This window comes from Micromonospora sp. NPDC051006 (assembly GCF_044456245.1).
Classification (GTDB): Bacteria; Actinomycetota; Actinomycetes; order Mycobacteriales; family Micromonosporaceae; genus Micromonospora.
In genome coordinates this window covers 57672-115342 of record NZ_JBITFP010000020.1, presented here as the reverse complement: position 1 = coordinate 115342, position 57671 = coordinate 57672, and the positions used below count along the sequence as shown (strand labels likewise).

The following is a 57671-nucleotide window of genomic DNA, read 5'->3' as shown; positions in this document are numbered from 1 at the left end:
CGGGCAGGCGGCGCGCGCCGCGCCGTCGGGCGCCGGTGGTGTCCGTGCCTGGCTGCTGGCCGGCCCGGCGCTGCTGCTCGCCGGCATGGTGGCGCTCTCTCCGGCGCTGGCCCGCACCGGGAACTCCTACCTGCAGGGCGAGGCGGGGATAGCCCGTTCCCCGTTGCTGGGCCTCGCGCCGCTGCCGCTGGCCGTCGCCGCTTTCCTGCTGGCCGCGCTGGCGGGAGCGCCCCGACCAGCCGGGCGGCTGCCCCGACCGGTGGCCGTGCTGATCGGCCCGGTGGCTCTGCTGGCCGGCGGGGTGCTCTTCGCCCTGCACCGGGGCGACCTGCTGCTACCGGCGATGCTGCTCGCCGCCGTCGGCCTCGGCGCCTGCCTGGCCCAAGCCGCCGTCGCGAACGCCCCCGCCGCCGGGAACGCCCCCGCCGCCGGGAACGCCGCCGCCACCGGGAACACCGCCGCCCCGGGCGGCACCGACCGGGATCCGGGCGACGCGACCGCCGACGGCGTCGAACCGGCCGCCCGCTCGACGGTGGACCCGGCGGAGGCCCGAGCCGCCACCGGCCGGGGCTACGCGGCCGTCGGCGGCATGCTCGTCTTCGCCCTCGCCGCCGTCGCGTACTACTCGGCCTACGACCTCGGCTATCCCAACGGCTGGGTGCCGATACTGGTCGCCGTGCTGGTCGCCGCGGTCGCGCTGGCCGCCCGGCCGGCCGTTGAGCCGGTGCACACACCGCTGCCGGCGGCCCGGACCACCGCGGCGGTCACCGCGTTGGCGCTGCTGGCCCCGGTGGTGGCCGACGAGGTGCCGCTCTCCGGCAACCGGGACGGGCCGCCGACGCAGCTGACGGTGGTGGCCTACAACATCCGGATGGGCTTCGGGCTGGACGGTCGGCTCGACCTGCCCGGCCTGACCGCCGTGGTACGCCCGCAGCAGCCCGACGTGGTGATGCTCAGCGAGGTGGACCGGGGCTGGCTGCTCAACGGCGGGCACGACACCCTCGACCTGCTCGCCGACCGGCTCGGCATGCCGTACGTCTTCGCGCCCGCCGCCGATCCGCTGTGGGGCGACGCCGTGCTCAGCCGATGGCCGCTCACCGAGCCGCGAACCCTGCCCCTGCCCGCCGTCGGCGCCCCCACCGGCGCGCAGGCCCTCGCGGTCACCCTCGACCTCGGCGACGGGGTACGACCCGCGGTGGTGAGCACCCACCTGCAGCCTCCACCGGGGCAGGGGCCGGTGGTCCAGGCACGCGCGGTCGCCGAGTTCGCCACCGGGTACGCGGCCGGCCGGACGCTAGTGGTGGCGGGCGACCTGAACACCGAGCCCGGCGATCCGGCGTTCGCCGAGTTCACCCGGGCCGGGCTGGTCGACGCGCTGGCCGCGGCCCGACCGTTGCCGACCAGCCCCGCCGACCGTCCACGGCAGCAGATCGACCATGTCTTCGTCACCCCCGACCTCACCGCCACGAGGGCCCTCGCGCCGCGCGGTACGGCCAGCGACCACCTCCCGGTCGCGGTCACCCTCACCCTGCCGGCGGCCTGACCGCAGGGTCGGCCACACCGGTGCCAACACGAGCCGCCCACCATCGGACGGGTCGGTCAGAGGCGCTCGGCGGCGAGCAGCCCGTCAGTGGCGAAGGCGAGCAGCCAGCCGCCGCCCTTCGGGGTGGTGAAGTCCTCGCCGATCCGGCCGGTGAGCTGTTCGAGCGCACCGGGGATCACCTTTCCCTGGCTGCACACCGCCACCCGGTCGCCGGTGCCGGCCAGCTCCAGCAACCGGGCGGCGAGGACGAGCGCCCGCTCGTCACGTTGCTGGCCCGGCTGCGGTTCGTCCAGGTCGCCGCAGACCTCGACCGGCAGGTCGAGGCGGGCGGCGGCCGGGCCGAGCGTCTGCACGCACCGGCGCGGCGACGCGGACACCAGCCGGGCCGGCCGTAGCAGCGACACCAGTTCGGCCAGCGCCTGCGCCTGCGCCCAGCCCTCGGCGTCGAGCGGCCGCGCCGGGTCCGGCCCGGACCAGGTCGCGCGCATGCCGGCGTGGGCGTGCCGGACCAGCGCCACCGTCCCGATCACCGGCGGCAGCGCGGCGAACCCGGCGAGCACCTCGGCGTCGTGCGGGTAGCTGACCAGCCGGATCGCGTCGTCCACGGCGAGCCAGCGCACCTCGTCCACCTCGGTGCCGGGCTGGAAGCCGCCGGTCGCCACCGCGCGCATCGACCAGTAGTCGACCACCTTGGGCCGTCCCTCGCTGCGGTAGCGGGCGCCGGGGAGCCGGACCTGCGGCACCGCCCGCACGTCGGTCTCCTCGGCCACCTCGCGGACCGCGGCCACCAACGGGTGCTCGGCCGGCTCCAGCTTTCCCTTGGGCAGCGACCAGTCGCCGTAGCGGGGCCGGTGCACCAGGCAGACCTCGACCCCACCGGCTGTCGGCCGCCAGGCGACCCCGCCGGCCGCGCGGATCTCGGTCACCGCAGCCATCTGGTCCGCTTTCGCCGGCTGGCCCGATGCCAGGCGGCCGGGAAATCGGCCCGCACCCGGCGCACGGTGGCGCGTTCCCGTTCGGCGAGCCGCCCCGCGGTGACCGCCAGCTCGTGGTCGGCCGGCTGCGCGGCGGCCAAGGCCAGCCAGGTCTCCGCCGCGACCGCGGCGTCCTGGTGCTCGCCGAGCACGTCCTGCACCCGCTTCAGCTTGCGGGCCAGCCTGCCGGCGTCCGCGCCGAGCACCGGCGCGACGGCGGCGACCGCGTAGCGGGCCTGCTTGCCCCGCTTGCGCACCTCGTGCCACCGCTCGTCCGGCCCGGCCGGGTCGAGCGCCGCCACCGCGCCCGGCCGGCGCTTCCCGCCCGCGAGCCGGTGCCACGGGCGGGCCACCAGCCGGGGCAGCACCCGGGCGGCCGGGCGCTTCGCCTTCGGGGTGAGCCGGGGCGCCCGGGCGGCCAGCACCAGGGCGTCCACCAGGGCCAGGTAGCGGGGGGAGTCCAGCGCCTCGGCCACCTCCGCCAACGCCCGGTCCTGTCGCTCGGCGAGCGCGGCGTCCAGCCGGTCCACGGCGGCCGGGTCGAGCGGGCTGGTCGGGTCGGCCGCGGCGGTGCGCCGCAGCCGGTCCCGCAGCACCTCGGCGTCGCGTGCCGCGCCGAGCACCCCCGCGAGCCAGGCCAGCTCGTCGCGGAGCGGGCGGGCCCAGGCGGGCCGCAGCAGCGGGGCGAAGGTGCGCAGGTCGCTGCGGAGCCGTCGGCAGCCCACCCGCATCTGGTGTACGGCGGTGTCGCCGTCGAGCGGAACTCCCAGCCGGACCAGCGGGTCGTGCTCCACCACCCGCCGTACGCCGCGCCGGACCGCCTCGGTGACCACGTCACCGGCGGTCGGCCTGCTCGGCAGGCCGGTGGGCGCAACCAGGTCCGGCTCGCGCTCGGCCGCCGGGCCGAGCGCCCGCACGTGCTTCGGGACGAAGGACCCGCCGCGTGCCCCGGCCTCGCGCAGCACCGACCCGATCCGGTCGAGCAGGGCGCGGTCGCCGGTCTTGCGCTCCACCTCGAGCTCCCGGAAGGCGCCGGTGGTGGATCCGTCGCCGGCGAGCGTGGTCACCCGGTCGTCGACCACCTCGGCGAGCACCTCGCCGGCCGGCCCGAGCACGTCGTACGCGTGCCGCTCGGTGCGGACCAGCGCGGCCGGGGCCAGTGGCGCGCCCCGGGCCTGCACGGTGACCAGCGCCGCCAGTTCCGCCGGCGGGTCGCCGAGCGGCCCGGCCCGGGAGATCTCCTGCCGGATGCCGGGGGTGTCGGTGGGCAGTTTCACCGTCCAGGGCAGCTCGTCGCCCTCCCGGTGGCGCAGTGAGACCCCGGCCCGGGCCAGCCGCAGATCGGCCGTGTCGACGTAGGTGGCGAGCAGGGTCACCGGCGGCCGGGCGCGCACCTCACCACCCGGCGGGGCGGCCGACGAGAGGTCGGGCAGCACGAAGGCGTCGTCCACCTCGTACTTCCGTTCCTCCTCGACCACTTCGTCAGCCTATGCCCCGCACGGTCAGCCGGCAGTGCCACCGACCCGGCGCAGCAGCAACTCCTGCAGGTGGGCCAGCGGCTCCTCGGGGGTGCCGGCCCGCCGGGTCCAGGCGCCGTCCCCGGCCAGCTCGAACCCCTCCACCTCGGGGCTCATCGCGGCCGTCAGCACCTGGTCCAGCTCGGCCCGGGCGACCGGATCGGTGACCTGCACCAGCGCCTCCACCCGCCGGTCCAGGTTGCGGTGCATCAGGTCCGCCGACCCGATCCAGAACTCGGCGTCTCCGTTGTTGCCGAACCGGAAGACCCGGGAGTGCTCCAGGAACCGGCCGAGGATCGAGCGGACCCGGATGTTCTCCGACAGCCCCGGCACCCCCGGGCGCAGCGTGCACATGCCCCGGATCAGCAGGTCGACGTGCACGCCGGCGCGGGAGGCGCGGTAGAGCGCGTCGGTGATCGCCTCGTCGACCAGCGCGTTCACCTTGAACTGCACCAGACCGGGCATGCCGAGCCGGACGTGGGAGATCTCCCGTTCGATCCGTTCGATCAGGCCGCTGCGGATGCCCTGCGGGGCCACCAGCAACCGGCGGTACGCGGTCTGCCGGCTGTAGCCGGTGAGCACGTTGAACAGGTCGGTCAGGTCGGCGCCGATCTCCGGGTCGGCGGTGAGCATGCCGAAGTCCTCGTAGAGCCGGGCGGTCTTCGGGTGGTAGTTGCCGGTGCCGATGTGGCAGTAGCGACGGATCTGGTTGCCCTCCTGCCGTACCACCAGCGCGGTCTTGCAGTGCGTCTTCAGTCCGACCAGGCCGTACACCACGTGGCAGCCGGCGCGTTCCAGCGTCCGGGCCCAGCCGATGTTGGCCACCTCGTCGAAGCGCGCCTTCACCTCCACGAGCACCACCACCTGCTTGCCGGCGGCCGCGGCGTCGACCAGGGCGTCCACGATCGGGGAGTCGCCGCTGGTGCGGTAGAGGGTCTGCTTGATGGCCAGCACGTTCGGGTCGGCGGCGGCCTGCTCGATGAAGCGCTGCACGCTGGTGGCGAAGGAGTGGTACGGGTGGTGCACCAGGATGTCCCCGTCGCGCAGGGTGGCGAAGACGCTGCGCGGGACCTCGCCCTCGGTGAGCCGCGGGTGGGTGGACGGCACGAACGGCCTGTCCTTCAGGTCCGGCCGGTCCGCCTCGCCGTAGAGCTGCCAGAGCGCCGAGAGGTCGAGCAGGCCGGGCACCCGCAGCACGTCCTGGTCGTCCATGTCCAGCTCACGGACGAGCAGCTCCAGCATGTGATCGGTGATCGAGGCGGCCACCTCCAACCGGACCGGCGGACCGAACCGGCGCCGGGCCAACTCCCGTTCCAGCGCCTGGAGCAGGTCCTCGTCCCGGTCCTCGTCGACCTCCACCTCGGCGTTGCGGGTGACCCGGAACAGGTGGCACTCGACGACCTGCATGCCGGAGAAGAGCTGCCCGAGGTGCACCGAGATCAGGTCCTCGACCGGCAGCATTCGCAGCCCGGGCTGGTCCCGGTGCACCCGGACGAACCGGGGGACGTTGTTCGGCACCTTCACCCGGGCGAACAGCTCCGACCCGCCGTCCGGGTCGCGGACGGCCACGGCCAGGTTGAGCGACCGTCCGGAGATGTACGGGAACGGGTGCGCCGGGTCGACCGCGAGCGGCGTCAGCACCGGGAAGATCTGCTCCCGGAAGTAGGCGCGCAGCCGCTCCCGTTCGGCGTCGTCCAGCTCGCTCCAGCGCAGGATGCGGATCTCCTCGTCGGCGAGCTTCGGCAGCACGTCGTCGACGAAGCAGGCGGCGTGCCGGGCGACCAGCGCGGCGGCCTTCTCGGAAATCAGTTCCAGTTGGGTGCGCAGCGGCATCCGGTCACCGCCGCGGACCGGCAGCCCGGCCTGCAGCCGGCGCTTCAACCCGGCCACCCGCACCATGTAGAACTCGTCCAGGTTGCTGGCGAAGATGGCCAGGAACTTCGCCCGCTCCAGCAGTGGGGTGCGGGGGTCCTCGGCGAGCGCCAGCACCCGGGCGTTGAAGTCGAGCCAGGAGAGTTCCCGGTTGAGGAACCGGTCCTCGGGCAGCGGTTCGGCGGCCGGCGGTTCGTCGTCGCCGCGGTCGGCAGCCAGGTCGGGGGCGGGCGCGGGTCGGGGGGCGAGGGCCGAGCCGGGGGTGGCGACCGGGTCGAGCACCTCCTCCAGCCCGTCCGACGCGGCCGCCGCGTCGGCGGCGGGGACGTCGGTGCGGGCGGCCCGGGGGTGCTCGACACCGTCGGGCGGGTCACCGGGGCGGAAACGGCCGTCGTCGCCACGCAGCCGGGTGCCGTTGCGGGCCCCGGTGCGCTCGGGGGTGGGCTTGGCGGGTTGCTCGCGAGGGGTGCTCACCTGCTCATAATCACCCGAATCCGGTGAACGCAAAATGAACTTGGCGGCGACGCGTCAGCTCATCGTCGGCAACGTCACGCGTACCACCTCACCCGCGGCGTCGGTCTCCACCCGCAGCCGCTGCCCGAGGCGGAGCAGACGCAGGCCGGAGGCGTCGAAGGCGCGGGCCGGAAAGGGCAGCTCGGTGCCGTCGTCGAGGAGCAGCAGACCGCTGCGGGTCGCCGCGTCGTAGGTGGCCACCGTGCCCTGCATGCGAGCACCGTACACCGGCGGGCCCCTCAGCCCGGTGCGCCGGCCGGGCAGTGGGCGCCGACGAGTGCGGCGCTGCGTGGCCCGAGCCCGATCCCGGCGGCGACGGTGAGGTCGGTCGCGGTGTCGACGTCCCGGCGCAGGCTCGGCCACTCGCCGGTGAGCGGCAGCGCCCCGCTCGCCGCGTGCGCGGCGGCCGAGTCGATCCCGAACCGGGGGTCCAGCGGCGTCCCCGGCGGCGCGGTGAGCAGCACGGTGCCGCCGCCCGGTGCGTCGGCCACGAACCGGCGTACGGCCGGGGCGGCCTGCGCCGCCGCCAGCGCCGCGGCCAGTTCGGCCGGGCGCAGCGCGGGCAGGTCGGCGGTGAGGCCGGCCACCCAGCCGCCGGGCGCGGCGGAGGCGCCGTGTCGGAAGGCGGCGTTCAGGCCCGCGTCCGGCTGGTCCGGCAGCGCCCGCGCGCCCGCCTGGCGGGCCGCCTCGCCCACCCGGGGGTCGTCGGTGACCACCAGGATCTCGGCGACCGCCGGGCAGGCCCGCACCGCGCGGACCGTGTCGGCCGCCAGCGCGAGCGCCAGATCCTCGTGGAGTACGCCCGGCAAGGCCCCGCGCAGCCGGCTCTTCGCCGCCGCCAGGCGCTTCACCGGGACCACCACGGTCCACCTCGGCTGACTCACACCGGCAATCCTGCCAGCCGGGCGGCGGTACCCCTCACTGGCCGTACCCCGAGGCAGCAGGCATGATTTCCGCTGCGGGTGTCACCGGCGGGGCCGGTGGGCGGGGCCCGGGCGGCACGAGGAGGCGCAGTGGCACGGCGAAGGCTGGGGTTCTGGCGACGGTTCGCCGTGTTGCTGGTCAAGCCGGTGATGACCGTCTGGACCCGGCGGACCTGGCGGGGGATGGAACACCTCGGCCGGGACGGCGGCATGATCATCGTGGCGAACCACCTGTCGCACGCGGACCCGCTGGTCTCCGCGCACTTCATCTTCGACTCCGGGCGCTGGCCGCAGTACCTGGGCAAGGCGAGCGTGTTCCGGGTGCCGGTGGTCGGCTGGATCCTGCACCGCTGCCGGCAGATCCCGGTGGAACGGGGCACGGTGGACGCGGCCCGGTCGCTGGACGCGCTGATCAACGCGGTCAAGGAGGGTGGCGCCGTGGTGATCTACCCGGAGGGCACCACCACCCGGGAGCCGGAGCTGTGGCCGATGAAGGGCAAGACCGGCGCCGCGCGGCTCGCGCTGGCCACCGGCGCCCCGGTCGTCCCGGTGGCGATGTGGGGCCCGGAGCGGATCTTCGACCCGCGGACCACCCGTCTGAGCCTGCGCCCCCGGATCCCGGTCACCGTGGTGGCCGGTCCGCCGGTCGACCTGAGCCGGTGGGCCGGCGCGTCGCCGAACCGGGTCACCCTGGAGGAGATGACGGACGCGATCATGCTGCAGCTGCGCGACATGCTCGCCGAGATCCGCGGCGGCACCCCGCCACCGCTCTGGGAACGCCCCGCCCGCGCCCAGCGCCAGCAGCAGGGAGATGCGGCATGAGCGAGCGACAGCGAGCGAATCATCGACTCAGTGCGGCTGAGCCTCATGACAGCACGGAGCGCAGCGGAGTGCTGGCATGAGCGAGTGGAGCGGGCACGTCGCGGTGCTGGGCGCCGGCTCCTGGGGCACCGCGTTCGCCAAGATCCTGGCCGACGCCGGTCGGGATGTGACCATCTGGGCCCGACGGCAGCGGGTCGCGGACACCCTGCGGGACGAACGGCGCAATCCGGAGTACCTGCCGGGGCTCGCGCTGCCGGATCGGGTCACGGCGACCGGGGACGCCGCCGAGGCGATCACCGGCGCCGAGCTGGTGGTGCTGGCGGTCCCGTCGCAGACCCTGCGCGGCAACCTGGCCGAGTGGTCCGCTCACCTGCACCCGGACGCCACGCTGGTCTCCCTGATGAAGGGCATCGAGCTCGGTACCACCCGGCGGATGAGCGAGGTGATCGTGGAGACCGCCGGGGTCGCGGCGGATCGGGTGGTCGTGGTCTCCGGCCCGAACCTCGCCCCGGAGATCGCCGCCGAACAGCCGGCCGCGACCGTGGTCGCCGGAACGGACAGCCGGCGGACCACCCTCGTGCAGTCGTCGATCCGCACGCCGTACCTGCGCCCGTACACCAACGACGACGTGATCGGCTGCGAGCTGGGCGGGGCGGTCAAGAACGTGATCGCGCTGGCGTACGGCATCGCCACCGCGATGGGCTTCGGCGACAACACCCGGGCGATGCTGATGACCCGGGGGCTGGCCGAGACCGCCCGGCTGGGCGTGGCGCTCGGCGCGGACCCGATCACCTTCGCCGGTCTGGCCGGCATGGGCGACCTGGTCGCCTCCTGCTCGTCCCCGCTGGCCCGCAACCGGACCTTCGGCGAGCACCTGGGCCGCGGCGAGACGCTGGAGCAGGCGCAGACCGCCACCCGGCAGACCGCCGAGGGCGTGAAGAGCTGCCTGGCGATCCGCGACCTGGCGCGGGCGCACGGCGTTGAAATGCCGATCACCGAGCAGGTCGAGCGGATCTGCCACGAGGGGATGGACCCGCGCCTCGCCGTGGACACCCTGATGAGCCGGACCGCCAAGCCCGAGTCGTACGAGTGAGGATCCGATGACTGATCTGGGGGACGGCACCCGCTGCGTGCGCGCCGGGCTGCCCGAGCCGGCGCCCGGGCAGCCGTTCCTGCCCGGTCCGGTCTTCGCCGCGCCGTACCACGTCGACCCGTGGCAGGGGCCGGCGGCGAGCCCGAACGGCTACGGCCGCCCGGACAATCCGACCCGCAGGCTGCTGGAGGCGGCCATCGGCGAACTGGAGGGCGCCGACTGCCGGGTCTTCGCCAGCGGGCAGGCCGCGATCACCGCGCTGCTGCTGACGGTGCTCCGGCCGGGCGACACCGTGGTGCTCCCCACCGACGGATACTTCCCGGTCCGGGCGTTCGCCACGGACGTGCTGGCGGAACTGGGCGTCCGGGTGCTCTTCGCGCCGACGGTCGGCCCGTACCCCGACCTGGCAGGGGTGCGGCTGGTGCTGGTGGAGACCCCGGCCAATCCGGGTCTCGACGTGGTCGACGTGGCCGCGCTGGCCGACCGGGCGCACGCCGCCGGCGCGCTGCTCGCGGTGGACAACACCACCGCCACTCCGCTGGGCCAACGTCCACTGGACCTCGGCGCGGACCTGGTGGTCGCCTCCGGCACCAAGGCGCTCACCGGGCACTCCGACCTGTTGCTCGGCTACCTGGCCACCCGGTCCACGGTGCTGCTCGATGCGGTGACCGGCTGGCGTACCACCACCGGCGCGGTCCCCGGCGCGTTCGACGCCTGGCTGGCCCACCGGTCGCTGGCCACCCTGGACCTGCGACTGGCCCGGCAGAGCGCCAACGCGGCGGCGGTCGCGGCCCTGCTGGCCGACCGCACGGACGTGACCGGCCTGCGCTGGCCCGGCCTGCCGGAGGACCCGGCCCACCCGGTGGCGTCGGCCCAGATGCGGCGGATGCCGGGGGTGCTCTGCTTCGACCTCGGCACGGCGGACCGGGTCGGCCGGTTCGTCGAGGCCGCCCGCCTGGTCGCCGCGGCCACCTCGTTCGGCGGTCTGCACACCACGGCCGACCGCCGGGCCCAGTGGGGCGACGACACCGGCCCCGGCTTCGTCCGGCTCTCCTGCGGGGTGGAGGACACCGCGGATCTGGTGGCCGACATCGCCGCCGCGCTCGCCGCCGCCGGCCCGGCTACCTGATCCCCCGCCGCCGGGTTATCGTTCCGGATGGCCCGCGACGGGCCCCCGAATCCGAGGAGGTGAGTCCGATCCGCCCGACAACAGGACCGGCGCTCCCTCCCGCGTCCAGGCCGCCACGGTAGCGGCCACGGGAGCGCCGTCGAGCGCCCCCGGAGGCTTCCCATGACCGTGCCCTTCCCCACCGACCGTCCCGCCCTGGCGCACCGGCTGCGCGCCGCCGGCTGCGTCTACGCCGAGGACGAGGCCGAGCTGCTCCTCGACGCCGCCGAATCCCCGGCCGCGCTGGCCGACCTCGTCGACCGCCGGATCGCCGGCACACCGCTGGAACACCTGCTCGGCTGGGCCGAGTTCTGCGGGCTGCGGGTCGCCGTCGACCCCGGCGTCTTCGTGCCGCGCGGACGGACCGGCCTGCTGGTCGCGGCCGCCGCGGCGGTCACCGGGCCGGCGCCGGCCGTGGTGGACCTCTGCTGTGGCTCCGGGGCGACCACGCTCGCGCTGGCGCAGCGGCTCGGCCCTCGCTGGCTGGCTGCCGCCGACATCGACCCGGCGGCGGTGGCCTGCGCCCGGCGCAACCTCGCCGATCTGGCCGTGCCGGTCTTCCAGGGCGACCTGTTCGCGCCACTGCCGGCGCGCTGGCGGGGCCGGCTGGACCTGGTCGTCGCCAACGCCCCGTACGTGCCGAGCGGGGCGGTGGCGCTGATGCCGGCCGAGGCGCGGCTGCACGAGGCGCCGGTGGCCCTGGACGGCGGCTCGGACGGCCTGGCGGTGCTGCGCCGGGTGGCCGAGGGGGCGGCCGACTGGCTGGCGCCCGGCGGGCACCTGGTGGTGGAGGTCGCCGCGGTGCAGGCCGACGCGCTCTGCACGGAGCTCACCGGTCTGGGGCTGACGCCGCAGGTGCGCCACGACGAGGACCTGGACGCGACGGCGGTCACCGCCCGCCGCCCGGCCTAGCCGCGGGGTACAGCCCGCCCGGCCTAGCCGCCGGGTCCAGCCCGCCCGGCCTAGCCGCCGGGTCCAGCCCGCCCGGCCTGGCCGCCGGCGCCGACCGGCCCATACCGCCGGTTGCTCGGTCGGGCGTGGCGGTGGCCGGGGGATCGCACTAGCCTCTGCTCACAGCTCGCCGGTCCGCGTCGACCTCGGCGTGGGCGGGCCGGGCGTCATCAGGGACGGGAGGCGGTTCGGTGGGCAGCGCAGGGGTTCCGGTGGTGGTCGGGCTGGACAACGGCGGCACCAGCAACAACGCCACGGTCCTCACCCTGGACGGCCGGTTCCTGGTCGACGGGCTGGTGGAGATACCGAGCGAGGTGCAGGACGGCCCGGACGCGGCGATCGAGGCGCTGGCCCGCGCGCTGGACGGCGTCCTGGCGCACGTGGGGGTGCCGCGCGAGCTGGTCCGGGCGGTCGGGCTGGACACGCCGGGCCCGGCGAGCGCCACCGGGGTGATCTCCTCGCGCGGGTCGACCAACTTCTCCCAGCCGGCCTGGCGGGGCTTCGACGTGCGCGGCGCGCTCGAGCGGCGGCTCGGCCTGCCGGTGATCTACCACAACGACGGCAACGCGGCCGCGCTCTACGCTCATCACGTCCACTTCGGAGCCGAGGCGATGGCCCGGTCGTCGGTTTCGGCGATCGTCGGCACCGGGCTCGGTGGCGGCGTGGTGGAGGGCGGCCGGGTGATCGACGGGGCCGCCGGGATGGCGGGCGAGCTGGGCCACGTGCACCTTCCGTTGCACGGACTGCTCGCCCCGGACCAGCCGGTGCCGGTCTGCGCCTGCGGCTTCGAAGGGGACGCGGAGAGCATCGCCTCGCTGACCGCCATCGAACACAACCTGCTTCCGTACTGGCTGACCCGGTACGTGGGGCACCCGTTGGCCGCGGAGCCGCCGGCCCGGGCCGCCAAGCTGGTCCGGGGTTTCGGCGAGCGGGGTGACGCGCTGGCCCGCGCGATCTTCACCCAGCAGGCCATGGCGCTCGGCCGGTTGTTCACCATCGCCGCCAACTTCACCGACCCGCACGCGTACTTCGTCGGCGGTGGGGTGGTGGAGGCGGCGCCGGAGTTCCGCGACTGGTTCCTCGCCGAGGTCCGGGAACACACCGTGCTCCGTGCGGAGCAGGCGGCCGTGGCCACCTTCGCCCTGGTTCCGGACCGGGACATGGCCGGTGCCCGCGGGGTGGCGATCGCGGCGCTGGAGGCGCTGCGGGCCGGCCCTGCGCCCCGGTCGGTGGTCGCCTGACCGGCAGCCACCTCGGGATCACCCCCGGGCCCGGCCGGCCACCGCCCACCGGCGGCCGGTCGGGCCTCGGCGGCCGGCCACCGCCCACCGGCGGCCGGACGCCGAGGGTTGGTCAGCGGCGCGGCGGCGCCTGGGCGAACGCTGCCCAGGCGGTCGGCGCGAAGAGCAGCGCCGGGCCGGTCGGGTTCTTGGAGTCGCGGACGGCGACCAGTTGAGGGATCACCGCCACCTCCACGCAGGCGCCCTCGTCGCCGCTGCGGCTGCTCTTGCGCCAGCCGGCTGCGGCCAGCGCCGCGCTGATCGTCGGTGTCATCGGTCCTACCGTCCCTTCAGGAGTTCGAGGAGCTGGTCGCGGCTGTCCGCCGGGCTCAGCGCGACCGTCCGCAGATGTTCCATGATCTTGGTGCAGGTACGCAGGTCGCCGGGGCGGTCGAGGATCATCTGACCGGCCACCGTCTCCACCGAGGCGATGATCGGGTCCTCCGGGTCGGCGAACTCCAGGATGTGCAGCGATCCCCGGGTGCCCCGGTGGTAGCCGGCGGCCAGCGGAATCACCTGGACGGTGATGTTCGGCAGCTCGGCCATCTTCACCAGGTGCCGGAGCTGCCCGTCCATCACCGACCGCTCGCCGACCGGCCGGAGCAGCGCGCCCTCGTCGATGATCGCGTCGAAGATCGGCGGCTCGTCGCCGGTCAGCCGCTGCTGGCGGTCCAGCCGGAGCTTGACCCGCTGCTCCACCTGCTCGTCGCTGAGCGTGTGCGGCCCGCCGCGCATCACCCCGCGGATGTAGTCGGCGGTCTGCAGCAGCCCCGGCACCACCGACGGCTCGAAGTTGGCGATCCCGGTGGCCTCGGACTCGAAGGCGATGAAGTCAATCGTCCGGCGGTCCAGCAGGTAGGAGTAGGAGACCCACCAGCCCGGCTTGCGTGCGTCCTTGGCCAGCTGGACCGCCGCGGCGACGTCGTCGGGGCCGACCCCGTAGAGGGTGAGCAACGCCCGCACGGTGGCCGGGTTGACCAGCGTCTGGGCGTTCTCGTACCGGGACAGGGTGCTGCGGGTGCTGTTGATCTCATCGGCCGCCGCCTCCAGGGTCAGGCCGGCGGCCTCCCGGTTGGTGCGCAGGGCGATGCCGAGGCGGCGGGCGCGGGCGGTCTTCGGGGCCATGCATCGATGGTCGCACACATTTCTGGGAACCGATACATGAGAGAACGCCGATGAGAGTTGCATTCATGGGTCTACAGCTGTCAATCTGTTATCGCGTCCTCACCGCCGGTTGTCGTGGCGACGGTGGTGGTGAGCGACCGGAGGGGATGGGGCGCGCGGCGATCGGGTTTCTCCCCCGTACCCGATCGCCGCGTGCCGCGCCGTCCCGGCCCGTCCGAAGGGAGTCAGCGTGCGTACCGGTCCGCAAGCCCGCGTCGGCCACCCCGGGGCCCGGCGATGACCCGCTTCCTGGTGGTTCTCACCGACGTACGCCCGATCGAAGGGCCCGTCCGCAACGAGCGGACCAGCCCGGAGCGGCGTCGTCAGGTGGTCGGCGCCAGCAGCCGGGAGGCGGCGGACCGGATCGCCGGCGCGTTCATGGCGCTCGGCATGGTGCGGGCCGGCCGCCAGCGGGTGAAGGTGATCGCCGTGGGCCGGCGGCACGCCCGCGACTGAGGCCGTCGGGGCGGGTGGCAGCGCCCGACCGGCCCGCCCCGACCCCTCAGAGCAGCTTGCGCTTCTTGAGGTAGGCGACGAGGTCGTCGTAGACGCCGCCCTCGTTGGCGAACATGGCGACGTTGCGGGCGGTGGCCATCCAGGGCCGGGTCGACGGCCGGACCTCCTTCAGCGCCCGGTCGAAGTCCCGCTGCTCGATCATCCGCACCTCGCCGCTGCGTACCGAGTCGGCCATCGCGAACTCGGCGGCCGTCTCGCAGAGGTGGGCCAGGTCGGCGCCGGAGTAGTCCTCGCTGGCCGCGACCACCTTGCGCAGGTCGATCTTGGCGATCGGCCGCTCCCGCAGGTGGTACTCGAGGATGGCTCGCCGGGCCTCCGGGTCCGGCGGCAGCACCAGCACCACCCGGTCGAGCCGGCCCGGACGGCGCAGCGCCGGGTCGACGTCCCACGGGGTGTTGGTGGCGGCCAGCACGAACACGCCCTCGTTGTTGCCCTCCATGCCGTCGAGCTCGGCGAGCAGCTGGTTGCCCAGCGTCCGCATCGAGCTGGAGCCGACCTGGGAGCGCTTGTGCCCGAGCGCGTCGACCTCGTCGAGGAAGAGCACGCACGGCGCGTTGCGGCGGGCCGCCTCGAACAGCTCGTGCAGGTTGCGCTCCGAGTTGCCCATCCACATGTCCAGCACGTCCACGATGGAGAGCGAGACGAACTTCGCGCCCATCTCCCCGGCGACCGCCCGGGCCAGGAAGGTCTTGCCACAGCCGGGCGGCCCGTAGAGCATCAGCCCGCCGCGCAGGCTCTTGCCGTACATCCTGCGCAGCTGCGGGTTGCGCAGCGGGCCGAGGAAGGCCAGCTCCAGCCGCTCCTTCACCGCCGACATGCCGCCCACGTCGGCCAGCCGGATCGTGGAGGTCTCCACGTCGTACACCCGGTCGTGGTCGCCGGTGACCGGGTCCGGCTCGTCGTCGGCGCGGGCGAAGCGCGGCGGGACGACGTCGGCGAGCTCCTGTTCGTAGGCCGCGAGCGGGTCGTCGCCCGCAGGCCCGGCCGCGCGCTGCGCGGGCGGCCGCGTCGCCGGGCCCGACCCGGGCGCCGGGGCCGCGCCGGGCGTGGGCGTCGGCGGCGGTACGGGGGCGCCGAGTGCCCGCTGCATCAACGCCTGCGCCTGGTCGCTGCCCGGATCCCGGGCGAGCGCCTGGCCGATCTGGGCGATCGCCTCGCCGCCGCGGCCGGCGTCCAGCAGCAGCGTGGCGAGGTGCAGGCGGAGCGGCAGGTCGTCCGGGCGCGCGTCGAGCGCGGCCGACAGGGAGTCGATGAGGGCGTCGGAGCTCACAGCCGAGCAGCGTAGTGCCGCTGCCGCCCGGCGCGCTCACCCGCTCCGCCGTGGTCGACGGCGGCGCACCCCCGGATACGGTGGGTGATTACGCGCTGTATATAGCTTGCTGACCGAATGCGGTGTGGTGCCGCGTCTCACCGGGTATGAGCCTCGGCCGGTCGCCACGCACAGTAAGGTCAACCGGGTGAGCGACGAGCCCGCATCCGCGACCGGAGAGGTGACCGGAGTGACCACCCCAGGCAAGACCCGCGTGGCGATCGTCTTCGGCGGCCGCAGCCCGGAGCACGGCATCTCCGCTGTCAGCGCCGGCAGCGTGATCGGCGCGCTCGACCCGGACGAGTACGAGGTGGTGCCGGTCGGTATCACCCGCGCCGGGCAGTGGGTGCTCACCAGCGGCGATCCGGAGCAGCTCGCCATCAGCGCCCGCCAGTTGCCGGAGATCACCGCCCAGTCCGGCGTCGACCTCGTGCTGCGCGCCGACCCCACCGGCAACGGGCTGATGGTGCTCGACCCGGCCGAGGGGCCCCGGGCACTGGCCGACGTGGACGTGGTCTTCCCGGTGCTGCACGGCGCGTACGGCGAGGACGGCACGATCCAGGGAATGCTGGAGATGGCCGGCATCCCGTACGTCGGGGCGAACGTCTTCGCCTCCGCCGCCGCGATGGACAAGGAATTCACCAAGAAGCTCTGCGCCGCGGAGGGCATCCCGGTCGGCCCGTACGCCGTGCTGCGCAACGGGATGACGCTGAGCGAGGCCGACAAGGAGCGGTTGGGCCTGCCGGTCTTCGTCAAGCCGTCCCGGGCCGGCTCGTCGTTCGGCATCACGAAGGTCACCGACTGGGCCCAGCTGGACGCGGCCGTGGCCACCGCCCGGCAGATCGACCCGAAGGTGCTGATCGAGGGCGCGGTGATCGGCCGCGAGATCGAGTGCGGCGTGCTGGAGGGCGAGGCCGGTGGCGCGCCCGAGGCGTCGGTGCTGGCCGAGGTGCGGCTCGTCGCCGGCTACGAGTTCTACAACTTCGAGGCGAAGTACATCGACTCGGAGCAGGCCTGCGAGTACGACATCCCGGCCGGCCTGCCCGAGCGGGTGACCCGCCAGGTCCAGGAGTACGCGGTACGCGCCTTCACGGCGCTGGACTGCGCCGGACTGGCCCGGGTCGACTTCTTCGTCACCCCGGAGCTGGACGTCTACCTCAACGAGATCAACACGATGCCGGGCTTCACCCCGTCGTCGATGTTCCCCCGGATGTGGGCGGCCGCCGGCCTGGAGTACCCGAAGCTGGTCGACCGGCTGATCCGCACCGCACTCAACCGCGGCGTCGGCCTGCACTGAGCGGCCGGGGCGTCAGCCCTGGCAGCCGGCCGGGGTGTCGCCGCCGGAGGGCACCGAGGCCACGATCGTGTCGGAGATGGGCGCCGCCCACTGCAACGGCTGCCCGTAGGCGCGGGGCACCCGGACCGTCACCGCGGTCTCCCGGTCCACCGTGGTGAGCACCGTCGCGTCGGTCTGCTCGGCCGCGTGCCAGCAGACCTTGTTGACCATCCAGACCTCGTCGGTCGCCGGAATGGTCGGCTCGGCGCCGCCGCAGGCCACGGTGAGCGCCGGATCGCCGTACGCGGCGTTCTGCTCGGGGCCGGCGGTGACCGGGCGCTGGTTCAGGTCGCGGAGGGTCGGCGGCAGCTGGGAGAGCAGGGCGCGACAGACTGTCGCCGGCCGGGCGGCCAGCGCCGGGGCGGCCATCTCGACCGGCGCGGTGGACTGGGCCCGGGCGGTCGTCGCCGACGCGCTCGGCGTGGGCGCCGGTGCGTCGGGGGAGAGCTGCGCGAAGACGAACCCGGCCACCAGCAGGGTGACCGGCAGAGCGATCAGCGCCGAGATCAGGGCGGCGCGGCGGTTGCCCCCGTCCCGCCCCGGCCCGGTGCCGGCGGTCGCCTCGGGGCGCTCGTCGGCCCGGTCCGGGGAGTCGGCCGGAGAAGTAGTGATCTTGTCCACTTACAGCCGCACCACCGAACACGTGAGCGTGCGGGTGATGCCGGGCACCATCTGCACGTTGCTGACAATGAGTTTGCCGAGCTCGTCGACGGTGTTCGCCTCGGTGAGGACGACCACGTCGTACGGCCCGGTGACGGCGTCGACGCGTACCACGCCGGCGAGATCCGCGATGAGACCGGCCACGTCACGTGCGCGGCCCACCTCGGTCTGGATGAGGATGTACGCCTGTACCACGACTGACCTCCCTCCGTCGCCGCCCTCGGGCGGCCCGAAGGGTGAAACTACCCTACGGAGCAGGTCCGATCCCTATCGGTGGTCGAGGAGCAGCGGTGAGCGAGCACGCCGGGGTTGGGCGGCAGGAGCGGAACGAGGTGGCGGGGGTGAGCGTCGCGGGGATCGGCGAGTTCGGATTGATCGAGCGGGTGACCGCCCGGCTGGCGTACGGGCCGGCGACCCTGCTCGGGCCCGGCGACGACGCGGCGGTGGTCGCGGCGCCGGACGGCCGGGTCGCGGCGTCGACCGACGTGCTGGTCGAGGGGCGGCACTTCCGGCGGGACTGGTCCAGCGCCCGGGACGTCGGGCACCGGGCGGCGGCGGCGAACCTGGCCGACATCGCGGCCATGGGAGCGACCCCGACGGCGCTGCTGGTCGCCCTCTGCATGCCGGCCGACCTGGAGTCGGGCTGGGCGGAGGAGCTGGCCGACGGGCTGGGCGCCGAGGCGGCGATCGTGGGCGCCAGCGTGGTCGGCGGTGACATGTCGGCCAGCCCGACGTTGACCATCGCGGTGACCGCCCTCGGCGACCTCGGCGGCCGGGAGCCGGTACGTCGCTCCGGGGCCCGCCCGGGGGACGTGGTCGCCCTCGCCGGCCGCTCCGGCTTCGCGGCGGCCGGGCTGACCGTGCTGTCCCGTGGTTTCCGCACGCCCCGGCTGCTGGTCGAGGCGTACCGGCGGCCCGAGGTGCCCTACCAGGCCGGCCCGCACGCCGCCCGACTCGGGGCCACCTCGATGATCGACGTGTCGGACGGGCTGCTGGCCGACCTGGGCCACGTGGCGAAGGCCAGCGGCGTCGGGATCGACGTACGCCGGGACGCTTTCGAGGTGCCCCGGCAGATGCGTGACGCGGCGCAGGCGCTCGGCGTCGACCCGTACTCCTGGATCCTCGGCGGAGGCGACGACCACGCGCTGGCCGCCACCTTCCCGTCGGCGGTGGCGCTGCCGGACCCGTGGCGGCCGGTCGGCCGGGTGGTGGCCGGGGCTGGCGTCACCGTCGACGGCGAGGCGTACGCCGGGCCGGCCGGCTGGGACCACTTCCGGTAGAGGTAACCGCAGGTCGTAACCTTTGCCGGTGAGCGAGATCGAGATCCACGCCATGCCCTTCGACGCACCGGTGGCGCAGCGACTGATCCGGGACGCGCTGGCCGACCTCGGCGAGCGCTACGGCGGCAGCGGCGACGACACCCCGGTCGACCCGGCCGAGTTCGTCCCGCCGGCCGGCGCCTTCCTCGTCGCTCACCTCGACGGTGCGCCGGTCGGCTGCGGTGGCTGGCGCAGTCACGGCGAGACGGGGGAGTTCGCCGAGCTGAAGCGGATGTACACCGCGCCGGCGGCCCGGGGCCGCGGGGTGGCCCGGGCCGTGCTGGCGGCGGTCGAGCGCTCCGCCCGCGAGCACGGGCGCAAGCAGATGATCCTGGAGTGCGGCGACCGGCAGCCCGAGGCGATCGCGATGTACACCTCTGCCGGGTACGAGCGGATCCCGAACTTCGGCTTCTACAAGGACGAGCCGGGCTGCCTCTCCTTCGGCCGCACGCTCTGACCGCGCCGGCCCGGGTGACCGTCCCTGGCCGGCCGCGCCGGCCGCGCCGGCCGCCAGCGGCCCGGCTCAGTCGGTGCTGATGTGGATCTGCTCGGCGGCCTTGCCGGCCGCGGCGGTCGCCGCGGCCAGGTCGGCGCCCCAGGCCAGCACGTGCCCGCTGCGGGCCAGGGAGCAGGTCACCTCGCCGACCGTGGCGCCGACCGCGACGTCGAGCTGCACGCCCAGCACCCCGGAGACCCGGCGGGCCGCCCGCAGACCGTCGACGGCGGTGACCGTGCCGGGCGGGGCCAGCAGGAACTCCACCGCCGCCCCGCCGGTCGGCCGGGCGGGCAGCACCGGGCGCTCGCCGCGCAGCGTCCGCAGGTAGGCCTCGATGAACCCGCACTCGTAGGCGATCGAGATCAACGCGGTGATCATGTCGCCGGGCAGCCGGGCGGCGCACTCGACCAGCGTCGGCACGCCGTCGGCGATGATCCACTCGCTGTGCAGCACCCCGGTGCGGAAGCCGGCCGCCCGGGCCAGCCGGGCGGCCGCGTCGAGCAGCTCCCGCCGGACGCCGTCGGGCAGCACGGACGGGACGGTGTGCCCGGTCTCCACCGGTCGCCGTCCGGGCAGCACCCGCTTGTCGGTCACGTTGCTGAAGATCACCTCGCCGTCGGCGACCAGCAGCTCGACGCTGTGCTCCCGGCCGTCGAGCACCTGCTCGACCAGGACGGCCGTGGGCACCCCGCGGTCGGTGGCCTCCGGCGGCGCCTCCGCGGCGGCGGTGTCCGCCCACGCGTCGGCGACCTGCTCCGGGTCGGTGAGGATCTGCACGCCGAGGCTGCCGGAGCGGCGGGTGGGCTTCAGCACGCACCGGCCGCCGTGCCGGCGGGCGAAGGCGGCCGCCTGGGCGGGGCCGTCGACCAGCTCGAACGCCGGGTTGGCCAGGCCGGCCTCGGCCGCCAGCAGACGCAGCTGGTGCTTGTCGCAGAAGACGTCGGCGGCCGTGCCTCCGGCGCCGGGCAGGCCGAGCGCGTCGGCCAGCCGGGCGGCGGCGCCCACCGCGTACTCCATGCCGGGCATCACCACTCGGGCGGCGGCGAGCCCCGGCTCGCGGGCGAGCAGCGCGGCGGCGTCGAAGCCGGTCTGGTATTCGGCGGGCACCACCCGGGAGACGAACGGCAGCTGCCCGGCCAGGCGCTCGACGTCGCGACGGCGGATCACGTCGGGTTCGTCGATGAGCACGACACTGTCGGCGGGCAGGTCCTCGGCGAAGGAGCGCAGCATGCCGTGCGAGGTCCCGATGATGATCATGTGGTCCCGGCCCAGGTCCAGCTGCACGGCTCGCCCCCCACGGTCGGCCCCCGACCGGGCTCTCCGGCGGTCGGCGCAGGGAGACCCTAACCGGGCGTACGACCGCAGTCGATGGGTCGTCGCGTTCCCGTCAGAGGGCCGTCCGGGCACACGAAACAGCCGGCGGACCCGATGGTCCGCCGGCTGTGCCGTCGATCAGGTGGTCTGCCGCGCGGTCAGGCGCGGGTGACCTTGCCGGCCTTGATGCACGAGGTGCAGACCTGCAACTTCTTGGTGTTGCCGCCACCGGCCGGGGTGCGCACCGACTGGATGTTCGGGTTCCAGCGGCGGTTGGTCCGCCGGTGCGAGTGGGACACGTTGTGGCCGAAGCCCGGCCCCTTGCCACAGACGTCGCACACGCTAGCCACGGGATACTCCTGGGATTGAAACGTTCATGGGGTCGCCGGCAGGTGCTGCCCGGGCAACCTGGCCAGGTTACCCGATGACCAGGCGTCCTGCCCAACCGGGCCGCGTGCCCGGGCCGGCTGGCCGGTTCGTGCCGCGCTTTCCTGCCGGGGCGGGGCCGCCCGGCGAGGGTAGCGCGGGCCCCGGGGCGGGCGGCCAAGGCCCCGGACACGCCGGGCGAGGCCGCCGGCTGTCGGCGCGCGCCAGTAGGCTTCTCGCCGTGCTGGACACCCTCGACGCCGCCGCGGTGCGCCGCTGGTGCACGGGCGGGCTGGCCGCCCTGAAGCGGCACCAGGCCGAGATCGACCAGCTCAACGTCTACCCGGTGCCCGACGGCGACACGGGCACCAATCTGGTGCTCACGCTGACCTCGGCGCAGCAGGCGCTCGCGATGGACCTGGACACCCTCCCCGACGGCGGCACCACCGCGCACGGGCACGCGCTGCGGCTGATGGCCCGGGGCGCGCTGCTCGGCGCCCGGGGCAACTCCGGCGTGATCCTCTCGCAGATCCTGCGCGGCTTCGCCGACGCGGCCGGCGCCGTGCCGGCGCTGCGCGGCCGGGAGTTGGCCGCCGCGCTGCGCGACGCCACCGTCGCCGCCTACACCGCGGTCGCTCAGCCGGTGGAGGGCACCCTGCTCACCGTGGTGGCCGCGGCGGCCACCGGCGCCGAGCGGACGGACAGCGACGACCTGTGCGCCGTGGCCGGGGCGGCGGCCGAGGAGGCGGCGGCAGCGCTGGCGCGTACCCCCGAGCAGTTGCCGGCGCTGGCCCGCGCCGGCGTGGTCGACGCCGGCGGCCGGGGCCTCTGCCTGCTGCTCGACGCCCTGGTCGAGGTGGTCACCGGCGAGCGGGTGGCGCGGGTCCCGCCCGCGCCCCCGCCCGCCGCCGGGCCGGCCGTCGCGCCGCGGGAGACCGGCTCCGACCGGTACGCCTACGAGGTGCAGTTCCTGCTCGACGCCGGGGCGGAGGCGGTCGACCGGATGCGCACCGTGCTCGCCGGCCTGGGCGACTCCCTGGTGATCGTCGGTGACGGCGTCGGACCCGAGCCCACCTGGAACGTGCACGTGCACGTCAACAACGTCGGCGCGGCCGTCGAGGCGGGCGTGGTCGCCGGCCGACCGCACCGGATCTCGGTGACCCGCTTCGCCGACCAGCCGCCGCCGGCGGCCCTGCCGGCGGACGCGCGGGCGGCCGTCGTGGTGGCCCCCGGCGCCGGCATCGCCGAACTCTTCGGCGGTGAGGGCGCCACGGTGGTGCCGGGCAACCCGTCCACCGGCGAACTGGTCGACGCGATCCGGGCCACCGGCGCGACCCGCGTGGTGGTGCTGCCCAACGACCCGAACACCCAGGCCGTCGCGAGCGCCGCGGCGAAGGAGGCACACCGGCTGGGGGTCAAGGTCAGTGTGGTGCCCACCCGGTCGCCGGTGCAGGCGCTGGCGGCCCTGGCTGTCCGCGACCCGGGGCGACGCTTCGAGGACGACGTCATCGCGATGGCCGAGGCGGCCGGGGCCTGCCGCTACGCCGAGGTCTGCCACGCCAGCCGGGAGGCGTTGACCGTCGCCGGGCCCTGCCGGCCGGGCGACGTGCTCGCCCTGGTCGAGGGGGAGGTGCACCTGATCGGCACCGACCTGGTCGACACCTGCGTCGCGATGGTCGACCGGATGCTGGGCGGCGGTGGCGAACTGGTCACCCTGATCTCGGGGGTGGACGCCCCGGGCGGCCTCGTCGACGCGGTCCGCGCCCACGTCGCGCAGCGTTGGCCGTTCGTCGAGGTGCAGGCATACCCGGGCGGGCAACCGCACTACCCGCTCCTGGTGGGGGTCGAATGAGCGAGCCGAGCGAGTCGGCCACGGTGGAGACGCCGCTGAAGAAGCTGGTCGGCGAGAAGACCGCCAAGGCCTTGGCGGCCCATCTCGACCTGCACACCGCCGGCGACCTGATCTACCACTTCCCGCGCCGCTACGACGAGCGCGGCGAGCACACCGACATCCGGTCGCTGGACGTCGGCGAGCAGGTCACGGTGCTGGCGCAGGTGCAGCGCACCGCGGTGCGGCCGATGCGCCAGCGTCGCGGCAACCTGCTCGAGGTGACCGTCGGCGACGGCTCCGGCGGCCTGCTCACCCTCACCTTCTTCGGCAACCAGGCCTGGCGCGAACGGGAGCTGCGCCCCGGCCGGTGGGGGCTCTTCGCCGGCAAGGTCACCGAGTTCCGGGGCAAGCGCCAGCTCAACGGGCCGGAATACGTGCTGCTCGGCGAGGGCGGCGACGGCGAGGCGGCGGCCAGCGAGGAGATCGAGGAGTTCGCCGGTGCACTGATCCCGGTCTACCCGGCCGCCGCGGCCATGCCCACCTGGGTGATCGCCAAGTGCGTCCGGGTGGTGCTGGACACGGTCACCCCGCCGGAGGATCCGGTGCCGGCGACCGTGCGGGCCAGCCGCAACCTGGTCGGGCTGGGCACCGCGCTACGCGAGATCCACCGGCCGTCCAGCAAGGAGGAGCTCTACCGGGCCCGGCACCGGCTCAAGTGGGACGAGGCGTTCGCGGTGCAGCTGACCCTGGTGCAGCGCAAGCACCGGGCCGCCGACTGGCCGGCCCGCCCCCGGCCGGCGCGCGCCGGCGGCCTGCTGGACGCGTTCGACGCCCGGCTGCCCTACGAGCTGACCCCCGGCCAGGTCGACGTGGGCCGGGAGATCGCCGTCGACCTGGCCACCCCGCATCCGATGCACCGGCTCCTGCAGGGCGAGGTCGGCTCCGGCAAGACGGTCGTCGCGCTGCGCGCGATGCTCCAGGTGGTGGACGCCGGCGGGCAGGCCGCCCTGCTTGCGCCCACCGAGGTGCTCGCCGCCCAGCACCACCGCGGCATGCTCGACCTGCTCGGTCCGCTGGGCCGCGCCGGCGAGCTGGACGCCGCCGAACACGCCACCCGAGTGGAGCTGGTCACCGGCTCGCTCGGCGCGGCCGCCCGCCGCCGGGCGCTCGCCGAGGTCGCCGAGGGTCGGGCCGGCATCGTGCTCGGCACCCACGCCCTGCTCTACGAGGGCGTCGACTTCGCCGACCTGGGGCTGGTGGTGGTCGACGAGCAGCACCGGTTCGGCGTCGAGCAGCGCGACGCGCTGCGGGCCAAGGCCGACCAGCCGCCGCACGTGCTGGTGATGACGGCCACCCCGATTCCGCGCACGGTGGCGATGACCGTCTACGGCGACCTGGAGGTGTCCACCCTCTCCCAGCTGCCCCGGGGGCGTTCGCCGATCGCCTCGCACGTGGTGCCGGCCGCCGAGAAGCCGGCCTTCCTGGACCGGGCCTGGCGCCGGCTCCGTGAGGAGGTGGCCGCGGGGCACCAGGCGTACGTGGTCTGCCCGCGGATCGGCGAAGGCCCGGCGAGCGACGAGGAGCCGCCCCGGGAGGACGACAACGGCCGCCGACCGCCGCTGGCGGTGACCGAGGTGGCGCCGCTGCTCGCCGAGGGTCCGCTGCACGGGCTGCGGATCGGGGTGCTGCACGGCCGGCTGCCCGCCGACGAGAAGGACGCGGTGATGCGGTCGTTCGCCGACGGCCAGCTCGACGTGCTGGTGGCCACGACCGTGGTCGAGGTCGGGGTGGACGTGCCGAACGCGACCGTGATGATCGTGTTGGACGCCGACCGGTTCGGCGTCTCCCAGCTGCACCAGCTGCGTGGGCGGGTCGGCCGGGGCTCCGCCGCCGGGCTCTGCCTGCTGGTCAGCGAGGCGGCGGAGGGCAGCCCGGCCCGGGAACGGCTCGACTCGGTCGCCTCCACCACCGACGGCTTCAAGCTGGCCGAGCTCGACCTGGAGCAGCGTCGCGAGGGCGACGTGCTCGGCGCCACCCAGTCGGGTCGCCGCTCGCACCTGCGGCTGCTGTCCCTGCTGCGCGACACGGATCTGATCCGGGACGCCCGGGCGGAGGCGATCGCCCTGGTCGAGGAGGATCCCGAGCTGGTCCGGCAGCCGGCCCTGGCCGCCTCGGTGGCCGCCCTGGTGGACGAGGAGCGCGCGGAGTATCTGGAGAAGGGCTGACACCGTGGGCGCAGCCGCCGAGGGCGCCCCGACCGGTCGGTCCACGCGCCCTCGGATCGGTTCGGTTCCGCTCAGGCGGTGAACCGCAGCCGGCGACGACGCGCCACCAGGAACAGGCCCGCACCGGCGAGCAGCAGCAGGGCGGCGCCGGACGCGAGGCCACCGGTGGAGGCGCCGGTCAACGGCAGCCCGCCGGTGCCGGCTCCGCCGCCGCCGCAGTCGGCGGGCTGCTCCCACTCCCACGGGCCGAAGTAGTCACCGTCGGGGTCCCAGTAGTCGTACTCGGCGACGACGGCCTGCCCCTCCCTGCCCTCGAAGGTCTCCTCGATCGTCTGGCCCGGCTTGACAACCCGCTTGCGGGCCTTGCCGTACGTCGGCGAGAAGGTCACCGTCCAGGTGTCGCCGTTGGGTGGGTCGGCGAAGACCACCGTGAAGGTGTCGCAGGTGGAGCGGGTGGTCACGTCGGCGAGGGCGCAGTTGCCCGGGTCCGTCCAGAGATAGGTGGCGAGCGGTTCGGTGCTGCCTGCCACGGTCACGCTGACCCCGTCCCAGCCCTCGACCGGGAAGCGCACGTCCTTCTTCTCGCCGGGGGCGAGCGGCACCGTCTGGGCGGCGCCGCCGGCCGGGATCGAGGCGAGCAGGAGCTCGACGGCGGGCGCCTTGGCCGGGTTGGTCAGGCGCACGTCGATCGCGCTCGCGCAGATCGAGGTGAAGCTGGCGCTCGGCCCGCCCGGCTGGTCCTTCGTGCCGCACGTGCCAGCGAGCGCCACCACGCCCTCACGGGCCCGATCCTCGGTGTGGCCGTTGTTCCACTGAGCCCGTACGGCCAGCCGGGCCACGCTCGCGTCACCGGGCACGGTCTGCACGCCGGTCACCGGCTCGCCGACCGGGTGCGGGAACTCGTTCTCCGGGCTGGTGGCGATGGCGCCGACAGCGGTGCCGGCCGGTGCGATGTCGACGGCGACGAAGCGCAAGCTCGTCGCTGCCGGCGGGGTGCTCTCGCTGCGTACCGTCCACCGGACCTGGTAGCTGCCGTCGACGCAGCTCGCCTCGCCCTGGACCGCGGTGTGGTGGGCGCCGGCCGGGGCGCCGAGGGCGACCACGCCGGTGAGACCGATCACCGCCGCGCCGAGGACGGCGAGCGGGCGGCGCCAGAGCGATCGATGCCTCTTCATGGACTCTCCTGTCGTCGGACGCGCCTGACGCACAGAGCCGGCCAGGCCGGTGCGGGTGATGGATCGACGGCCATGCGCCTCGCGGATGGCCGGTTCGTCGCCCGACGGTAACCACGAGGGGGGTAGCCGCGCGGTCCCGTGCGACCCCGGAGGTCGTCTCCCGTGGCCGAATCGTGACCCGTCGGGCTCCGGTCCGCTTTCGGAGCCGACGAGGGCGCGCGCTGCGGCGGACGGACCACGGTGGACGCAGAAACGCCACGGGCGCGCCGACCGGTCGGTCGACGCGCCCGTGGCGCTGTTGGATCAGGCGCTCACACGCCGTCGGATCAGGCGGTGAAGGTCACCCGACGCCGACGCGCGATGACGAAGAGCACCGCGCCCGCGGCGAGCAGGGCCAGCGCGCCCGCGGCGATGCCGCCGGCCGCCGCACCGGTCACCGGCAGGCCCGGCTCCTCGCCGCCGGCCCCGCCGCCGCCGCACTCACCCTCGGGGGCGTACACGGCCTCCAGCTCCAGGTCCAGCTCGGGGAGGGCGACCAGCGCCTTCTCGTCCTTGCCGGCCTTGAAGGTCACCGACTCCGACTTGCCCGGCTCGACGGTGCGGGTCTCGGTCTTGCCGCCGTAGGTGAACTCGACCTTGACCGGCATGCCACCCTCCGGGTTGGTCGCGGTCAGGGTGAAGTTCTTGCAGTCCGCCTTTGTGGTCACCGTGGGCAGCGGGCAGTCCTCGGGGCGCTGCCACGAGTACGTGCCCTTGTCGATCACCTTACCGTCGACCAGCACCTCGACCTTGCCGGCGTTCTCGGCGGGCACCACGATGCCGTTGTCAGCCTTGCCCGGCTCGACGGTGACCTTCTTGGACCAGCCGTTCTCGCCCTTGACCTCGAACTCGACCGGGTACTTGCTGATCTTGCCGTCGTTGCTCAGCGAGACCGTGACGGTTCCGTCGCAGTTGGACGCGAAGGTGGACGCCGGGGTGGTGCAGCTCTTGTCACCGCCGTTGTACCAGCCGTCCGGGCCGCTGGACCGGTTGCCCGGGGCGCCCGGAGAGCCGAGCTTGATGTTGCCGTAGCGCTTGCCGCCCTCGACCAGCGGGTCGATGACCTCGTCCGCGTCGCCCCAGATCAGGTCGACCTGGGTGTGGCAGTTCGGGATCTCGACGTTCAGCTCGATCTCGGTCTTGGTGCCGCCGATCCAGTCGCTGTCCGGCGTGCCGTAGACGTACTGCGGGGTGGCGAACTGCGGCCGCGGCGCGAAGTACGAGACCAGCGTGAACGGCTGCTTCGCCTCACCGCAGAGCGGCAGGTCACCGTCGAGCTTGACGGTCGCGGTGCCCTTCGGCCCGTCGAAGGTGTGGCTGTACTTCGCCTGGCTGGCGTCCACGCACTTCGGCGCCGGGGTGCACGGCTTGTCGGCGGACAGCGTGATGCTGCCTTCGTTCGTCGCCTCCTGGCCGTTCTGCTTCCACTTGCCGTGGATGGTCAGCTTGGCGCTCGCGGTGTCGCCGGGCACCCGCTGGACGGCGTTGACGCTGCCGCCCTTGTCGACGACCGCGCCCTCCAGCAGGACGGGCTCGGCGCTGTCGATCGCCAGGTGCACCGGGGTGGCCGGCTCGGCGGTCACCTTCATCAGCGTGACGGCCTTGTCGCGCTCGCTGTTCTCGACCTTCCACGTGATCACACGCTCGCCGGTGAGCTGGTCACATTCGACAGTGCCGGTGATGGTGGTGTGGTGGGCGCTGGCGGGGGCGGCCAGCGCGAAGGCGCCGGTGAGGCCGAGCAGAGCGGCCCCCAGGACGGCCAGCGGTCGCCGTAGCGACAGCTTGGGACGGATCACGCGTACTCCCGGGGTGAAGAAGCGTCAGGGGTGTCTACACGGGAGGCGGCTGGACGGTCGCTTGGAGCGTGGAGCACGTCCGGTGAGGGGCCTCCGCGTGTTGTGAGCCGATATCAGGTCATCGGCACCCGGCAGACCCTAGCGACTACGCCGCCGCCGTTACAGCGCTCAGCATCCGCTAAGACTGATGTTATGAATTCGAGATCATTGATATACGAGGGGTGATCTTGCGGTTGCGCGGACCGTACCGGCGGTGTCGGCCGGCGTCCGCGCGAGGTCGCGTAGCGTCGGAGGCATGAGCAGGTGCAGACGATGACCCGCATCGTGGCCGGGGCGCTCGGCGGACGCCGGATCGCCGCGCCGCCCGGCGCCGGCACCCGGCCCACCTCCGACCGGGTCCGGGAGGCGCTGTTCAGCGCCGTGCAGGCCGAGAAGGATCTCGTCGGCGCCCGCTTCGCCGATCTCTACGCCGGTTCCGGGGCGGTCGGGCTGGAGGCGCTCTCCCGGGGCGCCGAGCACGTGCTGCTGGTCGAGTCCGATTCCCGGGCGGCCCGGGTGATCCGCGAGAACGTCGCCGCGCTGCGCGCCGCGCCCGCCGCCCGGTTGGTCGCCGGCAAGGTGGCGACCGTGCTGGCCGCCGGTCCTGAGGGGGAGCCCTACGACGTGGTCTTCGCCGACCCGCCGTACGCGGTGCCGGACGACGAGATCACCGCCGTGCTGACCGCGCTCGTGGACCGCGGCTGGTTGGCGCCCGACGCGCTCGTCGTGGTGGAGCGCTCCAGCCGGGGCGCCCCGCTCGACTGGGTGCGGGGCGTCACCGGCGAGCGCAGCCGCCGCTACGGGGAGACCACCCTTTGGTACGGTCGCCGATCATGAGACGTGCGGTGTGTCCCGGCTCGTTCGATCCGGTCACCAACGGACACCTCGACATCATCGGCCGGGCCAGCCGGCTCTTCGACGAGGTGATCGTCGGCGTGCTGGTGAACCAGTCGAAGAGCGGCCTGTTCACCGTCGAGGAGCGGATCGACATGCTCCGCGAGGTGACCGCCTCGTACGAGAACGTCCGGGTGGAGTCCTTCCGCGGGTTGCTGGTCGACTTCTGCCGGGCCCAGCAGGCGAGCGTGCTGATCAAGGGCCTGCGCGCGGTCAGCGACTTCGACTACGAGCTTCAGATGGCGCAGATGAACATCGGCCTGGCCGGGGTCGAGACGCTCTTCATGCCGACCAACCCGCTCTACTCGTTCCTCTCCTCCAGCCTGGTGAAGGACGTCGCCAAGTGGGGCGGGGACATCTCGTCGCACGTGCCCGACCGGGTCCGCGCCGAGCTCCAGGCGCGGCTCTCGCCGCCGCCGCGCCACTGACCGGGCCGATCCGACCGACCCCGCCGACCCGGCCCGCCCGCTGACCGGGCCGGGGCCTGCCCACCGGCCCGGCCGGCCAGGAACGCCACCAGCGCTGCACCCCCATCGAATCGCCCGGCTCAGGATGATCCGGGCGTCCCGCCGCGCGGCCGACCGGCCCCTGCCGGGCCGCGCGACGCGCCGTGTCGAGGGGGAAGGGTGGCCGGGTGGCGCTGCGCGAGATGATGAGTAGAGCGGGAACCCGGCCGTAGCCCGCATCATGTAGGTCGGCCGAGAAGAACGACAGGAGTGAGGTACCGGTGGACCCGCTCGATCGCATCGACGAACTGATCGCCATGGTGGAGCAGGCCCGCTCCGTCCCGATGTCTCGCAACAACTGCATGGTCGACCGAGGCGAGATGATCGCGGCCCTGGACGAGGTGCGCGCCGAACTCCCCGCCGACCTGCGCCGGGCCGCCGCGCTCCTCGATGAGCGCGACAAGATCATGGAGGCCGGTAAGCGCGAGGCGGACCGGATCATCAGCGAGGGTGAGGCGGAACACGCCCGGCTGGTGTCGGTGAATGAGATCACCGTCTCCGCCGAGCACGAGGGCGCGCGGATCATCGCCGAGGCCCGGGCCGAGGCCCAGCGGCTGCGTGACGAGGTCGACGACTACGTCGACACCGCGCTGGCCAACTTCGAGCAGTTCCTGACCCGCGCGCTCGCCTCGATCGAGCGCGGCCGGGACAAGATGCACGCGCTGCGCGAGATCGGCACCTTCGCTGGGGATGAGGCGGAACGCCCGCTACCCTTCTGAGCGGCACCTCACCAGCCGGCATTCGAAGGCGGGCGTCGCCCCCGGTTCGACGGTCCGGCGGTCGCCCAGGTAACCTTTTTTGTCGGCCTCTCACCGGCCGGAGTCTGACTATGCCCAAACACTCGCCATCGACACTCGACCCCAGGTCGCCGCTGGTCCTCGACACGAGGGACCTGCCGCGTCGGCCTGGCGCGTTGCGTACGGTCAAGCGGGTCGCGCCGGCACCGGCAGACCTCGGTGTGGAGTTGATCGGCGTGCCGGAGGGCGCGGACCTCGACCTCGACCTGAGGTTGGAGTCGGTGTCCGAGGGTGTGCTCGTCTCCGGGACCATCACCGGTCCCGTCCGGGGCGAGTGCGGCCGCTGCCTGCGCGAGATCAACGACTCGATGGCCGTGACGATCCAGGAGCTGTACGCGTACGAGAACAGCACCACGGACGTCACGACCGACGAGGACGAGGTGGGCCGGATGCAGGGCGATCTGATCGACCTGGAGCCGGCGCTGCGGGACGCGTTGGTGCTCACGCTGCCGACCAACCCGCTCTGCCGGGAGGACTGCCCAGGACTGTGCCCCGAATGCGGGGCGCACTGGGATGATCTGCCGGCCGACCACAGTCACCAGCAGATCGACCCGCGATGGGCGGGCCTGTCGCAACTGACCCGTAAAGAGGAGTAAGAACCGTGGCCGTCCCCAAGCGCAAGATGTCGCGCAGCAACACCCGGTCCCGCCGGGCGAACTGGAAGGCGGCCGTGGTCGCGACCGTCGCGTGCCCGCAGTGCAAGTCCCCGAAGCTGCCGCACGCCGCGTGCTCCGTCTGCGGCACGTACAACGGCCGCCAGGTTCTCGAGGTCTGACCTGGACGCCGAGTGACGCCCCCGACCCCTGGTCGGGCGGCGCGCGCACCCTGGCAAACGCCCGGTGCCCCGGCTCCCTCCGACGCCGGCCGGCCTGCTCCGGCCGGCGTTCCGATGGAGCCGGGCACCGCGCGGATCGCCGTTGACCTCCTCGGCGGGGACGATGCTCCCGCCGTCGTGGTTGACGGCGCTCTGCGGGCCATGCGCGCCGACCCCGATCTGCATCTGCTGCTCGTCGGCCCCGCCGAGGTCGCCGACGGGCTGATCGCTGCCCTCGGCCCGGCCCAGCGGGCCCGGATCACCGTGCGGCCGGTGCGGGACGCGGTCGGGATGGCCGACCACCCGAGCGCCGCGCGGGCCGAGAGCACCGTGCGCGCCGCCGTCACCGCCGTTCGCGACGGCATCGCCGACGCCGTGGTCTCCGCCGGCTCGACCGGGGCCACCGTCACCGCCGCCGCGCTCGGCTTCGGCCGGTGGCCGGCCGTGCGTCGGCCGGCCCTGGTCGCCACGCTTCCCGCAGTCGCCGGTCCGGTCGTGCTGCTCGACGTCGGCGGCTCCCTGGAACCCCGCCCGGCCACCCTCGCCCGGCACGCCGTACTCGGCGCTGCCTACGCCGCGGTGGCGCACGCCGTCGTCGCCCCCCGGGTCGGGCTGCTCTCCGTCGGCACCGAGGCGGGCAAGGGCGACCGGGTCCGCCGGGCCGCCGATTCCGTGCTCGCCGCCGAACCGCTGCCCTGCGACGCCCGCTACGTCGGCCTCGTCGAGGGGTACGACGTCTCGGTCGGCGCGCGCGCCGACGTGGTGGTCACCGACGGCTTCACCGGTAACGTGCTGCTCAAGGCGATCGAGGGCGCGTACGCGATGGCCGGCGGTCCCCCCGCCAGCGGTGGCGCACCCCGGGCGGCTGCCCTGCTCGGCGTCGCCGGCACCGTGGTGGTCTGCCACGGCGCCGCCATCGCCGACGACGTCGCCTCCGGCATCGCGCTCGCCGCGCACCTCTGGCGGCGCCGCGCCGCCGACTCCGTCGCCGCCCTGCTCGCAGGCGTTGCCCCGACGGGACACGACCGCACCGACCGCCCCACCGACACCGAGGTAGCCACACCATGAGCAACGACAAGCGGCGGCGGGCGTCCGTCGGTCACCTCGAAGCCGCCTTCGGCGTGACGCTCGACGCCGAGCTGCTGGAACGCGCGCTGACCCACCGCTCGTACGCGTACGAGAACGGCGGCCTGCCCACCAACGAGCGGCTGGAGTTCCTCGGTGACTCGGTGCTGGGCGTGGTGATCACCACGGCGCTCTTCCACAACCACCCGGACCTGCCCGAGGGGCAGCTGGCCAAGCTGCGGGCCAGCGTGGTCAACATGCGCGCCCTGGCCGACGTGGCCCGGGGCCTCGGCCCGGACGGGCTCGGCGCGTACCTGCTGCTCGGCAAGGGCGAGGAGACCACCGGCGGCCGGGACAAGGCGAGCATCCTCGCCGACACCCTGGAGGCGCTGCTCGGGGCGATCTACCTCCAGTACGGCCTGGACACCGCCGCCATCGTCATCCACCGGCTCTTCGACCCGCTGATGGCCGAGTCGGCCGGCCGGGGCGCGGCGCTGGACTGGAAGACCAGCCTCCAGGAGCTGACCGCGGCGCTCGGGCTGGGCGTGCCCGAGTACCGGATCGAGGGCGCCGGCCCGGACCACCTCAAGACCTTCACCGCCTGGGTGGTGGTCGCCGGCAACCGCTACGGCGGCGCCGAGGGGCGCAGCAAGAAGGAGGCCGAGCAGCGGGCCGCCGAGGCGGCCTGGCGGACCCTCACCGAGCAGACCGAGCAGACCGATCGCGGGGCCAGCCCGGCCCGGCCCGGCGCCGCCAGCGGTAACGGCGCCGGCCCGGCCGACGCAGGCAACGGCACCGGCCCGGCCGGCGGAACCGGTGCGCTCGACGCCGGCGCGCTCGACGCCGGTGCGCTCGACGCCGCGCCTGCCGACGGATCGGGTTCCGCCCGTGCCTGAGCTGCCCGAGGTCGAGACCGTCCGGCAGGGCCTGGCGCAGTGGGTGATCGGCCGGCGGATCGCCAGCGTCGAGGTGCGGCACCCCCGCGCGGTCCGCCGGCACACGCCCGGCGGCGAGCACTTCGCCGACGTGCTGACCGGCCGGACGGTGCTCGACGTACGCCGTCGCGGCAAGTACCTCTGGCTGCCGCTGGACAGCGGCGACGCGGTGGTCGGGCACCTCGGCATGTCCGGTCAGCTGCTGCTGCAACCAGCCGACGCCCCCGACGAGACGCACCTGCGGATCCGGTTCCGCTTCGCCGACGACGGCCCGGAGCTGCGCTTCGTCGACCAGCGCACCTTCGGTGGGCTGGCGGTGAGCGAGGGCGGCGCGGAGCTGCCGGCCGAGATCGCGCACATCGCCCGGGATCCGATGGACCCGCAGTTCTCCGACGCGGCGTTCGCGACCGCGCTGCGGCGGCGTCGGACCGAGGTGAAGCGGGCGCTGCTCGACCAGACGCTGATCTCCGGGGTGGGCAACATCTACGCCGACGAGGCGCTCTGGCGGGCCGGCCTGCACGGCACCCGGCCCACCGACGCGCTGACCGGCCCGGCCGCGCAGCGGCTGCTCGGGCACGTCCGCGACGTGCTGGGTGAGGCGATCAAGGAGGGCGGCACCAGCTTCGACGCCCTCTACGTCAACGTGAACGGGGAGAGCGGCTACTTCGACCGGGCGCTCAACGTCTACGGCCGGGAAGGCGAGCCGTGCCGGCGCTGCGGCGCGCCGATCCGCCGGGAGCCGTTCATGAACCGCTCCTCCTACAGCTGCCCCCGCTGCCAGCCCCGGCCCCGGGGGTCCGTCCGGGGATGACCCTGAGTCGGGTCGGGGGCGCGCCCCGCGCGTCGGCTCGGGCCGCTCCGGGGCACTCCCGGGTGATCGTCCGATTCGGCCGGTGACGCCCCGGTTCCGCGCTCCGGCGGACCGCTCACCCCGCCGGGGTGCACACCCGGGGCGAGCCGGGGATGCTCCCGGATGTCCGGGTCTCGTCAGCTCCCTAGCGTCAGCACCGTTGACCTAGGTCTGAGCTGACAGGGGGACCCGCGATGGGGGCAAGACCGGTGACGGTCCGGTTGGCGCGGTGGAGCGCCGAACATCCGTGGCGCGCGATCGCGCTCTGGGTGGTGTTCGTGGCGATCTGCTTCGTCGGGGGCAGCGCCGCCGGCCTCAACGAGGCCACCGAATCCGATCAGGCGATCGGCGAGTCCGGCCGGGCCGGGCTGATCGTGTCGGCCGGTGACTTCCACGATCCGGCCGTGGAGAACGTCCTGATCACCCCGCGTGCCGGCACGCTCGACCAGACGGCGGCCCGGGCGGCGGCCGACGACGCGGCGGCCCGGTTGCGGTCGGTGACCGGGGTGGCCGGGGTGGGGCAGCCGGTGTCGGCGCGGGACGGCTCGGCGTTGCTGCTGCCGATCACCATGTCCGGCGATCCGGAGACCGCCAGCGACCGGGTGCAGCCGCTGCGGGACGCCACCGCCGGCGTCCAGGAGGCCCACCCGCAGTTGCGCGTCGAGCAGGTCGGCGGGCCGTCGATCAACAAGGCGCTCGACGACACCCTCGGCAAGGACTTCCAGCGCGCCGAGCTGCTCAGCCTGCCGGTCACCCTGGCCATCCTGATCATCGCGTTCGGCGCGCTGATCGCGGCCGGCGTGCCGGTGCTGCTGGCGCTCTCCTCCGTGGCCGCCGCGATGGGGCTCTCCACTCTCGCCTCCCACCTGGTGCCGTCGACCGACGTCACGAGCAGCGTCATCCTGCTGATCGGCATGGCGGTCGGGGTGGACTACTCACTCTTCTACGTGCGCCGCGAGCGCGAGGAGCGGGCCAAGGGCCGCTCCGGCCTGGATGCGGTCGAGATCGCCGCGGAGACCTCCGGACACGCCGTGGTGGTCTCCGGCTTCGCGGTGATCATCTCGATGGCCGGCCTGCTGCTCGCCGGCGACGCGGTCTTCTCCTCCCTGGCGGTGGGCTCGATCCTGGTGGTCGCGGTCGCGGTGGCCGGCTCGTTGACCGTGCTGCCCGCGCTGCTCGCCAAGCTCGGCCGCTGGGTCGACCGTCCCCGGGTGCCGCTGCTGTGGCGGCTGACGGCGCCGCGTACCGGCCGCCCGGGCGAGCCGGCGCCGCGCTTCTGGCCGGCGGTGCTCCGCCCCGCGCTGCGGGCGCCGGTGCCGACCCTGGTGATCTCGGTCGGGCTGCTGCTCGCGCTCGCCGCCCCGGCGCTGGGCATGAAGCTGAAGTTCCCCGGCATGGAGGACCTGCCGCGCAGCACGCCGGCGATGCAGGCGTACGACCGGCTGACCGAGGCGTTCCCGAGCAACGGCACCAGCCACACGGTGGCGGTACGGGCGCCAGCGGCCGAGGCGGACCGCGTGCGGGCGGCGCTCACCGACCTCGCCGGCCGCGCCGGGGGTGACCCGCTATTCGCCCCCGTCGAGGCGGACGGCCCGAAGATCCAGGTCTCCGACGACCGGCGGGTCTCCGTGCTGGAGGTCGCCACCCCCTACGCCAGCCGCGACGACAAGGCGGTCGACTCGATGCACCGGCTCCGGGACGAACTGGTCCCGGCCGAGCTGGGGGGCATCCCCGGCGTCGAGTACGCGGTCGGTGGCGGGGTCGCCGCCAGCGAGGACTACGCGGCCCACGTGCGGGACAAGCTGCCGCTGGTGATGGGCTTCGTGCTCGTGCTCACCTTCCTGGTGATGGTGCTGACCTTCCGGTCGGTGGTGGTGGCGGTCAGCTCGATCGTGCTGAACCTGCTCTCCGCGGGCGCCGCGTACGGGCTGCTGGTGCTGGTGTTCCAGGGCGGCTGGGCGGACGACCTGCTCGGCTTCACCTCGATGGGGGCGATCGTCTCCTGGCTGCCGCTCTTCCTGTTCGTGGTGCTCTTCGGCCTCTCGATGGACTACCACGTCTTCGTGGTCAGCCGGATCCGTGAGGGGATCCGCGCCGGAATGTCGAACCGGGACGCGGTGGCGTACGGCATCACCTCGTCGGCCGGAGTGGTGACCAGCGCGGCGATCGTCATGGTCGGCGTCTTCTCGATCTTCGCGACGCTCAGCACGATCGACATGAAGCAGCTCGGCATCGGCCTGGCCGCGGCGATCCTGCTGGACGCCACCATCATCCGCGCGGTGGTGCTGCCAGCCCTGATGACCATGCTCGGCGACGCGAACTGGTGGGCGCCGCGCTTCCTGCGCCGCCGGCCGGCGGCGACGCCGACGGACCCGCCGGCGCCCGCGGACGAGCTGGTGCCGGTCGGCTGAACCGGTGCCGGGGGGGGGGCGGCGGGCCCGGGGGCGGGCCCCCGGGGGGGGGGGGGGGGGGGGGGGGGGCGGGGGCCGGGGGCCCCCCGCGGGGGGGGGGGCGGGGGGGCGGGGGGGGGGGGGGGGGGGGGGGGGGGGGGGGGCGGGGGGGCCCCCCCCCCCCGCCGGTCTCCTACAGGCCCGCTCGTACGGCCGCGGGCCGGCCGCCGACGACCGGCAGCTCGATGCGGCTGCGATCGAAGTGGACGGTGATCTCGGCCCGGTTCTGCTTCGCCCGGCTGCTGTAGCCGGAGTAGGAGCCGAGCAGCACCACGCCGACCTGGTTGCCGGCCGCGAAGACGTAGTCCTCGGGGAGCAGCGCGAGGTCGACGCCGTTCTTGTCGCCCGGCACCAACGGCGTCGACTCGCGGAGCGAGTCGATGTTGAGCCCGTCGATGATGCCCTTCGTCACGAGTTCCTGCGGCTCGGTGGCGATGGTCTTCTCGGTCTGCTTGTAGCAGGCCTCCTCGGCGTGCCCGCCCCAGGTGGCCTCGGCACCCCAGCAGTCCTCCTCGGTCAGCGTCCGGATGCCGTCGCCGGACGTGCCGAACCGCGGCCGGGTGCCGTAGTCCACGAGCAGGCCGGCGAAGCTGGTGTCCTCGCCGTTCACCGTCGCGTTGATCTTGACGATGGGGGTGCCGGAGATGTGCAGCGGCGCGCGCAGCGGCTCGGAGAGGAACACCAGCCGGTTCTCCTTGTTCGCCGCCGGATCCGACGGGTGCCGGATCGCGTTGGTCTGGCTCATCGTGGGGGTGTCCTGGAACGTCCGGGACGCCTTGCCGGGCTGCGGACGCACCGACAGCCCACCGGCCGCGCCCTCGGCCCCGGGCCGCAGGAACACCTGGGTCGACCGGGCGGCCGGGATCGGCCAGTCCCGGTGGGTCTCCCAGACGTCCGGCGACCGCTCGATGTCGACCCTCGGCTCGGCCATGATGCCGTTGCGCACGCCGTGCAGCCAGAAGTCGAACCAGCGGTGCAGTGTGTCGACCCACTCGCCGCGGCGGAAGTCGAACGGGTCGACGTGACCGGTGCCGGTCAGCCAGAGCTTGCGCGGGACGTCCTGCTCGGCCAGCGCGTCCCACCACTTGCTGAAGTGGTCCGGCCGGACGTTGTTGTCGTTGATGCCGTGGACCACGAAGACGCTGGCCCGCACGCGCTTGGCGTCCGGGACGTAGTCCCGCTCGGCCCAGAAGTCGTTGTAGTCGCCGGTGACGTCGTCGCCGTCGACGCCGAGCTGCTCCCGCACCGCCGCGCAGTGCTCCCGCCGCTCCGGATTGGTGACCGTGTTGGAGAGGCTCCCGGAGTAGTTGTTGGCCCGGGTGACCAGGCCGTTGCTGCGCGAGTAGTCGTACCAGCTGGAGATGGCCGAGATCGGCACGATGGTGGTGAGCCCCCGCACGCCGCTGGCGGCGGCCGCGTTGGCCAGCGTGCCGTCGTACGACTTGCCGATCATGCCGGTGCGGCCGTTGTGCCAGTCGGCGACGACCCGCTCGCCGGCGGCGTTGGTGCCGGCCCGGCGGCCGTTGAGCCAGTCGATCGCGGTCGGTGCGCTGATGTTGTCAGCCCGGCCACCGGTGACCGGGCAGCCGGTTGAGTTGTTGGTGCCGATCATGTCGAGCAGCACCACCGCGTAGCCGCGCGGAACGAAGTAGTTGTCGTAGAAGAGCGGCCACTGGTCGTTGAGACCGTCGCCGTCGACGTCGGCCTTGCACTCGCCCTCGTTGCCCCGACACACCGTCGAGTAGTACGGGCTCGCATCCATGACCACCGGCACCCGCAGACCCGCCTCGCTGGCCTTGGGCCGGATGATGTCCATCGACACGACGTCGCGGGCGCCGTCGCCGTCGGTGTCGACGTCGGAGGTGACGAATACCCGCTCGCGGATCGCGTCGGCATATCCGAACACCGGTTGGGTGACTCCGTTCTCGATGACCGGCCTGACACGGTCCACCACCGGCTGCGCCGTCGCGGCGGCCGCCGGCAGACCGACGGCGGCGGTCATCACGACCACCACCGACGCTCGCCACCAGCTCCTTGTGGTTCGCATCGTGCTCCTCCCCTTGTCCAGCACCGGCCGTGGACCGGTCGTCCCGGGCGAGGACGACGGGCCGTCGGCGCGGCAGTTGCCTCGCACCCTAGGAACGGATCCGCGCTCGGTCATCGGACAGGTGCGGGACGTGATCGCCGCCGTCTCCTACGTCTGTCGCATCTCGACAGGCGTAGGACCGGGTGGCGTGCGATTCCAACAGGTGCTCGATGACGCGACCGTCGCCCGGCCATAGGTTCGGCCGAACCACCTCCACCAACCGGCCGGGACCCCACCCCGGTCGGCGGCGGAGCCCAGGCGGCATCGCCGACGAGCGCGCCGATCGGTGGCCGGGCGACGGGAAGGGCGGGATGTGCGGTTCTCGGGCCCAGCCATGATCCCGCGGATCATCGGGCGGTTCCTGGTGCCGGCCGCGTTCGCGGCGCTCTTCGCCGCACCGCTGTGGTTCATGCTGGTCGGCTCACTGCGACCCGCCGGCCTACCCCCGCCCCGCACCCTCGAGCTGTTCCCGCCCGAACCGACAGTGGCCGCGTACGCCCGGCTGCCCGAGCTGATCCCGCTGTTCCGGTATCTGGCCAACTCGGCGCTGGTCGTCGCGGTCGCCGTGCCGCTGACCGTCGCCGTCGCGTCGCTGACCGGCTTCGGGCTGCGGCTGCTGACGCCGGTGGCCCGCCGCCGGGCGGTCCTCGGCCTGCTGGCGGTGCTCCTCGTGCCGGTCACCGCGGTGTGGGCGACCCGCTTCGAGCTGTTCCGGCTGGCCGGCGTGGTCGACACGTACGTCCCGCTGCTGGCTCCGGCGGTGCTCGCCGGCAGTCCGTTCCTGGTGCTGCTCTACGCCTGGAGTTTCGGCGGCGTACCGGACACCCAGCTCGGCGCCGCCCGGCTCGAGGGCGCCGGGTGGTTGACGATCTGGCGGCGGGTGGCACTGCCGCAGGTGCGCCCGGCGACCCTGGCGGTCGGCGTGCTCGCCTTCACCCTGCACTGGTCCAGCCTGATCGACCCGCTGCTCTACCTGCACAGCGGCGACCGCTACACCTACCCGCTCGGCCTGCAGTTCCTGCGGCTGCTGAACCCGACGGACTGGCCGCTGCTGATGGCTGCCTGCGTCGTCGCGACGGCGCCCTGCGTGGTGGTGTTCCTGCTCGCCCAGCGGATCCTGCTCAACGACGATCCGCTGGCGGCACTGAGATCTGGAGGTCGAAGGTGAGCACGTTCCGGGCCCGACGATGGGTAGCCCTGATCACCGCGGCGCTGCTGCTCGGCTACGGCGCCGGCTGCGGCGCCGGCGACCGCGCGGACGACAGCTCCGGGATCACCGTCGTGCTCTTCGGCGACGCCGAGGAGGTCGCCGGTTACCGCAGCATGGTCGCCGCGTTCGAGGAGGCCCACCCCGACGTCGCGGTCAACCTCTCGCCGGTCGCCACCCAGGACGACCTGATGGCCCGCCTGACCACCTCGTTCGCCGGTGGGCAGCCACCCGACGTGTTCCTGCTCAACTACCGCCGCTACGGCCAGTTCGCCGCCCAGCAGGCGATCGAACCGGCGCAGGCGTACCTGGACCGCAGCGCGGCGCTGAACGAGAACGACTTCTCCCCGCGGGCGCTGGACGCCTTCCGTTTCGACGGCAAGACGCTGACCTGCCTGCCGCAGAACATGTCCTCCCTGGTCGTCTACTACAACGCCGACCTATTCGCGGCCGCCGGCGTGCCGTTGCCGAAGGCAGGCTGGACCTGGGACGACTTCCTGGCCGCCGGCCGGACCCTGACCGGCGACGGGAAGTACGGCGTGGGCGTGGAGCCGTCCCTCCCACGGCTCGCCCCGTTCGTCTGGTCCAACCGGGGTGAGCTGGTCGACCACCCGGACAAGCCGACCACCCTGACCCTCACCGGCGACCCGGCCAGCCGCGCCGCGGTCGACTGGTTCCTCGACCTGCAACTGAAGCACCACGTCGTGCCGCCGGACGCCGAGGAGCAGAGCGAGTCGAGTGAGGCCCGCTTCCTGCGCGGCACGCTCGGCATGTACCTCAACAGCCGGGTCGCCGTGCCGACGCTGCGCACCATCGACGGCTTCACCTGGGACGTGGCGCCGCTGCCGATCGCGTCGGGCGGCGTACCCGCGTCGATCCTGCACAGCGACGCCTACTGCATGAGCGCCGGCCTGCCCGACCACGACCAGGCCTGGAAGTTCATCGAGTTCGCGATGGGCGGGCAGGGCCAGCGGATCCTCGCCGGGTCCGGCCGCACCGTGCCGTCCCGGCTCGACGTGGCCAACTCCCCCGAGTTCCTCGACCCGCAGAAGCCCCCTCGGTCGTCGCGGGTCTACCTCGACGCCGAGCCGCACCTGCGCGCCACCCCGCGCACCGCCACCTGGTCACGCGTCGAGCGCGAGGGCGACGCCCTGCTGGAGGAGGTCTTCTACGGTCGGGTCGGCCGCGAGCAGGGGCTGCGACAGCTGGAGGAGAAGGTCCGGCCACTGTTCGGTCTGACGGTGGGCGCCGGTGGCTGACCGGGGTGTCATCCGGCTGGAGGCGCTGACCAAGTCGTACGGGAAGGTGGCCGCCCTCGACGGCGTCGACCTGGAGGTACCGGCCGGCGAGATGGTGACGCTGGTCGGCCCGTCCGGCTCCGGCAAGTCCACCGTCCTGCGACTGATCGCCGGGCTGGACCGGCCGGATGGCGGCCGGATCGTCGTGGACGGCCAGGACGTCGCCCAGGTGCCACCGCACCGCCGCGCGGTGGCGATGGTCTTCCAGGACTACGCGCTCTATCCCCACCTCACGGTGCGTGGCAACCTGCTGTTCGGACTGCGGGTCCGCCGGGTACCGCGCGCGGAGGCCGAGCGGCGGGCCCGGGCGGCGGCCGACCGGCTCGGCATCGCGGACCTGCTCGACCGCTACCCCGACGAGACCTCCGGCGGGCAGCGTCAGCGCATCGCCCTCGCCCGCGCGCTGCTGCGCGAGCCGACCGTCTACCTGCTCGACGAGCCGCTGGCCAGCCTGGACGCGCCGCTGCGCTTCGCCACCCGCGCCGACCTGCTCGCCCTGCACCGCGAGCTGGGCACCACCACCATCCACGTCACCCACGACCAGGCGGAGGCGATGACCCTCGGCGACCGGGTCGTCGTCCTCGACCACGGCCGGGTCCGCCAGGTGGGTCCACCCCAGCGGGTCTACGACGAGCCCGCGGACACCTTCGTGGCCGGCTTCCTGGGCAGCCCGCCGATGAACCTGGTACCCGGTGGCGGCGTGCTGGGCGGCGTCACCGACGACACCCTCGGCGTACGCCCGGAGGATCTGAGCCTCGACCCCGACGGACCGGTGGCGGCGACCGTCGAGGCGGTGGAGGCGCTGGGCAGCGAGGCCGTCCTGCTTACCCGCTGCGACGAGGGCACCCGGCTGACCGTGCGCACCGGTCCCCGGCCCGGCGTGTGGCCGGGCGACCAGGTCCGACTGCGTGCCGACCCGGGGCGGATCCACCGCTTCGACGCCGACACCGGGCGACGCCGGTGAGCACCGGCCGGGTCAGCCGGCCGCTGACCGCGTGGGCCTTCCTCGCGCCGTACGCGGTGGCCGTCGCGCTGCTGATCGCGCTGCCCGCCCTGCTCAACCTCGGCTACGCGTTCACCGACCACACCGGACTGACCCGGGATCCGCGGTTCGTCGGTCTGGACAACGCGCGCCGCCTGCTCGCCGACGGTTTCCTCGCGGACAGCATCCGGGCCTCCGCGATCCACCTGGCGCTGGCCGTACCGCTGCGGCTGCTGGCCGCCATCGGGCTCGGGCTGCTGCTGGCCGCGCCCCGCCCGGGCGGCCGCTGGTTCCGGGTCGCGGTCTACCTGCCGACCGTCGTACCCGACGTGGCCCTGGCGGTGCTCTTCCTGTGGGTGCTCAACCCGCTCTACGGCCCACTCAACCAGCTGCTCGGGCTCTTCGGCCACCCGGGCATGAACTGGCTCGCCGAGCCCGGCTCCGCGCGGGTGGCGGTGGCGCTGATGCTCGCGTTCCCGATCGGTGAGGGTTTCATCGTCGTGCTCGCCGCTCGGCGGATGCTCGACGGACGGCTCTACGAGGCGGCGGCGCTGGAGGGTTGCGGCCCGTTCGGCCAGCTGCGCCGGCTCACGCTGCCGCTGCTCGCGCCGGTGCTGGTGCTGCTCGCCGTCCGGGACACGATCCTCACCCTGCAGGTCAACTTCGTGCCGGCGTACGTCCTCACCGACGGCCGGCCCGCCAACGCCACGCTCTACCTGCCGGTCTACATCTTCGACCAGGTCTTCGAATTCTCCGGCTTCGCCTACGGGGCCATGATCACGAGCGTCCTCATGGTGGTCACCGGGGTCATCATCGCCGGGCTGCTGCTGATGGTGCGACGCTGGCGGGTGCTGCGCTGAGCGTGACATCCTGCTGCGGTGAGACTCCGGATGTTCGCCGTCGTCGTCACGGTTCCGTTGCTCGTCGCCTGCGGCGGCACGGACGCCGGTCAGCCCACCGACCGGGGGCCGGGGATGCTCGCGAACCTGCCCAGCTGCGACCGGGTTCCGCTGGACGCCGACGCCGAGGTGGACGGCCAGGTCACCGGCCTGCTCCTGCCCGACGGCGCGCGGGTCACCTCGGTGGTCGAGCAGGGCGCCCTGACCACGGTCGCGGCCACCATCCGGATGACCCCGCTGGACGTACGCGCCCACTACGAGAGCCGAGGCGACATCGACCTGCTGCGCGCCGAGGACGAGGTGTTCGAGGCCGAGGTGCTGATGCGGGCGCAGGAACGGCGGACGTATCTGCGGGCCACCGCGCTCTGCGCGGACGGAACGACGCTGACCGCGGTGGTCGGGCCGGACTCGGAAGAGGCGGGCCTGCCCGAGTTCCAGAGCGACTGACTGTCGAACCCGCTCCCCCGTGAGCGCGGGCAGCCCTCAGACGAAGGTGAACAGTCGCGTGCCGGGTCGCAACGCGGGCGGATGGGCGGGGTGCTCGACGAGTTGGTGCATGCCCACCCGGAATCTGGCGTCGGTGGGGCTGGTGAACGCCAACTCCGCGAATCCGTGATCAGCGAGGCAGGCGCGGACCTTTAGGCTGGGATCAGGCCCGGCGTCGGGTCGGGCGCGGGTCCAGATCACGATCCCGCCCGGGGCCAGCAGGGCCGGCAGCGCGGCCACCGTCCGCCGTACGTCCTCGACGGCGACGTTGCCGAAGACACCGCAGGCCATCACCACCTGCGCCCGCTGGACCTGCTGGTAGGTGTCGGCGGCGCCCGCGTCAGCCGTCCACACCTCGACCTCGGACAGACCGAGATCGACGGCTCGCGCCCGGGCGCGTTGGGACAGGGTCGGGTCGAGTTCGATCAGCAGCGCGCGGACGTCCCGGCCGCGACCGTGTTCGGCCAGCACCGGCAGCACGTCGCGCCCGTCGCCCGCACAGATGCTGACCAGACGCCGGACGCCGTCCTCGCCGCACGGCGCGTCGGCGAGCGCGCGACGCAGATCGCGTTGCACCACGGCCAGCCGACGGGCCAGCGGCGAACCCGGGGCGTCGTAGTCCTGGTGCCACCGGATCCAGTCGGTCGTCACCGGCTCATTGAAGCAGTGCCGGGCCGTTTGCTGCGTGCCCGGTCAGGCCGTCAGCAGCACGCCCGCGTACGCCACCCCGGCGATGACGGCCCACGAACTCAACCCCAGGGCGGCGGCCCGCCCGCCGGTGCGGGCCAGCGTCGGCAGGTGCACCGCGCTGCCGAGGGCGAACAGCGCCGCGGAGAGCAGGATCTCCTGCGCCAGGCCCGCGCCGGCCAGCACGCCCTCCGGTAGCCAGCCGGTGCTACGCAGCCCGATCATCACGAGGAAGCCGACCACGAACAGGGGCACGAGGGACGGTTTCGCGCCTCGCGGACCGTCACCGGTCGGGCCCTGCGCCGCCGCGCGCCGTCGCCGCAGCCCGATCGCCACCACGGCGACCAGCGGGGCGAGCATCGCCACCCGCATCAGCTTCACCAGGACGGCGTCACCGAGGGCCGCCGGGCCGGCGGTCTGCGCGGCGGCGACCACCTGACCCACGTCGTGCACGCTGGCCCCGACCCACCGTCCGAACTCCGCGTCGCCGAGGCCCAGCGGCTGTTGCAGCAACGGGAGCACGGCGACGGCCAGGGTGCCGCAGAGCGTCACCAGGGCGACCGACGCCGCGGCGTCCTCCTCGTCGCTGCCGGTCGCCGCGCTGACCGCGCCGATCGCCGAGGCGCCGCAGATCGCGTAGCCGGCGGCGATCAGCAGGGGTTGGTCGCCGCGCAGACCGATCCGACGGCCCAGCCACCACGTGCTGGTGAACGTCGCGGCCACCACGGCGACGACCATGAGCATGGTCGGCCACCCGATCGCGCGTACGTCCTGCACGCTGAGCTTCAACCCGAGCAGCACGATGCCGAGCCGCATCAGCCGTTTGCCGGCGACGCTCAACCCGGGCCGGGCCGGGCCGCGTACCCGGTCGCGAAGGGCAGGCAGGTGGGCGGCGGCGATGCCCAGCACCATGGCGACGGTCAGCGCCGGCACGACGGGCAGCGCCCAGTGCACCGCCCATGCGGCGGCGGCCCCGACGCTCGCGGCGACCAGCCCGGGCAGGATGCCCGGTCCGCCGCCCCGCCGCGCGCCCGCGGACCGCCCTGCGGCGGGCCCCTTCGGGGCGTCCGACCGGCCACCGGGGGCGCCGTCGCCGGCGCGGGCGGCCGGGTGGCCGCCGTCACCGACGCGTGGCGGTGAACCCGGGTGCGGTTCGCGGCCGGTGGTCCGGATCAGGGTCATTCCGGTACCCGCGTCCCGTTCACGACTCGTCGGTCCGCTGCTCGTACACCCGGCGGACGCTCGACCCGAGCCGGGAGATGTCCGCTCCGTAGATGTGCAGGGACACGGCCATGCCGTCGCCCCCGTTCCAGACCCGGTGGATGTCGCCGGGTGGGGCGAAGCCGCACACCTCGCCCTGCCGGTTGACGACGTCCTCGGTCGCGACGAGCCGGGCGGCGGTCCCGTCGGAGACGAGGCGGTAGCGCCGCTCGTGCTCCTCGCCCTGGTGCACCCCCGTGACGCACCAGGCGACGTGGTCGTGGATGGCGGTTCGCTGGCCGGGGAGCCAGACCAGAGCCACGATCGAGAAGGACCCGTCACGCTCCGCATGCAGAACGTGCTGCCGGTAGTGGTCCGGGTCACCCTCGCACTGCTGCGGGGTGAGCAGGTCGGCCGCGCCCAGATGCGGGGCGAGCCGCTCCCCCACCAGGTACGCCGTCAGGTCGGGCGGCAGCCCGCGGTCCACCACGTCCCGTACCTCCTCGGCGAGCCGGGCGAGGCGGGCGGTACTGGCGGTGACGACGGAGACGGCGGACGGAGCGGTCATGTTGCCAGCCTGACCGCCGTGACCCATTACGTCCAACAACAGTTTCTTGGACGAACCCAAGCACCGCTTATGTGTCGAGGGTGAGCCCCGGTCGCCACTCAGGCGGCGCCGGCGGCCCGCCGTCCGGCCACCGAGGCCAGCGCCTCCAGCACCTGGGCGGTCGCGGGGATGCGCAGGTGCTCGCGCAGGACGTAGGCCGAGACCTGACGGCGCGAGGCGGGTGACAGCGGGCGGCCGCGGACCTTGTCCCGGCGGAGGAAGGACAGGGTGAGTTTCGGCATCATCGCGACGCCGAGGCCCTGCGCGACGAGCGACTGCACGGCGAGATTGTCGTCGGTGGTGAAGACGATGTCGGGCGTGAACCCGAGTTGGGCGCACTCGTGCAGGAAGTTGGTGCGGCAGCGCAGGCACCCGGCGATCCAGCGCTCCTGGGCGAGGTCGGCGAGTTCGACCGCGCGACGCCTGGCCATCGGGTGCCCGACGGGCAGCAGAACGGTGAGTTCGTCCTCCAACAGCGGGATCTCCACCAGCTCGTCCGGCACCTCCTCACGAAGGCCGGGGTAGGTGAAGGCCAGCGTCAGGTCGCTCTCGCCCTGGACCACCCGGCGGAGCGAGTCCGGCGGCTCGTCCTCGAGCAGCTCCACCCGGATCCCGGGATGCTCGGCCGCGAGCAGACCCATGGCCTCGGGGATCAGCGTCGCGTTGGCGCTGGGGAACGCGCAGACCCGCACCCGACCGGTACGCAGCCGCGCTATCGCCGCCATCTGCTCCCGGGCGACCGACATGCTGTCGAGGATGCTCTCCGTGTGGCGGGCCAGCGTCTCGCCGGCCTCCGTCAGCCGCAACCGCCGTCCCACCCGGGTGAACAGCGGAGTGCCGACCTCGCGCTCCAGCGCCTTCATCTGCTGGGTGATCGCGGGTTGGGTGTATCCCAGGGTCTGCGCCGCCGCCGAGTACGACCGGGTCCGGACCACCTCGTGAAAGGTCCTGATATGACGCGAATCGAACACCATCGGATCATAGGCGCGACGGCCCGCCCGGAGCCCGCCTACCGACCGTGATCCTGGGCTCACCTCACGGTCGGGCGTCCGCCCGCTGCCGGTTGGCGGCCAGCCAGGCGGTGGCGAAGTCGACGAGCGCGCGCTGCCTCATCAGGCGGGCCGGCGCGGCGCCGACCCGGCCGACCGATGCGCCGTCGGCCGCCTCGAAGTCGGCGCCGAGCCGCTCGAAGTCGCCCTCGTCCGTGGCCATCTCGACCCAGGTCGCCCATCGGCTCGTCCCGTCCGGGGAACGCACCGCCGAACCGGTGGGAGCCATCGGCGGCGACGGCTGCCTCCGCTCGGCGAGATGAAGCGACGTGTTCGAGTCATGGCCGCAGCCGAGCAGGAGCACCCTGCCGTCGAGCCGGTTGACCGCGCCGAGCGGCGACTCCTCGCCCAGCCCGTCGTCGAGTCGGTGCCCGCGCACGATCTCGGGGCCCCGGCGACCCAACGCGGCGAACGAGACCTGCGGATGGTCACTGCGCAGCGCACCCGGCCAGGTGCGGACCGTCTCGGCGAGGCGGCCCATCCACCGGCTCGGCGTACGGGCCGGGTCGAAGGCGGGCATCTGCTCACGGATGATCGGCCACCACGCCTCGGGCACCGGTGGGTTCCGCCAGTCGGCCGGGTCGGTGTTGTCGGGAGTGTGGGTGGGCACCACCAGCGTGCCGTCGGGGCCGAGCACGTCCAACAGCGCCAGCACCACCGCCTGCGGGCCGCCGACGACGAACCCGAGGCTCCGGTGCGACGCATGCAGCAGCAGGACATCACCGGGAGCGACCCCGAGGGCGCGGAGGTCGACCGCCAACGACTGCGCCGTGTACGGCACCGACTGGTCCATCGGCGGAGTGTAGGTCAGGCGGTGGCACCGGTCGGGTGTTTCCCGGCGGGCAGCCGATCAGCGGGGGGCTCACGGCATCGACAGGTGTCCTAACCGGACCGGCCGAATCGCGACAGATGCTCGGTGACGTGGGTCACTCCACTGTCTAGCGTGCATCGTGGAGACCGCTTTCCCGGTCGCCACGACGCGTGCCCAGGGAGACCCGAATGAACCTCACGCTCGTCCGAAGATACCGCGGCCTCGCGATGACAACGAGCCTGGCGCTGGTCGTCGCGCTCGCGCTGACGGCCTCGTCCACCCCCCAGCCCGTCCAGGAGTCGTTCGCCACCAACTCACCCACCGGGCCCATGGAACTGCCCGACGAGTGGATGACCGCTCAGCGGATGAGCGACGGCAGCCGGGACCTCTCCGTGGCCAAGTACGAAAAGGCCCGCGGCGAGGCCCACCAGCTCGACCTGCGCACCCGCCTGCTCTACCGCCACCTGGCGCAGAAGAAGTGGAACTTCTTCGGGCCGAGCAACATCGGCGGCCGGGTGGTGGACATTGCGCTCGACCCGAAGGTGCCCGACCAGCTCTTCATTGCCGCCGCCTCCGGCGGCGTCTGGAAGTCCGACGACGCGGGCGCGACGTTCGAGACGGCCTGGCCCGACGGGTGGACGCAGAGCATGGGCGCGGTCGCGATGACCAGCGACGGCGTCCTCTTCGCCGGCACCGGCGAGGCCCAGCCGGGCGGCGGCTCGATCACGTTCGGCGGCGACGGCATCTACCGCTCAAAGGACCGCGGTAAGACCTGGCGGCACGTCGGGCTCAAGGACAGCCACGCCATCGGCCGGTTCGCCATCGACCCGAGCAACCAGAAGCGCATCTTCGCCGCCGCCAGCGGCAACCTTTTCGTACCCGGCGGCCAGCGCGGTGTCTACCTCTCCGACAACGGCGGCGACAGCTGGAAGCAGGTGCTCGCGCCACCGAACGCGACCACCGGCGCCACCGAGGTGGTCATCGACCCCACCAACCCGCAACGGGTGTACGCGGCGATGTGGGACCACCTGCGCGAGCCGCACCAGCGCACCTACGGCGGTCCCGGCTCCAGCCTCTGGCGCTCCGATGACGGCGGCCGGACCTGGGCGCGGATGACCAACGGCCTGCCCACCGACGCCGACCAGGGCCGCTGGGGCATCGCCGTCGCGCCGAACAACCCCCAGCGGCTGTACGCGTACGTTGGCACTGCGCTCGGCCCGTTCCGCGCCTTCTACCGCTCCGACGACGGCGGCGACACCTGGGCGCAGACGCCGGTCACCGCCGCTCAGGCGTCGCAGTCCACGTTCAGCTGGTGGTTCGGCAAGCTCTTCGTCGACCCCGGCGACGCCGATCACGTCTTCCTCACCGGGGTCAACCTGATGCGCTCCACGAACGGGGCGCAGAGCTTCTCCTCGGTCAGCGGGGTGCACGCCGACCAGCACACGATGCGCTGGGATCCGAAGACGCCCGGCCGGGTCTACCTGGGCAACGACGGCGGCTTCTACCGTTCCGATGCCGACGGGGCGAGCGGCTGGGTGAAGGCCACCTACGAGCCGTACACCCAGTTCTACACGGTGGACGTGGCGCAGACCGACCCGGTGCTGAAGGTGGGCGGCGCGCAGGACAACGGCTGCAACCGCGGCTACAACGGCGTAGGTGGCCCGTGGAACGCGATCGGCTGCGGCGACGGCCTGCAGGTGATCATCCACCCGGAGGCCTCGAACATCGTCTTCGGGTGCAGCCAGTACGGCTCGTGCTACCGGTCGGAGAACTCCGGCGGCACCCCCCGGCAGACCATCGGCACCGGTCAGACGACCTCGCAGCGACGCAACTGGCTGACGCCGCTGCAGTTCGACCCGAGCGACCCGAACGTCATGTACTACGCCGGGAACATCGTCAACCGGTCGACGGACAACGGCCGCACCTGGACGCCGATCAGCCCGGATCTCACCGGCGGCGGCCCCAACGACCCGTCCGGCTACCCCTGGGGCACGATCACCACGATCGCCGCCGCGCCCACCGACGGCAACACGCTCTACGTCGGCACCGACGACGGAAAGCTGTGGTGGACCGACGACCTGGGGCAGAACTGGCACCAGGTCGACCCGGCGCAGCTGCCCGGCACCTGGGTGACCCGGGTGGCGGTGAACCCGGCCGACGAGAACATCGCCTACGCCACCTTCTCCGGGTTCCGGTCCGGCAGCGACCGGCCGCACGTGATGATGACCCGCGACGGCGGCCGTACCTGGAAGGACATCGGCCGAGGACTGCCCGACGCGCCGGTCAACTTCGTGGTGCCGACCGCCGACGGCCTGCTGCTGGTCGGCACCGACGTCGGGGTGTTCATGTCGGCCTGGAACGGCGGCGAGTGGGCGGCGCTGGGCACCAACCTGCCGCAGGCGGCCGTGATGTACCTGCGCTACCACGAGCCGACCCGGCAGCTCACCGCGGCGACGTTCGGCCGGGGCGTCCACGACCTCACCGTGCCCCGCTGCCCGGCGGCGTCGACCAAGCTGCCGCCCAAGCCGACCGGGGTCGGCGTGGTCGGCGTACTCGCCTCCTGCCGGCTGGGGTGACCGACCGGTAGTCCGCGCGGAGCGAGGGCCACCTCCCGGAGACGGGAGGTGGCCCTTCCCGCTGAAGGTCACCCGGTGGGTCGTCACCCTCCGCCCGGCCGTCGGGCGGCCGGGCGGGCGGCGCAGCGGGGAGCGCCGAGGCCGATCTCCGAGCCTATGATCCCCGGATGGCTACCTTCGACGGCGCGGACGGCACCCGGCTCGCATATCACCGGACCGGTGAGGGGGATCCGCTGATCTGCCTGCCCGGCGGGCCGATGCAGGCTTCGGTGTACCTCGGCGACCTGGGCGGGTTGTCCGCGCATCGCTCGCTGGTGCTGCTGGATCTGCGCGGCACCGGGGAGTCCGCCGTCCCGGCGGACCCGGCGAGTTACCGGTGCGACCGGCAGGTCGAGGATGTCGAGGCGCTGCGGCTGCACCTCGGGCTGGACCGGATCGACCTGGCCGCGCACTCGGCCGGCGCGACGCTCGCCCTGCTGTACGCCGCCCGGCACCCCGACCGCGTCGGTCGTCTCGCGCTGATCACGCCCAGCCCGCGGCCGGTCGACGTGGAGGTCGGCGACCTCGATCGCCGCGAGCTGGCCGAGCTGCGGCAGGGAGAGCCCTGGTTCCCGGCGGCCTTCGCCGCGTTCGAACGGATCTGGTCGGGCCAGCCCACCGCCGCCGACTGGGCGGCCATCACCCCGTTCACCCACGGTCGGTGGGATGCCGCCCGCCAGGCCCGGGTCGCCGGGGAGGGCGAGCAGCGCAACGACGACGCGGCCGCCGTCTACTACGAGGCCGGCGCCGTCGACCCGCCGGCCGTCAGGTCCGCCCTCGGCCACCTCCGGGCGCCGGTCCTGCTGATCGCCGGAGAGTACGACGTCGCGCTCCCGCCGAAGCGCGCCGCCGAGTACGCCGGCCTGTTCCGGCGGGCCGAGTTGGCGGTGCAGCCGGGCGCCGGGCACTATCCGTGGCTCGATGATCCGCACTGGTTCGTGGAGACCATGGCCGGGTTTCTGCGCTGACCGGTGACGGCCGCGGTGCCGAACGCACCGCGGCCGTCCCTGCCTGCGGTGATCGGTCAGCCGGTCGGCAGGACCGCCTGGCCCTTGCGGTAGTTCTTGCCGTTGCCGTCCGGCTTGTAGTTGTTCTCCACGTTGCCGGCCGAGTCGACCGAGAACCAGTTGATCCGGGTGCCGGCAGGGACGGTGAGGGTCTCCCCGCCCTCCCGGATGCCCGCCGAGCCGTAGAGCGTCGACGAGTACGTCGGTGCGGCGCCGTCGAGGGTGTAGAAGACCGAAGCGGGCTCGGAGACGCCGAAGGTCACGTTCACCATGCCCGGGGTCGAACTGGGGGCGACCGTGAGGGTGCTCCCTGGGCGGGTCCGGTCCTTGGCGAAGTCCCGGGCCACCCGCATCAGCTCGACCAGGCCGTTGGCGAACTCCATCGCCTCGGAGTGCGCCTCCTCCCAGTCCGGTTGGAAGGACGTGCCGACCTCGAAGTTCCAGGCGTAGATGCCGTACTTGTACCAGAGCATGTCGCCGGAGTTGCCCGCCGCCGAGTAGAGCACGTCGGAGATCGGGCCGGTGCGCGCCGGGGTGACCGCCATGTTCCGGTGCTGCTTGATGGCGGTCAGGATGCGCGAGGACGCACCCCAGAAGGCCGACTCCTCGGCCAGCGTCGGCCGCGGCGCCGAGATGCGGTCCGGCAGGGCGTACGCGCCCGGCGACCACATGAAGTAGTTCCCGGAGGAGTGCAGGTTCATCGAGAACTTGATGTTGGGTCGGGCGGCCAGCCAGTCGAGGTTGCGGTTCTCCGGCTCGGAGAGCTCACTCGGCCCGGCGTAGGTGCCGCTGGTGCAGCTGGTCGACGCGCCCGAGTATCCGTCGAAGAGGCTGTACTCGGTGTAGTTGCGGTTGTTGTCGACGCCCCACGAGTCCCGGCCGAGGAAGTCCGCGGCTCCGGTCGACGGGCAGTGGTTGGTCATGTTCTTGCGCTGCGAGTTGAAGTCGTAGAAAGAGTAGTGACCACCGTCCGGGTTGACCGACGGGGCGATCCAGATGTCCAGGTTGTTCAGCAGCTGCTTGGTCTGCCCGTCGTGCGCGTAGTTGCGCAGCAACCGCTCAGCGGTCTCGACGGTGACCAGCGGCGGCACCCACTCCCGGGCGTGCTCCTGCGCGTAGGCGAGCACCCCCGGCTTCGAGCCGTCCCGGACCTTGCCGATCCGGATCGCGTACACCGGGTGCGGGTCGCGGGAGACGGACGCCGGCGCGCTCAGGTCGTCGGTGAGCGCGGTCCGCGCCGCCGGCGCGACCACGCCGTTGCCCGGGCTGCCGCGATAGGTGTACGCCTTGACCAGCGACCCGGCGGCGGCGTTGAGCGCCGCGACGACCTCGGCCGCGGTGCTGGTCACCGCGCCCGCGCCGTCGGTGCCGAGGGACACCCGGATGGCCTTGCCGCTCACGGTCACCGCCAGCGCCGCGTTGCCGGTGCCCGGGTTCGCCAGCTCCACCGAGATGTCGTTGCCACCCTGGTGCCCCCAGGCCAGGGAGTCCACCGCGACCCGGCTGGCGTTGGCGCTGCCGAGGACGGCCTGGGCGTGCCGCCGGTAGCCGTTGGTCTTGTACGGCAGCTCGACGATCTCGGCCAGGTTGGGGAACTCGGCGGCGAGCTGGTGGATCCGCGCGTACAGCTCGGTCGGGGTGAGGTAGCTGGTGACGAAGTCCTTCTGGTAGCCCGGCCCCTCCGGGCTGGTCTCCGGGGTGGGCAGCCACTCCTGCACCTTGACCTCGGCGACGTCACCGGTGGGGCTGGTGATCCGGATCCGGTCCGGCTGGCTGGTCACCGCCGAGGCGCCGCGGTGGTAGAGGTAGACGCCGGCGTCGACGAAGCGGGAGATGGTCTGCGTTCCGCCGGAGCCGATCGCGGTGCCCGGCCCGCTGTCCCGCTCGACGGTGAGCGTGTTGCTGGCCGTCTGGCCCTGCGCCCACTTCGCCTCGACGGAGAGGACCTGGCTGGTCCCGGAGGTGTAGTAGTCCGCGCGGATGATCTTGATGTCGGAGACGTCCGGCGCGGTCGGGTCGGCCGCGGCGGCGGCGAACTCCCGGTTCTCGGCGAGGTGCGCGGTGATGGTCGACTCGCGCTCCTCGACCCGGGCCCGGGCGTCCTCGGGGCGGTGCAGGATCTCGCCGAGGGTGAAGCCGGCGGCGGTCAGTCGGGCGGCTTCGCTCGGCGTGATCACGGCGTGCGCGACCACGCCGTTCTCCGAGCGCTCGACGTGGTGGTCGAGGTCGACGCCGGTGGCGACCAGCGCGTCCAGCTCCGCGGAGCCGGCGAGCAGCACCTCCACGACGTTCGCCGGCTCACCGGCGACCGGACCGGAATCGGCCGGCACGGCGGCGTCCGGTCCGGTCGCCGAGGCCGGGCTGACCAGCAGCACGATGGCCATGGTGGCGGCCAGCGCCGCCGGGACCGGAAGGCGGCGTCGCCACCGCACGGGTAGGGATTTCGGCATGTGATGTCTGCCCTTCTGGCTACTCGGCCTGATGGCCGCAGGAGATGGCCGAGGGGCACGCCCGGGGTACGCGGCTCCATCCGTTGGGTCGCGCGCGGTCGTTGCGGCAACCGGGCGCGCGACACGCTGAGAAAGGGAAGGTGATGTCGTCCGGCTCCGTCGCCTCGACCTGACCCGCATCGCCGAATTGCGGGGCGTCGAACGGTGGTGACGGAGGTGCTCCGGTGACGGTCGGTGTACTGAGGCAATCCTCAGGTGTCACAACGTGAACTGTCAATCCTCTGCGAGGCCGTTGACCATCGCCCGCGTCCGGCCACCCGAACCGGGGCCTCGACCGAGTTCGATCAATGGCTCGCAGCTGGAAGTTTCACCCGGAGTGCCCGGAGACTGTCCTTTCCGACAGATCCGGCGCGTTGTCCCCACAGCGGATAGCGGCCCGCCCGACCCGACCGTTAGGCTCACCATCGAGTGAGGTCGTTCACCGCCGATCATTCACCTTCGCTCTGTGCCGACGTGACGGATACTCGCTGGTGGCAACATCGGAAGGCAGGCTGGGGTGGCCCGAGAAGGGGAACCGGGGACCGGATTCGCCTATCGCGCGGACAGCTCGCGGGTGGCGTTCGAGGTCTCTGGCGCGCCGGACGGCTACCCGGTCTTCCTCATGCACGGCACGCCGGGCAGCCGGCGGGGGCCGAAGCCACGCGGCATCGTCCTGCACCGGCTGGGGGTCCGGCTGATCACCTACGACCGTCCCGGGTACGGCGACTCCGACCGGTCCGAGGGCCGGACGGTGGCCGACGCCGCGAGAGACGTCGAGGTGATCGCCGACCAGCTGGCACTGACCCGGTTCGCGGTCGCCGGGCGCTCCGGTGGCGGCCCGCACGCGCTGGCCTGCGCGGCCGACGCCCGGCTGCGGCACCGGGTCTCCCGGGTCGCGGCGCTGGTCGGGTTCGCCCCGTCCAACGCGGGCGAGCTGGACTGGTACTCGGGCATGAACGCCGACAACGTCAACGGGTTCGGTGGCAACGGCGGCGACACCGCCGGTCTGGTGGAGGAGATCCGCCGCCGAGCCGAGCGGGCCAGTGAAGACCCCCGGCGGCTGCTCGAGGACGTCATGGCGGAGATGACCGCGGCGGACCGCCGCGTGATCAACGACGCGGCGCTACGGCGGTTGATCACCGACACCTACGAGGAAGCGCTCCGGGCCGGGCCCTACGGGTGGATCGACGACGTGCTGGCGTTGCGCCGCGACTGGAAGTTCGATCCGCACATGATCGACACCACGGCGACCCGCGTCCGGCTCTGGCACGGCGCCGAGGACACCTTCGCACCGGTCAGCCACACGCGGTGGCTCGCCACCCGGATTCCCGGGGCCGAGATCGAGGTGCAGCCCGGCGCGGCACACTTCGACGCGATGAAGGAGCTACCGCGCATCCTGCGCTGGCTCACCGTCGACGACGCGACGGCGAGCCGAGACGTCCTCATCGGCGCCCGCCCCGGTCAGTAGGGGTGCGGGTCGAGCACCCGTCGCACGTAACGTCCCTCCCGCAGGTTGACCACACTCGGGTGGTGCTGACCGATCCGGTTCGCGAGTCGGTCCGCCAGCCGCATCCGCTCGATGCTGCCGGTGGCGCCTGACGCCGCCTGCTCGGCGATCACCAGGTTGCCCAGCCCACGCAGGGCGTCGGGGTGGTCCTCACCGAGCACCTCCCGCAGCCGGCCGACGACGACCCGCAACTGGTCACGCCCGGTCTCCAGCTCCCCGGAGAGGATCGCGAAGACCGCCACGTTGTTGGCCGCCGCCATGGTCAGCGGATGGACGTCGCCCAGCGCCGCGTCCAACGCCGTCGCGGTGACCGCGGCCAACTCGCGAGCCGGTCCCACCTCGCCGTGGTCCCACATCGCCACGCTGAGATTGTTGCGACACACCAGCACGTACGGATGCCCGTCGCCGAACACCGCGACGAACTGCTCCTCGATCTCGATGAGCTCCCGGCGGGCGTGCTCCCGCTCCCCCTGGAGCATGAGGTTCGCCGCCCGGCTCAGCCGGCTGAACAGGGTGTCCGGGTTCGTCGGGCCGAACCCGGCGAGCAGGTCCTCGTAGGCGTCGTCCAACAGCCGGGCGCCCTCGGCGATCTCGCCGGTGCCGCGCAGCGACGCCGCGAGGTTGGTCTGCGCCGTCAGCACGTTGCGGGACCGGTCACCGAAGAGATCGCGGTAGCCCGCGACAACCGTCTGCAGCACCGTCACCGACGCCTCGTAGTCCCCGGCCTCCCGCAGGTCCCGGCCCAGGTTGTTGGCCGTGAGCAGGGTACGCAGGTGGCCCGGGCCGAGCACCACCCGCAGCCGGCGGTAGGTGCTCTCGTCGGTGTCGAGGGCCCGCTGGATGTCGCCCGTCAACCGGTAGGACGCGGCCAGGTTGTTCGCGGCGGTCAGCGTACGGCGGTGGTCCTCGCCGAAGACGTCGACCGAGGCGGAGTAGGTGCGCAGGTCCCGCTCCAGGGCTTCCTGGTAGCGGCCGATGGCCCGCAGGTCGCCGCCGTAGCCGCCGGCCGTCATCAGGGTGTACGGGTGAGTCGACCCGATCAGCTTCTCCTGGGCGCTCAACGTTTCCTCGTTGAGCCGGCGGGCCTGCTCGAACTCGCCGAGGCTGCGCAGCAGGTTGGCCCGGTTGAACCGCAGGTGCAGCAGCTGCACCTGCAACGCCCGGTGCGCCGGCGTGTCCGGAGCCAACTGGGCCAGCAGCCGCGACCACGCCACGTCGGCCTGCTCGGCGTACCGGGCGCCCTGGGCGTAACCACCGTTGAGGTAGATGTAGCGGACCCGGTCGACGATCAGCTGGCGGACGTCGTCGTCGGACGAGGAGAGGGCGTCCGCCCCGTCGAGGTGCGGCCAGAGCAGGCGTAGCCGCTGCTCGACGGACGCGTCCTCGACCTCGCCGGACGGCCGGGCTCCGGCGAGGATCCGGTGCACGTCGTGCTTCACACCGGCCAGCTCCTCGTCGGACATCCGGGCCCGCAGCGCCGCCTGCAGCAGGCGGTGCACCAGCACCTGCTGCGCGTGCAGGTCGAGCTTCACCAGCGCCAGCCGGTTGATGCGCTGCACCAGCGCCGCGGCGATGTCGCGCTCGGAGACCCGGTCGGCCACCCGCGCCGCGACCATCGGGTCGTGGTCGGCGATGACCTTCGCGACCTCGTCGCTGTAGAGCAGCTCCAATGAGATCTCCGGAGCGAGCACCGACGCCAGTTGCAGCAGCCGGTAGGCGCCCGCCGAGCCCTCCCGCAGCCGTTGCAGGGAGATGTCCCAGACGTCCTCGGTCGGCCCGCCGCGCTCCAGACTCGCCAGATAGTCGGGGATCGGGGTGCCGGTGTCCGCCAACCACGCGCCCGCCATCGCGACGAAGATTGGCACGTTCTCGACCGCCTCGGCGACCTGCTCGGCCTCGGCGACGGTGATCGACCGTTCGCCGATCCGGGACCGCAGGTGCGCCACGCTCTCCGCCTGCTGGAACGCCTCCACGTCCACCCCCCGGGCCAGGTCCCCCCAATCCGGGTTCCGGGTGGTGACCAGCACGTGCCCCGAACCCTGCGGGAGGTAGTCGCGTACGTGCTCGTACTGGTCGACGTTGTCGAAGACCAGCAGCCACTGCTCGGGTACCCCGCCGTCGGCGCGTCGCTCCGGCCGGCTCAGCCGCTGCCGCACTGCCCGGGTCATCTCCGGGATGGTCTGCTGCCG

Annotated in this window: 51 protein-coding genes (2 of these 51 cut by a window edge); 29 read left to right on the top strand and 22 right to left on the bottom strand. The window is 73.6% G+C overall.

Annotated elements, in window-relative coordinates:
* A protein-coding gene (locus ACIBBA_RS25415; RefSeq protein ID WP_396700450.1) for an endonuclease/exonuclease/phosphatase family protein crosses the window boundary here: on the top strand, positions 1-1543 show its 3' portion. 488 nt of this gene lie to the left of the window's left edge; only the last 1543 of its 2031 coding nucleotides appear in the window; its start codon lies off the left edge, out of view; the stop codon is at positions 1541-1543.
* Positions 1544-1599: 56 nt separating this feature from the next.
* On the opposite strand, the gene ACIBBA_RS25410 is transcribed toward ACIBBA_RS25415, so the two are convergent.
* The 5 genes from ACIBBA_RS25410 to cofC form a co-directional block, all read right to left on the bottom strand.
* Entirely contained in the window at positions 1600-2478 is an 879-nt protein-coding gene (locus tag ACIBBA_RS25410) for an NUDIX domain-containing protein (protein ID WP_396700449.1), read from the bottom strand.
* Positions 2466-3995, bottom strand: coding sequence for a CHAD domain-containing protein (locus tag ACIBBA_RS25405; RefSeq protein WP_396700448.1), 1530 nt, complete (start codon positions 3993-3995; stop codon positions 2466-2468). The genes ACIBBA_RS25410 and ACIBBA_RS25405 overlap by 13 nt, the downstream gene beginning before the upstream one ends.
* 24 nt (positions 3996-4019) lie before the next feature.
* On the bottom strand, positions 4020-6197 hold the full coding sequence (locus tag ACIBBA_RS25400; RefSeq protein ID WP_396700469.1) for an RNA degradosome polyphosphate kinase: 2178 nt from the start codon (positions 6195-6197) through the stop codon (positions 4020-4022).
* 237 nt (positions 6198-6434) lie between these two features.
* The gene (locus ACIBBA_RS25395; RefSeq protein ID WP_357052691.1) at positions 6435-6632 is read right to left on the bottom strand and encodes a cold-shock protein; all 198 of its coding nucleotides are present in this window, start codon (positions 6630-6632) and stop codon (positions 6435-6437) included.
* A 26-nt stretch (positions 6633-6658) separates the two neighbouring features.
* Positions 6659-7303, bottom strand: a complete 645-nt coding sequence (gene cofC / locus ACIBBA_RS25390; protein ID WP_396700447.1) for a 2-phospho-L-lactate guanylyltransferase — start codon at positions 7301-7303, stop codon at positions 6659-6661.
* A 129-nt stretch (positions 7304-7432) separates the two neighbouring features.
* Between cofC and ACIBBA_RS25385 the strand changes: the two genes are divergently transcribed.
* The 5 genes from ACIBBA_RS25385 (at position 7433) to ACIBBA_RS25365 (ending at position 12617) form a co-directional block, all read left to right on the top strand.
* Positions 7433-8164, top strand: coding sequence for a lysophospholipid acyltransferase family protein (locus tag ACIBBA_RS25385; RefSeq protein ID WP_396700446.1), 732 nt, complete (start codon positions 7433-7435; stop codon positions 8162-8164).
* 76 nt (positions 8165-8240) lie between these two features.
* On the top strand, positions 8241-9257 hold the full coding sequence (locus ACIBBA_RS25380; protein ID WP_396700445.1) for an NAD(P)H-dependent glycerol-3-phosphate dehydrogenase: 1017 nt from the start codon (positions 8241-8243) through the stop codon (positions 9255-9257).
* 7 nt (positions 9258-9264) lie between these two features.
* Positions 9265-10386 carry a cystathionine gamma-lyase gene (locus ACIBBA_RS25375; protein WP_396700444.1) on the top strand — a complete coding sequence of 374 codons (1122 nt, stop codon included), beginning with the start codon at positions 9265-9267 and terminating at the stop codon, positions 10384-10386.
* A 162-nt stretch (positions 10387-10548) separates the two neighbouring features.
* Positions 10549-11337 carry a putative protein N(5)-glutamine methyltransferase gene (locus ACIBBA_RS25370; protein WP_396700443.1) on the top strand — a complete coding sequence of 263 codons (789 nt, stop codon included), beginning with the start codon at positions 10549-10551 and terminating at the stop codon, positions 11335-11337.
* A gap of 230 nt (positions 11338-11567) precedes the next feature.
* On the top strand, positions 11568-12617 hold the full coding sequence (locus ACIBBA_RS25365; protein ID WP_396700442.1) for an ROK family protein: 1050 nt from the start codon (positions 11568-11570) through the stop codon (positions 12615-12617).
* Between the two features lie 112 nt (positions 12618-12729).
* On the opposite strand, the gene ACIBBA_RS25360 is transcribed toward ACIBBA_RS25365, so the two are convergent.
* Together ACIBBA_RS25360 and ACIBBA_RS25355 are read right to left on the bottom strand one after the other, a co-directional pair.
* The gene (locus tag ACIBBA_RS25360) at positions 12730-12930 is read right to left on the bottom strand and encodes a DUF397 domain-containing protein (protein ID WP_396700441.1); all 201 of its coding nucleotides are present in this window, start codon (positions 12928-12930) and stop codon (positions 12730-12732) included.
* 5 nt (positions 12931-12935) lie between these two features.
* Positions 12936-13781 (bottom strand): helix-turn-helix transcriptional regulator, encoded by an 846-nt coding sequence (locus tag ACIBBA_RS25355; RefSeq protein WP_357052711.1) that lies wholly within the window; start codon positions 13779-13781, stop codon positions 12936-12938.
* A gap of 276 nt (positions 13782-14057) precedes the next feature.
* Here ACIBBA_RS25355 and ACIBBA_RS25350 point away from each other — a divergent pair, with 276 nt between their 5' ends.
* Complete coding sequence (locus ACIBBA_RS25350) at positions 14058-14276, top strand: hypothetical protein (RefSeq protein WP_350869600.1); 219 nt, start codon at positions 14058-14060, stop codon at positions 14274-14276.
* 46 nt (positions 14277-14322) lie between these two features.
* Here the strand turns inward: ACIBBA_RS25350 and ACIBBA_RS25345 are convergent, their stop codons facing one another.
* On the bottom strand, positions 14323-15606 hold the full coding sequence (locus ACIBBA_RS25345) for an ATP-binding protein (RefSeq protein WP_396700440.1): 1284 nt from the start codon (positions 15604-15606) through the stop codon (positions 14323-14325).
* A gap of 229 nt (positions 15607-15835) precedes the next feature.
* Here ACIBBA_RS25345 and ACIBBA_RS25340 point away from each other — a divergent pair, with 229 nt between their 5' ends.
* Positions 15836-16942, top strand: coding sequence for a D-alanine--D-alanine ligase family protein (locus tag ACIBBA_RS25340; protein ID WP_357053679.1), 1107 nt, complete (start codon positions 15836-15838; stop codon positions 16940-16942).
* Between the two features lie 12 nt (positions 16943-16954).
* Here ACIBBA_RS25340 and ACIBBA_RS25335 read toward each other — a convergent pair whose 3' ends face one another.
* A complete protein-coding gene (locus ACIBBA_RS25335; protein ID WP_396700439.1) occupies positions 16955-17602 on the bottom strand; it encodes a DUF3515 family protein in 648 nt (215 codons plus the stop codon).
* Positions 17603-17836 carry an Lrp/AsnC ligand binding domain-containing protein gene (locus ACIBBA_RS25330; protein ID WP_088646044.1) on the bottom strand — a complete coding sequence of 78 codons (234 nt, stop codon included), beginning with the start codon at positions 17834-17836 and terminating at the stop codon, positions 17603-17605. It abuts the gene before it with no gap.
* Between the two features lie 146 nt (positions 17837-17982).
* Here ACIBBA_RS25330 and ACIBBA_RS25325 point away from each other — a divergent pair, with 146 nt between their 5' ends.
* Positions 17983-18921, top strand: a complete 939-nt coding sequence (locus ACIBBA_RS25325) for a thiamine-phosphate kinase (protein WP_396700468.1) — start codon at positions 17983-17985, stop codon at positions 18919-18921.
* 52 nt (positions 18922-18973) lie between these two features.
* Positions 18974-19417 (top strand): GNAT family N-acetyltransferase, encoded by a 444-nt coding sequence (locus ACIBBA_RS25320; protein WP_396700467.1) that lies wholly within the window; start codon positions 18974-18976, stop codon positions 19415-19417.
* A 66-nt stretch (positions 19418-19483) separates the two neighbouring features.
* Here ACIBBA_RS25320 and ACIBBA_RS25315 read toward each other — a convergent pair whose 3' ends face one another.
* Positions 19484-20740: an ATP-grasp domain-containing protein gene (locus ACIBBA_RS25315; protein ID WP_396700437.1), complete on the bottom strand. Its 1257-nt coding sequence runs from the start codon at positions 20738-20740 to the stop codon at positions 19484-19486.
* A gap of 188 nt (positions 20741-20928) precedes the next feature.
* A complete protein-coding gene (gene rpmB / locus ACIBBA_RS25310; RefSeq protein WP_007456456.1) occupies positions 20929-21120 on the bottom strand; it encodes a 50S ribosomal protein L28 in 192 nt (63 codons plus the stop codon).
* Between the two features lie 257 nt (positions 21121-21377).
* On the opposite strand from rpmB, the gene ACIBBA_RS25305 reads away from it, so the two are divergent.
* Positions 21378-22988: a DAK2 domain-containing protein gene (locus tag ACIBBA_RS25305; RefSeq protein WP_396700435.1), complete on the top strand. Its 1611-nt coding sequence runs from the start codon at positions 21378-21380 to the stop codon at positions 22986-22988.
* A complete protein-coding gene (gene recG, locus ACIBBA_RS25300) occupies positions 22985-25192 on the top strand; it encodes an ATP-dependent DNA helicase RecG (RefSeq protein ID WP_396700434.1) in 2208 nt (735 codons plus the stop codon). The genes ACIBBA_RS25305 and recG overlap by 4 nt, the downstream gene beginning before the upstream one ends.
* Positions 25193-25263: 71 nt before the next feature.
* On the opposite strand, the gene ACIBBA_RS25295 is transcribed toward recG, so the two are convergent.
* Together ACIBBA_RS25295 and ACIBBA_RS25290 are read right to left on the bottom strand one after the other, a co-directional pair.
* Positions 25264-26367, bottom strand: a complete 1104-nt coding sequence (locus tag ACIBBA_RS25295) for an LPXTG cell wall anchor domain-containing protein (protein WP_396700433.1) — start codon at positions 26365-26367, stop codon at positions 25264-25266.
* Between the two features lie 326 nt (positions 26368-26693).
* Positions 26694-28202 carry a cell wall anchor protein gene (locus ACIBBA_RS25290; protein WP_396700432.1) on the bottom strand — a complete coding sequence of 503 codons (1509 nt, stop codon included), beginning with the start codon at positions 28200-28202 and terminating at the stop codon, positions 26694-26696.
* 312 nt (positions 28203-28514) lie between these two features.
* On the opposite strand from ACIBBA_RS25290, the gene rsmD reads away from it, so the two are divergent.
* The 9 genes from rsmD (at position 28515) to ACIBBA_RS25245 (ending at position 36513) form a co-directional block, all read left to right on the top strand.
* On the top strand, positions 28515-29078 hold the full coding sequence (gene rsmD / locus ACIBBA_RS25285) for a 16S rRNA (guanine(966)-N(2))-methyltransferase RsmD (protein WP_396700431.1): 564 nt from the start codon (positions 28515-28517) through the stop codon (positions 29076-29078).
* On the top strand, positions 29075-29563 hold the full coding sequence (gene coaD / locus ACIBBA_RS25280) for a pantetheine-phosphate adenylyltransferase (protein ID WP_396700430.1): 489 nt from the start codon (positions 29075-29077) through the stop codon (positions 29561-29563). The genes rsmD and coaD overlap by 4 nt, the downstream gene beginning before the upstream one ends.
* Before the next feature lie 299 nt (positions 29564-29862).
* A complete protein-coding gene (locus tag ACIBBA_RS25275) occupies positions 29863-30360 on the top strand; it encodes a hypothetical protein (protein ID WP_396700429.1) in 498 nt (165 codons plus the stop codon).
* 110 nt (positions 30361-30470) lie between these two features.
* Positions 30471-31034 (top strand): YceD family protein, encoded by a 564-nt coding sequence (locus tag ACIBBA_RS25270; protein ID WP_350869621.1) that lies wholly within the window; start codon positions 30471-30473, stop codon positions 31032-31034.
* Between the two features lie 5 nt (positions 31035-31039).
* A complete protein-coding gene (gene rpmF / locus ACIBBA_RS25265) occupies positions 31040-31213 on the top strand; it encodes a 50S ribosomal protein L32 (RefSeq protein ID WP_088646032.1) in 174 nt (57 codons plus the stop codon).
* A 114-nt stretch (positions 31214-31327) separates the two neighbouring features.
* Complete coding sequence (locus ACIBBA_RS25260) at positions 31328-32320, top strand: phosphate acyltransferase PlsX (protein ID WP_396700428.1); 993 nt, start codon at positions 31328-31330, stop codon at positions 32318-32320.
* Entirely contained in the window at positions 32317-33213 is an 897-nt protein-coding gene (gene rnc, locus ACIBBA_RS25255; RefSeq protein WP_396700427.1) for a ribonuclease III, read from the top strand. The genes ACIBBA_RS25260 and rnc overlap by 4 nt, the downstream gene beginning before the upstream one ends.
* A complete protein-coding gene (mutM, locus tag ACIBBA_RS25250; RefSeq protein WP_396700426.1) occupies positions 33206-34063 on the top strand; it encodes a bifunctional DNA-formamidopyrimidine glycosylase/DNA-(apurinic or apyrimidinic site) lyase in 858 nt (285 codons plus the stop codon). Before rnc ends, mutM begins: the two co-directional genes overlap by 8 nt.
* 233 nt (positions 34064-34296) lie before the next feature.
* The gene (locus tag ACIBBA_RS25245) at positions 34297-36513 is read left to right on the top strand and encodes an MMPL family transporter (protein WP_396700425.1); all 2217 of its coding nucleotides are present in this window, start codon (positions 34297-34299) and stop codon (positions 36511-36513) included.
* A gap of 172 nt (positions 36514-36685) precedes the next feature.
* On the opposite strand, the gene ACIBBA_RS25240 is transcribed toward ACIBBA_RS25245, so the two are convergent.
* Complete coding sequence (locus tag ACIBBA_RS25240; RefSeq protein ID WP_396700424.1) at positions 36686-38599, bottom strand: Xaa-Pro dipeptidyl-peptidase; 1914 nt, start codon at positions 38597-38599, stop codon at positions 36686-36688.
* Between the two features lie 373 nt (positions 38600-38972).
* Here ACIBBA_RS25240 and ACIBBA_RS25235 point away from each other — a divergent pair, with 373 nt between their 5' ends.
* From ACIBBA_RS25235 to ACIBBA_RS25215, 5 genes are read left to right on the top strand one after another with little or no spacing between them, the layout of a single operon-like run.
* Positions 38973-39806, top strand: coding sequence for a carbohydrate ABC transporter permease (locus tag ACIBBA_RS25235; RefSeq protein ID WP_396700423.1), 834 nt, complete (start codon positions 38973-38975; stop codon positions 39804-39806).
* Positions 39803-41104, top strand: coding sequence for an ABC transporter substrate-binding protein (locus tag ACIBBA_RS25230; protein WP_396700422.1), 1302 nt, complete (start codon positions 39803-39805; stop codon positions 41102-41104). The genes ACIBBA_RS25235 and ACIBBA_RS25230 overlap by 4 nt, the downstream gene beginning before the upstream one ends.
* Positions 41097-42107 (top strand): ABC transporter ATP-binding protein, encoded by a 1011-nt coding sequence (locus ACIBBA_RS25225; protein WP_396700421.1) that lies wholly within the window; start codon positions 41097-41099, stop codon positions 42105-42107. The genes ACIBBA_RS25230 and ACIBBA_RS25225 overlap by 8 nt, the downstream gene beginning before the upstream one ends.
* Positions 42104-42985 carry a carbohydrate ABC transporter permease gene (locus ACIBBA_RS25220; RefSeq protein ID WP_396700420.1) on the top strand — a complete coding sequence of 294 codons (882 nt, stop codon included), beginning with the start codon at positions 42104-42106 and terminating at the stop codon, positions 42983-42985. The genes ACIBBA_RS25225 and ACIBBA_RS25220 overlap by 4 nt, the downstream gene beginning before the upstream one ends.
* Positions 42986-43003: 18 nt before the next feature.
* Entirely contained in the window at positions 43004-43471 is a 468-nt protein-coding gene (locus ACIBBA_RS25215; RefSeq protein WP_396700419.1) for a hypothetical protein, read from the top strand.
* A 36-nt stretch (positions 43472-43507) separates the two neighbouring features.
* Here the strand turns inward: ACIBBA_RS25215 and ACIBBA_RS25210 are convergent, their stop codons facing one another.
* From ACIBBA_RS25210 to ACIBBA_RS25190, 5 genes are all read right to left on the bottom strand, one after another.
* Positions 43508-44161, bottom strand: a complete 654-nt coding sequence (locus ACIBBA_RS25210; protein WP_396700418.1) for a methyltransferase — start codon at positions 44159-44161, stop codon at positions 43508-43510.
* A 42-nt stretch (positions 44162-44203) separates the two neighbouring features.
* Positions 44204-45379, bottom strand: coding sequence for a YeiH family protein (locus tag ACIBBA_RS25205; RefSeq protein WP_396700417.1), 1176 nt, complete (start codon positions 45377-45379; stop codon positions 44204-44206).
* A 19-nt stretch (positions 45380-45398) separates the two neighbouring features.
* Complete coding sequence (locus tag ACIBBA_RS25200) at positions 45399-45965, bottom strand: hypothetical protein (protein WP_396700416.1); 567 nt, start codon at positions 45963-45965, stop codon at positions 45399-45401.
* A 98-nt stretch (positions 45966-46063) separates the two neighbouring features.
* Entirely contained in the window at positions 46064-46975 is a 912-nt protein-coding gene (locus tag ACIBBA_RS25195) for a LysR family transcriptional regulator (RefSeq protein ID WP_396700415.1), read from the bottom strand.
* Between the two features lie 64 nt (positions 46976-47039).
* A complete protein-coding gene (locus ACIBBA_RS25190; RefSeq protein ID WP_396700414.1) occupies positions 47040-47846 on the bottom strand; it encodes an aminoglycoside N(3)-acetyltransferase in 807 nt (268 codons plus the stop codon).
* 245 nt (positions 47847-48091) lie between these two features.
* Here ACIBBA_RS25190 and ACIBBA_RS25185 point away from each other — a divergent pair, with 245 nt between their 5' ends.
* Positions 48092-50440, top strand: a complete 2349-nt coding sequence (locus ACIBBA_RS25185; RefSeq protein ID WP_396700413.1) for a WD40/YVTN/BNR-like repeat-containing protein — start codon at positions 48092-48094, stop codon at positions 50438-50440.
* Between the two features lie 167 nt (positions 50441-50607).
* A complete protein-coding gene (locus tag ACIBBA_RS25180) occupies positions 50608-51447 on the top strand; it encodes an alpha/beta fold hydrolase (RefSeq protein ID WP_396700412.1) in 840 nt (279 codons plus the stop codon).
* A gap of 56 nt (positions 51448-51503) precedes the next feature.
* Here the strand turns inward: ACIBBA_RS25180 and ACIBBA_RS25175 are convergent, their stop codons facing one another.
* The gene (locus ACIBBA_RS25175; protein WP_396700411.1) at positions 51504-53936 is read right to left on the bottom strand and encodes a M14 family metallopeptidase; all 2433 of its coding nucleotides are present in this window, start codon (positions 53934-53936) and stop codon (positions 51504-51506) included.
* A 556-nt stretch (positions 53937-54492) separates the two neighbouring features.
* Here ACIBBA_RS25175 and ACIBBA_RS25170 point away from each other — a divergent pair.
* Entirely contained in the window at positions 54493-55443 is a 951-nt protein-coding gene (locus ACIBBA_RS25170) for an alpha/beta fold hydrolase (protein WP_396700410.1), read from the top strand.
* Here the strand turns inward: ACIBBA_RS25170 and fxsT are convergent.
* Positions 55437-57671: the 3' portion of an FxSxx-COOH system tetratricopeptide repeat protein gene (gene fxsT, locus ACIBBA_RS25165; protein WP_396700409.1), read on the bottom strand. Its footprint extends 1710 nt past the window's final position; the window shows 2235 of its 3945 coding nt (coding positions 1711-3945); the start codon falls outside the window, past its right edge — the gene reads right to left on this strand; it ends in the stop codon at positions 55437-55439. The genes ACIBBA_RS25170 and fxsT overlap by 7 nt on opposite strands.

Coding starts and splice junctions, on each gene's coding strand:
- ACIBBA_RS25240 (WP_396700424.1), bottom strand. CDS start 38,599: ATGCGAACCACAAGGAGCTGGTGGCGAGCGTCGGTGGTGGTCGTGATG.
- rsmD (WP_396700431.1), top strand. CDS start 28,515: ATGACCCGCATCGTGGCCGGGGCGCTCGGCGGACGCCGGATCGCCGCG.
- ACIBBA_RS25375 (WP_396700444.1), top strand. CDS start 9,265: ATGACTGATCTGGGGGACGGCACCCGCTGCGTGCGCGCCGGGCTGCCC.
- ACIBBA_RS25260 (WP_396700428.1), top strand. CDS start 31,328: ATGGAGCCGGGCACCGCGCGGATCGCCGTTGACCTCCTCGGCGGGGAC.
- ACIBBA_RS25175 (WP_396700411.1), bottom strand. CDS start 53,936: ATGCCGAAATCCCTACCCGTGCGGTGGCGACGCCGCCTTCCGGTCCCG.
- coaD (WP_396700430.1), top strand. CDS start 29,075: ATGAGACGTGCGGTGTGTCCCGGCTCGTTCGATCCGGTCACCAACGGA.
- ACIBBA_RS25205 (WP_396700417.1), bottom strand. CDS start 45,379: ATGACCCTGATCCGGACCACCGGCCGCGAACCGCACCCGGGTTCACCG.
- ACIBBA_RS25180 (WP_396700412.1), top strand. CDS start 50,608: ATGGCTACCTTCGACGGCGCGGACGGCACCCGGCTCGCATATCACCGG.
- ACIBBA_RS25245 (WP_396700425.1), top strand. CDS start 34,297: ATGGGGGCAAGACCGGTGACGGTCCGGTTGGCGCGGTGGAGCGCCGAA.
- rnc (WP_396700427.1), top strand. CDS start 32,317: ATGAGCAACGACAAGCGGCGGCGGGCGTCCGTCGGTCACCTCGAAGCC.
- ACIBBA_RS25235 (WP_396700423.1), top strand. CDS start 38,973: ATGATCCCGCGGATCATCGGGCGGTTCCTGGTGCCGGCCGCGTTCGCG.
- ACIBBA_RS25360 (WP_396700441.1), bottom strand. CDS start 12,930: ATGACACCGACGATCAGCGCGGCGCTGGCCGCAGCCGGCTGGCGCAAG.
- ACIBBA_RS25370 (WP_396700443.1), top strand. CDS start 10,549: ATGACCGTGCCCTTCCCCACCGACCGTCCCGCCCTGGCGCACCGGCTG.
- ACIBBA_RS25410 (WP_396700449.1), bottom strand. CDS start 2,478: ATGGCTGCGGTGACCGAGATCCGCGCGGCCGGCGGGGTCGCCTGGCGG.
- ACIBBA_RS25190 (WP_396700414.1), bottom strand. CDS start 47,846: ATGGACCAGTCGGTGCCGTACACGGCGCAGTCGTTGGCGGTCGACCTC.
- ACIBBA_RS25355 (WP_357052711.1), bottom strand. CDS start 13,781: ATGGCCCCGAAGACCGCCCGCGCCCGCCGCCTCGGCATCGCCCTGCGC.
- ACIBBA_RS25380 (WP_396700445.1), top strand. CDS start 8,241: ATGAGCGAGTGGAGCGGGCACGTCGCGGTGCTGGGCGCCGGCTCCTGG.
- ACIBBA_RS25320 (WP_396700467.1), top strand. CDS start 18,974: ATGCCCTTCGACGCACCGGTGGCGCAGCGACTGATCCGGGACGCGCTG.
- ACIBBA_RS25185 (WP_396700413.1), top strand. CDS start 48,092: ATGACAACGAGCCTGGCGCTGGTCGTCGCGCTCGCGCTGACGGCCTCG.
- ACIBBA_RS25395 (WP_357052691.1), bottom strand. CDS start 6,632: ATGCAGGGCACGGTGGCCACCTACGACGCGGCGACCCGCAGCGGTCTG.
- ACIBBA_RS25200 (WP_396700416.1), bottom strand. CDS start 45,965: ATGACCGCTCCGTCCGCCGTCTCCGTCGTCACCGCCAGTACCGCCCGC.
- recG (WP_396700434.1), top strand. CDS start 22,985: ATGAGCGAGCCGAGCGAGTCGGCCACGGTGGAGACGCCGCTGAAGAAG.
- ACIBBA_RS25295 (WP_396700433.1), bottom strand. CDS start 26,367: ATGAAGAGGCATCGATCGCTCTGGCGCCGCCCGCTCGCCGTCCTCGGC.
- ACIBBA_RS25270 (WP_350869621.1), top strand. CDS start 30,471: ATGCCCAAACACTCGCCATCGACACTCGACCCCAGGTCGCCGCTGGTC.
- ACIBBA_RS25350 (WP_350869600.1), top strand. CDS start 14,058: ATGACCCGCTTCCTGGTGGTTCTCACCGACGTACGCCCGATCGAAGGG.